Below are 57,671 nucleotides of genomic sequence, written 5' to 3' on the forward strand. Positions count from 1 at the left end.
CGCTGTGGAACCACCCGATCCCATCCCGAACTCGGAAGTGAAACGCAGCTGCGCCGATGGTAGTGTGGCTCAAGCCATGCGAGAGTAGGTCATCGCCAGGGTTTATACCCAAAACCCCGCTGCTGACGCAGCGGGGTTTTTTTTGTGCGCAGGAAACGTGGGTAGTGCCGACCGCTGGCCGGCAACCCGATGGCGTTACATCGCCCGGTAGATCCACGCCATGCGTGGATGCCGTCCACGAGGAAGCATTGCGCCAACCAAGGTTGGCCGCTACCAATCGATTGCCAGCCAGCGGCCGGCACTACCGGTAGATCCACGCCGTGTGTGGATGCGGCGCCAAACAGGGTTGGCTGCTCCTCACGGCAGGTCCGGAAGCGGACTTTTCCTGACCCATCACGCAAAAGCAGGCAAAAAAACGGCGCCCTGCGGGCGCCGTCTTGATCAGGATCGCATTGCAGGCCCGGATCAGGCGGCCCGCGGGACCTCCTGCGGTTCCTGCTGGCGGAACACCGACACTGCCTCGGTAAGCGTCCCCGCCTGCGTCTGCAGCTCGCGTGCGGCTGCGGTGGCTTCTTCCACCAGCGCCGCGTTCTGCTGCGTGGCCTGATCCATCTGCACCACGGTCTGGTTGATCTGCTCGATGCCGATCGACTGCTCCTGCGAGGCCGCCGAGATCTCACGCATCAGATGGCTGACATTCTCCACGCCGCCGACAATGCCCTGCATCCGCTGGCCGGCGTCGGCCACCAGCTGGGCACCTTCGCCCACCTGTCGGCCTGCCTCATCGATCAGCCTTTTGATTTCCTGTGCGGCGGCGGCGGAGCGCTGCGCCAACACGCGCACCTCGCTGGCCACCACGGCGAAGCCACGGCCCTGCTCACCGGCACGTGCGGCTTCCACCGCCGCATTGAGCGCGAGGATATTGGTCTGGAAGGCGATGCCATCGATCACGCCGGTGATGTCGCCAATCCGCTTTGAGGCGCCTTCAATCGCCTGCATGGTGTCGACAACCCGCTGCATCGCGGTGTTGCCATCACTGGCGGCGCTCTGCGTGGACGCAGCCAGCTCACTGGCCTCGCGCGCATGCGCAGCGTTCTGGCGCACGGTGACGGTCAGCTCCTCCATCGAGGCTGCGGTTTCCTGCAGGTGCGCCGCCTGGCGCTCGCTGCGCTCGGACAGCGCACCATTGCCTGCAGCGATCTCGCTGGCGGCGGTACTGATCGAGGCCGCGCACTGCTGGATGCGGCCCACCATGCGCGCCAGCTGGCCGGCGGTGGCGTTGGCATCACGCTGGATCGCGGCGAAGGCACCGTGGTACTCACCGTGCATGCGCCGATCGAGATCGCCGTTGGCCAGCGCCGAAAGCATCTGCCGCACGTCGTTGACGGTGCTGCCCAGCGTATCGAGCAGCTGATTGATGCCACCGGTCAGGCCATCGAGGAAGCTGGCGCCTTCGGTTGCCTGCAGGCGCTGGCCGAGATCGCCGGCAGCGGCAGCAGCGACGATGCCGGCCACGGCGTTCTCCAGCGCCAGCTCCTGGGTACGGTCATGCCATTCCACGGCGAAACCGAGGCGCATGCCCTGTGCATCGAACACCGGGGTGACCACCTGGGCGAAGTGCACCGGGCCGATCTGTACCTTGCCGTTGTGGCTGGCCTGCAGGCCATTGAGGATGGCGCGGATGCGGTCCGGGTTGGCATGGAAGCGATGGATGCTGCTGCCGACCAGGCGTTCGGCATCGAAGTCAGGGAAGGCCTGGCGCAGTGTCGCCTGCTGGTTGCGCAGCAGAGCCACCACCGAGCGGTTCACATAGCGGATCACGTGATCATTGTCGGCGATCATCATCGCGGTGCGCGAGGCGTCCAGCGCCTGACGGATCTGCGCATTCTCGGCATGCGCCTCAGCCTCACGCCCACGTTGGGCCTGGACGTGGCGCGCGGTATCGGCCAGCGCATGGGCCAACGAGCCGGGTGCATAGGATGCGGTGTCGGCATGTGCGCCCAGGTCGGTGCCCGTGGCGATGTCGCGGGCCAGCGCAGCCAGCCGGCGCGGGCCGTGGCCAAGCGCCTCGGTCTGCTGGCGCAGGCGCAGCGCGACCTGGCCGAGGAATGCCGTCAGCCCGGCGAACAGGCCTGCCTGCAGCAACGTAGGTCCCACTGCTGCGCCCTGCAGCAGCGGCGCCAACAGCGCGAGCGTGCCGATGCCGCCGGCCAGCCATACCGGCAGGCGATCACGATGGCTCAACAGCACGCCCAGCAGCAGTGCAATCGGCAACGCCGGCGACAGGCCCGCGATCGCGCACAACCATGCCAACTGCAGCGACAACAACAGCGCCAGGCCATTGCGGGTGGCGCTATGGCCCGCTTTGGGACCGGCCAGCCACATGGCAGGCAGCACAGCGGCCGCGACCAGCGAGGCGGTCAGGACATGAGGCCCGCGCAGGGCCAGCACCAGGCCGGCCACCGCCAGTGCCGCACTGCCGATCAGCAATCGGCGGTCAGCGCGGTGGGCGAGCCGCTGCAGATGCGGCAGGCGGGCGGTATCGGGGGGGCGAGTGGATGCAGCGGACATCGGCGACTCCTGGATCAGCAGACGACAACGGCCACACGGTGACGCACGCACGAGTGCGTGGCCAGGGCATGGACCGGGAATTCGGGGAATGCGACGCAATCAACGTCGCGCAGACGGGGCGCCGTGACCACATCCTGTGGGTGACGGAGCAATGGAGCGGGCATGCGGACTTCCTTGCAGGACCAGACACACGCCGCAGGCCCGACCGGGCCCACGTGCTGCGGACGCAGTGGCCCGCAACTGATGTATCGGCCGGAAGTGCGCAGAATGAAGTGCAGCGGACGCTGCGACTCAGCCGGCGTTGTCGTTGCCGAGGAAGCGCAGGATCACCTCGGCGATGCGTGCCGGGTCTTCCATATGCAGGTGGTGGTTGCCGGGAAACACGGCCAGCCGTCCATCACGCAGGTGCTGCAGGCGATCACTGCGCATCGGCTCGGGATAGTAGGACTGCGCCGGCGTGGCATAGATCACCTGCGTCGGGCAGGCGATGGCCTGCAGCAGGTTGTCGATCTGGCCTTCGCTGAGGCGGATCGCAGTGGGCAGCATCAGGCGCGGGTCGCTGCGCCAGCGGTAGCCACCTTCGACCGGTTCCACACCGCGCTCGACCAGCAGCCGTGCGCAGGGTTCGCTGAGCTGGTTGGTCATCATCCGCGCGCGGATCGGCGCTGCCAGATCGGGGAACACGCGCAGCTGCTTGCGTGCCAACGCGCGCGTGGCGTTCACATGCTCGCGCAGGCGATGCGCCGTTTCTTCCTCGGGACCGCGCAGGCCGCCGAGTGCTTCGATCGCCACCAGCCGTTCGATGCGATCGCTGACCGAGGCGGTGAGGCTGGCAATGCCGGCACCCATCGAATGGCCGAGCAGGCTGAAGCGGTCCCAGCCCAGTGCATCGGCGACGTCGAGTACGTGGCAGATCGCGGCGGCCGTGGTGTAGCTGGCACCGGCCGGCAGATGCGCGCTGTGGCCGTGACCGGGCAGGTCGATGGCCACCAGCTGCAGCGAGGACAGGTGCGGCGCCAGCGGCACGAAGCTGGCGGCGTTGTCGAGCCAGCCATGCAGGGCCAGCACGCGTGGGCCGCCGCCGTGGTTGCGCAGGCCGGCGACGCGTGCGCAACCGACCTGGAGTTCAAACGGTTGCAGGCTCATGCCAGCGAGGACACGGCCAGTCGTGCCAAGGCGCGTGCATGCTCCGGTTCGGCGTTGAGGCAGGGGATGTAGCGCATCGTCGCACCGCGCTCGGCCAGTGTTTCGGTGAAGCCCAGCGCAACCTCTTCCAGCGTCTCCAGACAGTCGGTGGCGAATCCCGGGCAGACCACGTCGATCTGCTTCACGCCGGATTCGGCCAGCGCCCACAGGCTGGGCTCGGCATACGGCTGCAACCAGCGCTCGCGGCCGAAGCGCGACTGGTAACCCATCTGCCAGTCGTCCTTGACCAGGCCCAGTGCATTGGCGATGGCCTGCGCACTGGCCTCGCAGCGCTGCGGATACGGGTCGCCCGCGTCGGCCAGGCGCTGCGGGATACCATGGAAGGAGAACATCAGTTTCTGACCGCGACCGTGCTGTTCCCAGTAGCGGCGGATCGATCCGGCAATGGCCTCGACCCAGCCGGGATCGACCGAGTAATCCCGCACCAGGCTCACGGTCACGCCCGGGTTGCGGCGCTGCCACGCATCGACCCGGTCTTCGACCGAGGCGGTGGTGGTGGTGGAGTACTGCGGGTACAGCGGCAACACCACGATCCGGCGCGCGCCGTCGGCGGCAAGACGGTCGAGCTCGCCGGCCAGCGCCGGTTCGCCGTAACGCATCGCATGGCGTACCGTCAGGGTCGGCAGCAGGGCCTGCATGGCCTGCGCCAGCTGGCGCGTATGTACCATCAGCGGTGAGCCGTCGGGCAGCCAGACCTGGGCGTACTTGGCCGCCGACCGGCCGCTTCGCAGCGGCAGGATCAGCCCGCGCAGCAGCGGCTGCCAGAGCAGTGCCGGAATCGCGACCACGCGCGGGTCGGACAGGAATTCGGCCAGGTAACGGCGTACGGCGGGGGCCGTCGGCGTCTCGGGCGTGCCTAGGTTGACCGCCAGCACGGCGGTATCGGGTGCGTCGAGCATGGGCGGTATTGTCGCCTATCCGGCGCCGCACCGGGATGCAGGGTTCGGATTGCAGGCATAGCGCGCATCAATGCGGGCAGGGAACGCTCATTGGGGATTCATGACAACACCACTAATTTCAGTCACTTGCTATATCTTCCTATGGACTGACTTCTGGAGCCTGCCATGCGTCGCCCGATCCAAGCCCTGCTGATCGCCGCCAGCCTGCTGTCCAGCCAGGCCATGGCCGGACCGCAGGAAGACCAGCGCGCCCGCAACGCCGTGCGCGTGCTGGCCGAAATCCAGGAAATTCCTGAACAGGGCATTCCGGATAAATTGCTCGACGAAGGCCGCGCGGTCATCGTCATTCCCGACACGATCAAGGCCGGTCTTGTCATTGGCGGTCGTCGTGGCCACGGCCTGATGTCGGTGCGCATGCCCAATGGCGCATGGTCCAACCCGGTGTTCGTGAAGCTCACCGGTGGCAGCATCGGCTTCCAGGCCGGCGTGCAATCTTCGGATGTGGTTCTGGTGTTCCGCAACGACCGCAGCCTGGACAATCTGGTCAACGGCAAGTTCACGCTCGGCGCCGATGCTGGCGTTGCCGCCGGTCCGGTCGGCCGCAATGCCGCCGCCGCCACCGACGGCCAGCTGAAGGCCGAGATCTGGTCCTGGTCGCGTGCCCGTGGGCTGTTCGCGGGCGTCGCGCTGGATGGTGCGGTGCTGCAGATCGACGATGCCGCCAACCTTGACGCCTACGGCAGCAACACCACGCCGCGCATGATCTTCGAAGGTCGCGCCGCCGGTTCGCCGTCGATGGACGTGGTCGCCTTCCGTGATCGTCTGGAAGAGGCCACCTACGCCGCCCGCAACAATCGCAACGGCAATGGTGGCAGTGCACCGCGTCCGGCGGCGACCCCGGCGGTTGCGCCGGCGCCTGTTCAGGCAGCGCCGGCGGCCCCCGCCGAAGCCACCACCGCGCCGCTGCAGAACGTGCCGCAGAACCCGCCGCCGCAGCAGCAGGGCTTCCAGCCGGTCAACGACGGCGAAATCCGCACGGAAACGCTGGGCGGGAACTGACTTTCGTCACGCGCGCCGGCTGACAGCCGATGCGCTATGCTCGACAGCCTGATCACTAACGTAACGAGCGTCTTTATGGGCAGTTTCAGCATCTGGCATTGGTTGGTCGTGCTGGCCATCGTCCTGCTGGTGTTCGGCACCAAGCGCCTGACCAGTGGCGCCAAGGACCTCGGCTCGGCGGTCAAGGAATTCAAGAAGGGCATGCGCGACGAGGACAAGCCGAACGCGCAGCTGGGCGACGAGTCGCGCAGCCAGGACGCCTCGCGCTCCGCGCAGGACGAGCACGACCGCACCCCTCGCTGATCCGGAGCGGTTGCGGTGTTTGATATCGGCTTCAGCGAACTGCTGGTGATCGCGGTGGTCGCCCTGGTGGTGCTCGGTCCTGAGCGCCTGCCCAAGGCGGCCCGCTTCGCTGGCCTGTGGGTGCGCCGTGCCCGCAATCAGTGGGATTCGGTGAAACAGGAACTGGAACGCGAACTGCAGGCCGAGGACATCAAGCGGCAGATGCAGGAGGTGCGCCAGGGCATGCAGGACACCGAGAACCAGCTGCGCGCCAGCGGCGAGGCGATCCGTCGCGAAGCGCAGCAGGCGCAGCAGCAGGGCGATGCGCTGGCGCAGGAAGTACGCGCACCGGCGCCTGCGGATCCGCCGCCGCATATGGGCGGCCTGCCGCCTGCCGATGCACCGGTACAGGAGGGCATTGCGCCAGAGCCGATGCCGGCGACACCCCCTGAAGCCGGTGCTCCGACGCCGCAGCGCACGGAGCGCCAGCCATGAGTGAACAGGATTTCGGCGAAAGCTCGCTGGTCGAACATCTGGTGGAACTGCGCGGCCGCCTGGTGCGCGCATTGCTGGGCCTGGGCGTGGTGCTGCTGGCGCTGCTGCCGTTTACCCAGAAGCTGTACAACGCGCTGGCCGAACCGCTGGTCTCGCAGCTGCCCAACGGGCAGACGATGATCGCGACCAATCCGGCCGGCGCCTTCTTCGCGCCATTGAAGCTGACCTTCTTCGTTGCCCTGTTCGTGGCGGTGCCGTGGCTGCTGTACCAGCTGTGGGCCTTCGTCGCCCCGGGGCTTTACGCGCGTGAGAAGCGCCTGGCGGTGCCGCTGCTGGTGTCTTCGGTACTGCTGTTCTACACCGGCTGTGCCTTCGCCTACTTCCTGGTGCTGCCGGCGGTGTTCCATTTCCTGACCACCTTCAGCCCGGACGTGATCGCGATCACCCCGGATGCGAATGCCTACCTGGATTTCGTGCTGGCGATCTTCTTCGCCTTCGGTGGCAGCTTCGAACTGCCGGTGGCGATGGTGATCCTGGTGCTGCTGGGCTGGGTGACGCCGCAGCAGTTCAAGGAAGGCCGTGGCTACGCGATCGTCGGCATCTTCGTGCTGGCGGCGGTGCTGACCCCGCCGGACGTGGTCTCGCAGCTGATGCTGGCGATCCCGATGTGCCTGCTCTACGAGCTCGGCATCCACGCCGCACGCTGGCTGGTGCCGTCGTCGGCCGTGAAGAAACCCGCCGCCTGATGCGGTAGCGCCGGGCCATGCCCGGCGTGCGGGGTGCGATGTGATGCCACCGCCGGGCATGGCCCGGCGCTACCGGTGGGACCGGTCAGGCGTGGAACACGTCGCTCGAGGTCGGGGTGGTCGGGACCGGCGGTGCGGCGCGACTGCCACGGTGCACGAACATCTGCTTCCACGCGGCATAGACCGCGCCGACATACAGCGGCATCAGCACCGTGGTCAGCACCAGCTGCGCGATGAAGGCGGCGGCCAGCGGGCCACCGATCAGCATCGCGATCTGGATCACGATCACGAACAGGATGTAGATGCAGAACGCGGCGATCAGGCCGAGCACGGCGAACACGATCATCGCGCCGATGTTCTCGATGCAGCCCTGCAGGCTCAGGCGCAGCGCGTGCATGCCGCTCTGCTTGTCGAACACCACCAGCGCCGGTTGGGTGAACATTGCCAGCGACAGTGCGACCGCGCTCAGGAACACCAGCAGCATCCACAGCGCGATGCGCTTGGCCGGCAGGTTGGCCACCAGCGCCGCGGCATCGTCCGGCTTGATCTGCTGGCCACTGCGGCTGATCTCTTCCATCTTGGTCATGACCTCGCTGAAGGCGGTGAAGCCTTCGCGGCCGATCATCATGAACAGCAACGCGCCCAGCAGCAGCACCGCCAGCACCTGGATCGCCAGCGGCACCAGCAGGTGGCTGACGCGGTGGTCGCGGATCGGCTGCAGCAGGTGCGAGGACAGGCCCGGGCGGCCTTCGTCGATCTCACCCACGGCGTAGAGCATGCCGCCGAACATGATCGGCGAGATGGCCAGGGTCATCAGCTGCACGGCCATGCCGGCGGCGCCGGGAATCAACGTCGACAACAGGGTGACCACCCAGCTCACCAGCAGCCAGGCCAGGCCGATCCGGGCCAGCTGCAGCGGCGCACGCCGATACAGCGAGAACGTATCCAGCAACCACTGGGCGCCCGCCGAGGCCGGCAGCTTGCGAATCTCTTTCATGGACATCCGGGAAGGACAGGAGGGGACGGGCGGTTGCCCGTGCCGCTGATTATCCCTGTTTTGCCGCCGGCTGGGCTGAAGACAGCCGCGCCTGTCGGACGAAGCGGCGCAGCAGCTGGCGGGCCAGCGGTGCGGCGCTGACTGCGCGCTCGATGCTGCGCGCACAGCCGCCGTGGCGGCCGATGCAGTCGGCGCGGGCGCGCACGTAGCCGCGCATGTGGTGGGTGGCGAATTCGGGGTGGAACTGCACGCCCCAGGCCTGGCGCCCCCAGCGGAACGCGTGGCAGCCATCCAGCGGCGAGCGTGCCAGCACCTCGGCACCGTCGGGTGCGCGCAGCACGGTCTGCAGGTGGGTGGCGTGAGCGGCAAAGTGCTGCGGCAGGCCCTGGAACAGCGGATCCTGTGCCGCCTGTGGCTGCAGCTCCAGTTCGATCGTGCCGGACTCGCGCCCGGCCGGGTTGTAGGCCACCTCACCGCCCAGCGCATGCGCCAGCAGCTGGTGGCCGTAGCAGATGCCGAACACCGGCAGGTCAGCGTGGGCGGTCTGGCGCAGCCACGCCGCGCTGCGCTCGCTCCAGTCGGCGTGGTCAGTAACGAAGGCGGCCGAGCCGGTCACCAGTACCCCGGCAAAACCGTGCGGATCGGGCAGGGCGCCACCGTGTTCGACATCGACCACCACCGTCTCATGTTCCTCCAGCCCGGCGGCGACGCGGATCCAGTGCGGAAAGCGCCCGTAGCGGCGCAGCGACGGTACCGGGCGGCCGGTTTCAAGGATCAGGAAGGGGGCTGGGTTCATCCGGGGGCGGCAGCACTGACAGGACTTCCTCGATTGTAGTCAGCCCCTGCGCCACCTTTTCAAGCCCGGCCTGGCGCAGGGTTCGCAGCCCTTCAGCGCGCGCGGCACGGGTGAAACCGGCCAGATCCATGTCGGCGCGGATCTGCCCGCGCAGCCGCGAGCCCAATGGCAGCAACTCATACAGGCCGATGCGGCCGAGGAATCCGGTGCGCCGGCACTCCAGGCAACCGACCGGACGACAGGGCGTGGCGGCATCTGGATATGCAGCCTGGCTATCAGCCAGCACCGCCCAGTCGGCCGCACCGAGGGTGTGCGGCTGCTTGCAGTGCGGACACAGGGTGCGCACCAGGCGTTGGGCGAGGATGCCGTTGAGGGTGCTGGCCAGCAGGTAGTGCGGCACGCCCAGGTCGAGCAGGCGGGTGACCGCCGACGGCGCGTCGTTGGTATGCAGCGTGGACAGCACCAGATGGCCGGTCAGCGAGGCCTGCACCGCCATCTGCGCGGTTTCCAGATCGCGGATCTCGCCGATCATGATGATGTCCGGGTCCTGCCGCAGCAGGGTGCGCACGCCGCTGGCGAAGTCCAGGTCGATGTTGGCCTGCACCTGCATCTGGTTGAACTCGGGGGCGATCATCTCGATCGGGTCCTCCACCGTGCACACGTTCACGTCCGGCGTGGCCAGCCGCTTCAGCGTGGAATACAGGGTGGTGGTCTTGCCCGAGCCGGTCGGGCCGGTGACCAGCACGATGCCGTGCGGGCGCTCGACCAGTGCATTCCAGCCAGCGGCCTCCTGCGGGCTGAAGCCGAGCTGGTCGATGCTCTTGAAGGCGGCATCGGGGTCGAAGATGCGCATCACGCACTTCTCACCGAAGGCGGTGGGCATGGTAGACAGGCGCATCTCGACCTCGCGGCCACCCGGCGAGCGGGTCTTGATGCGGCCGTCCTGCGGGCGCCTGCGCTCGGCCAGGTCCATGCGGCCGAGTACCTTGATGCGGCTGACCACCGCGGTCATCACTGCCGGCGGCACCTCGAACACCTTGTGCAGCACACCATCGATGCGGAAGCGCATGCGTCCCATCTCGCGGCGCGGTTCCAGGTGGATGTCCGAGGCCCGCTGCTCATAGGCGTACTGCAGCAGCCAGTCGACGATGTGCACGATGTGCTGGTCGTCGGCATTGACGTCGCCGGTGCGGCCCAGCTCGACCAGCTGCTCGAAGCTGGGCAGGGTGGTGTTGGCCTCGCCGCGGACGTCGCCGCGCGCGCCACGCACCGAACGGGTCACCCCGTAGAACTCCATGGTGTAGCGGTGCAGGTCGAGCGGATTGACCACCGCCAGCTCGATGCGGCGGCGGGTCAGGTGCTGCAGGTCGCGGCGCCATTCCTGCACCAGCGGCTCGCTGGTGGCCACCAGTACCCGTTCGGCATCCACTGCCAGCGGCAGGAAGCGGTGGCGACGGGCATAGGCGTGGGAGACCAGCGCGGTGACCGCAGCGACGTCGACCCGGGTCGGATCGATGCGCAGGTAGCGGTTGCCGGTGCGTCGGGCCAGCCATTCGGTCAGGCGTTCCAGGGTCAGTTCGCCGCCGTCGCGGGTGGCCAGCTTGAGGTTGGACAGCAGCACCAGCGGGTGCACTTCACTGGCATTGCGCGCGCCCTGTGCGGAAAACCGCATGCGCTCGCCCTCGTGCTCGGCGACCAGGCCGTCGGCCAGCAGCGCCGCACCCACCTGCTCGAAATGCAGGCGGCCCCACGGCAGCGGGACGCCGCCTGGCTCGCCGGGCGTGCCCACCGGCAGCCGATGTTCCATCTGCCTGCTCCTCCCGGGTACGGAATGCCCCGCAGGTCGGCCGTTATACTAGCGCACCCCCTTGCCGGCCAAGACTCGTACGCATGTCCGCGACCCCGACCGTTCCGATCACCTTCCAGGGCCTGATCCAGACCCTGAACCAGTTCTGGGCCCAGCAGGGCTGCGTGCTCATCCAGCCGCTCGACCTGGAGGTGGGCGCCGGTACCTTCCACCCGGCCACCTTCCTGCGGGCGATCGGGCCGGAAAGCTGGAACGCGGCCTACGTGCAGCCGTCGCGCCGCCCGACCGACGGCCGCTACGGCGAGAACCCGAACCGCCTGCAGCGCTACTACCAGTACCAGGTGGCGATGAAGCCGGCGCCGGACAACATCCAGCAGCTGTACCTGGATTCGCTGAAGGCACTGGGCATCGATCCGCTGGTGCACGACCTGCGCTTCGTCGAGGACAACTGGGAATCGCCGACGCTGGGCGCGTGGGGCCTGGGCTGGGAAGTCTGGCTCAACGGCATGGAAGTGACCCAGTTCACCTACTTCCAGCAGGCCGGTGGCCTGGAGTGCCGACCGGTGCTGGGCGAGATCACCTACGGTCTCGAGCGTCTGTGCATGTACCTGCAGAACTGCGACAACGTCTATGACCTGGTCTGGACCTACGGCCCGGACGGCCAGCCGGTGACCTACGGCGACGTCTACCACCAGAACGAGGTGGAGCAGAGCACCTACAACTTCGAATACGCCGACGTGGACGAAATGTTCCACCGCTTCGATGCCTGCGAGCGTGAAGCGCAGAAGCTGGTGGAAGTGGGCCTGCCGCTGCCGGCCTACGAGCAGGTGATGAAGGCCAGCCACACCTTCAACCTGCTCGATGCGCGCCGCGCGATCAGCGTGACCGAGCGCCAGCGCTACATCCTGCGCGTGCGCGCGCTGGCCCAGGCGGTGGCCAAGGCGTATTACGAGCAGCGCGAGAAGCTGGGCTTCCCGGGTGCGAAGAAGGCCTGACCGCCTTCCTGCACCGTCCCGCTTTTCATCAACTACCCGGGGCGCCGGACGCGTTGCGCGCTGCGCCCCCACCACAGGATCGAACCGATGAGCCAACTGTCCCCCCTGCTGATCGAACTGGGCACCGAGGAGCTGCCGGTCAAGGCGCTGCCGGGCCTGGCCCAGGCGTTCTTCGACGGTGTTGTCGAAGGCCTGCGCAAGCGTGGCGTCGCGCTGGAGCTGGGCGATGCCCGCCCGCTGTCGACCCCGCGCCGGCTGGCCGTGCTGCTGCCGGGCGTCGGCCTGGAACAGCCGGAACAGCACAGCGAAGTGCTGGGCCCGTATCTGAACATCGCGCTGGACGCCGAAGGCCAGCCGACCAAGGCCCTGCAGGGCTTCGCCGCCAAGGCCGGGATCGACTGGACCGCGCTGGAGAAGACCACCGACAACAAGGGCGAGCGCTTCGTGCACCGCGCGGTGACCCCGGGCGCGAGCACCGCCAGCCTGTTGCCGGAAATCCTGCGCGAGGCGATCGCGGCGATGCCGATTCCCAAGCCGATGCGCTGGGGCGATCACGCCTGGGGCTTCGCCCGCCCGGCGCACTGGCTGGTGCTGCTGCACGGCGCCAACGTGGTCAAGGCCGAACTGTTCGGCCTGCAGGCCGGCCGTGCCAGCCGTGGCCATCGCTTCCACCACGACCAGGCCGTGTCGCTGGCGCAGCCGCAGGACTACGTTGAAGCGCTGCGCGCCGCGTTCGTGCTGGTCGACCCGAGCGAGCGACGTGCGCGCATCGTCGCCGAGGTCGAGGCCGCTGCAGCCGGGGCCGGTGGCAGCGCCCGCATCACCGAAGACAACCTGGAGCAGGTGGTGAACCTGGTCGAATGGCCCTCGGCGGTGCTGTGCAGCTTCGAACGCGCCTTCCTGGCAGTGCCGCAGGAAGCACTGATCGAAACGATGGAGATCAACCAGAAGTTCTTCCCGGTGCTGGATGCCGCCGGCACGCTGACCGAGAAGTTCATCGGCATCGCCAACATCGAATCGAAGGACGTGGCCGAAGTGGCCAAGGGCTACGAGCGGGTGATCCGCCCGCGCTTTGCCGACGCCAAGTTCTTCTTCGACGAGGACCTGAAGCAGGGCCTGGTGTCGATGGGCGACGGCCTGAAGACGGTGACCTACCAGGCCAAGCTGGGCAGCGTGGCCGACAAGGTGGCGCGCGTGGCCGCACTGGCCGAAGTGATCGCAGCCCAGGTCGGTGCCGATCCGGCGCAGGCCAAGCGGGCTGCCGAGCTGGCCAAGAACGACCTGCAGTCGCGCATGGTCAACGAATTCCCGGAACTGCAGGGCATCGCCGGCCGCCACTACGCCGTGGCCGGTGGTGAATCGGCCGACGTGGCGCTGGCCATCGACGAGGCCTACCAGCCACGCTTCGGTGGTGACGACATCGCGCTGTCGCCGCTGGGGAAGGTGCTGGCCATCGCCGAACGCGTGGATACGCTGGTCGGTGGTTTCGCTGCAGGCCTGAAGCCGACCGGCAACAAGGACCCGTTCGCGCTGCGCCGCAATGCGCTGGGCCTGGCCCGCACGATCATCGAAAGCGGCTTCGAACTGGACCTGCGCGCGCTGATGGCCAGCGCCAATGCCGGCCTTGCCGCGCGCAACGTGCAGGCCGATGTCGGCGAGCTGTACGACTTCATCCTCGACCGCCTGAAGGGCTACTACGGCGACAAGGGCGTGCCGGCCACGCACTTCAACGCGGTGGCCGAGTTGAAGCCGGCTTCGCTGTACGACTTCGACCGCCGCCTGGATGCGATCGGCACCTTCGCCGCGCTGCCGGAGGCAGAGGCGCTGGCCGCGGCCAACAAGCGCATCCGCAACATCCTGCGCAAGGCCGAGGGCGAGATTCCGGCGCAGATCGACGCGGCACTGCTGCAGGAAGATGCCGAGCGCGCGCTGGCCGAAGCGGTCACCGCCGCTATCGATGACACCGGCGCCAGCCTGCACCAGAAGGACTATGTGGCGGTGCTGGCACGCCTGGCGCGCCTGCGTCCGCAGGTCGACGCGTTCTTCGATGGCGTGATGGTCAACGCGGAAGATCCGGCACTGCGTGGCAACCGCCTGGCGCTGCTGACGATGCTGGGCGAGCGCCTGGGCAAGGTGGCGGCGATCGAGCATCTGTCGAGCTGACGCCCGTATCGGTAGTGCCGGCCGCTGGCCGGCATTGCCCCCGATCTGTGGGGTGCCGGCCAGCGGCCGGCACTACCGGAACATCGCCGGCGTTGTCTATCGGGGTCATTGCCGACATCGTGGACGATGCCGGCATCCTGATTGGTCGGTTGCGACAATCGACACTTTGCGGTGTATTTTGACCGCCACTTAACAACCGATCCGCAATGACGTGATGCATTTCGCATCGTCACCTCCGGTCGGTATGCTGTGCCGCATGCAGCCAAAGAAATACGCCCTGCCGCTGATGGTCCTGTCGCTGGCCGCCACTTCCGTGGTCCATGCGCGCGGCACCATCGACAAGGTGGACATCAAGGGATTGGACAAGGGCGACGACGCCGCAATCATCGAGAACATCCAGGAATCGCTGTCGCTGTACGACACGATCGGCAAGGAGCAGGGCGAATCGCGCCTGGAGTACCTGCTGTCGCAGGCCGAGCGGCAGACCCGCCAGGCGCTGGAGCCGTTCGGCTACTACAACCCGGTGATCAAGGTCGAGGCGCCGCGTGAGGACGAGCACGTGCGCGTGCTGATCCATGTCGACAAGGGCGCCCCGGTGACCGTGCGCCGCGAGCACATCGACATCACCGGCCCGGCGATGTACGACCAGTACCTGCAGGACGACCTGGCCGCCTTCAAGCCCCGCAAGGGCCAGCGCTTCGAGCACACCCAGTACGAAGCCAGCAAGATCACCATCACCCGGCGCCTGGCCGAGCGCGGCTACTTCGATGCCGACTACACCCAGCGCCAGGTGCAGATCACCCGCGCCGACAACGCCGCCGACATCGACCTGACCTGGGACAGCGGCCGCCGCTACAACATGGGCCCGGTGCGCTTCGAGCAGGATTACTTCGTCGACAAGCTGTTCGATCCACTGGTGTACTGGGACCAGGGCAGCTACTACCACGAGGGCAAGCTGGACCGGCTGCGCGAGTCGCTGACCAAGCTGGACTACTTCAGCGTGATCGACATCCAGCCGCGCCCGGACCAGGCCGACGAGAACGGCGAAGTGCCGGTGGACGTGAAGCTGACCCGGGCCAAGCGCACCATCTACACCGCAGGCCTGAGCTACGGCAGCGAGAGCGGCCCGGGTGTGCGCGGTGGCATCGAGCGGCGGTTCCTGAACAACCGCGGCCACAAGATGAACACGCAGCTGGACTATGCGCAGAAGCGCAAGAGCCTGGTCACCAGTTACCGCATTCCGGCCTTCAACTGGCTTGATGGCTGGTACACCTTCGCTGCCAGCGCGTATGACGAGCAGACCGACTACATCGACCTGCGCAACTTCAAGCTGATCGCCAGCCGCAGCGGCGAGATCAACGAACACTGGACCGCGATCGCCTCGATCAACGCGCTGCGCGAGCGCTGGCGCTATGCCTCCGGCACCGAATTCACCGACGCGGTCTACAACACCTCGACGCTGGTGTACCCGCAGATGGTTGCCGACTACGTCAACGTCGACGACGAGATGTTCCCGCGCAAGGGCATCAGCGGCGCTGCAACGGTGCGTGCCGGCGTGGAAGGCGCCGGTTCGGATACCAGCTTCGTGCAGGCCAACGCCGTGTTGCGCTGGTACATCCCGGTGGGTGAAAGCAATCGCCTGATCCTGCGCGGCGAGGGCGGCACCACCTGGACCAGCGATCTGGTGGCGATGCCGCCGAGCCTGCGCTACTTCGCCGGTGGTGACCGCAGCATCCGCGGCTACGCCTACCGTGAGGTCGGCCCGCGTACGCCGAAGCCGGACAAGTACGCGCTGGGTGCCAAGAACCTGGTGATCGGCTCGGCCGAGTACGAGCACTACTTCAACGGTGGCCCCTGGGGTGCGGCAGTGTTCGTCGATACCGGCAGTGCCTTCGACAACACCATCGACCTGCATACCGGCGTCGGCTTCGGCGTACGCTGGAAATCGCCGGTGGGCCCGGTGCGCATCGACGTGGCGCACGGCCTGAACAACCCGGATTCGCAGTTCCAGCTGTACCTGAACATCGGAGCGGACCTGTGAGCGCGTCCGCACCGACCCCGAACACCCCGCCGCCACGCGTGCGCTTCTATCGCCGTCGCCGCTTCTGGGCATGGTCCGGCGCCGGCGTGATCGGCCTGGTGCTGCTGGCCCTGCTGGCGGTGTACTGGCTGCTGCAGACCGTGGCCGGCCGTGACGTACTGCTGGCCCAGGTGGTGGCGCGGCTGCCGATGGGTGCCAGCTTCACCTGGGACAAGGTGGAGGGCCCGGTGGCCGGACCGCTGACCCTGTACAACGTCGACTTCCGCTATGACGACATCCATTTCCACGCCGAGCGTGCCCACCTGGAGCCGGACCTGCGCCCGCTGTTGGGCCGCAAGCTGCTGCTGGACAAGCTGGAGCTGACCAACGCGACGTTGAACCTGGCCAAGAGCGATGAGCCGTTCAAGCTGCCGTCGTGGCCCGATTCGCTACCGCAGATCGAAATGCCGCTGGCGATCCAGGCCGATGCCATCGCCATCGATGGCTTCCGCATCAGCCAGGCCAACGAACCGGTGATCGACATCAGCCGCGTGCGCGGCGGCATCGAGATCGCCAACGGCGAGTTCCAGGCGCACAAGCTGGTGGTGGACAGTGACATGGGCAACTTCACCGCCCAGGGCCGTTACATCCCGGCCAAGGACTACGACACCGACGTGACGGTGACGGCGGTGTTGCCGGCACCGCGTGGGCGCACAGCCGCTACCGTCGGCCTGGTCGCCCGCGGTGACCTGTCGCACATGGAAGTGGCGGTGGCCGGGCGTGCACCGAAGCCGCTGCACGCGATGCTGGTGTTCGATGGCCGCACCGACCCGACGTGGAACGCCAGCGTGCGCAGCGACGAGCTGGATCTGGCGTTGCTGTCGCCGGCCTTGGCGAGCTCGGCGATCACGCCGTTGTCGCTGGATTTCACCGCTGCTGGCAAGGGCGGCAATGCCAACCTGCGTGGCAGGGTGAAGCAGGGCGAGCAGGAACTGGAACTTGCACCGTCCATGGTGTCATTGCAGGACCAGGTACTGAAGGTCTCGCCGCTGCTGCTGAAGGGCCTCGGTGGCGAAGCCCGCCTGGAGGGCACCGCCGATTTCAGCCAGGAAGACCAGCAGAAGCTCAACTTCTCGGTGGTCGCGCGGGACCTGACCTATGTGCCGACGCCCGATCCGAACACCGCCGGCAGCGCACCGGTGCCGGTGACCCTGAAGGAAGCACGCTTTGGCCTGGCTGGCACGTTGAAGGCCTGGGCCGCGATCGGCCGCGCCGAGGTGGAGCGTGATGCACAGAAGGCGCAGTTGCGCTTCGACGTGCGCGGCAACGATCAGGCCGCGTCGATCCACCAGCTGCAGGCGCAGACCCCGGGTGGCCAGCTGCAGGTGGAAGGCCAGGTGGCGTGGGCACCGCAGCTGGACTGGGACGCCAAGGCCACGCTGAAGGACTTCGACCCCGGCTATTTCGTGCCGGGCTGGAACGGCCGCCTGTCCGGCAACCTGGCCTCCAAGGGCCGCCAGGTGCCGCCGCCGGCCAATGCCGCACCGGGCACCTCGGGTACGCTGGAAGCCACGGTGGACCTGCCCTCGCTGAAGGGCATCCTGCGCCAGCGCAATCTCGACGCACAGGGCAAGTTCGCACTGCAGGGCGCGCAGGGCCAGGGTGACCTGAAGCTGTCGCTGGGCAGCAGCCGGGTGACCGCGTCGGGCAAGGTCGGCGACCGCCTCGACATCGATGCGCGTTTCGAGCCGCTGCAGTTGAGCGACCTGCTGCCGGGCGCCGACGGTGGCCTGCGTGGCCAGGTACAGGTGAAGGGCCCGCGCGATGCGCCGGACATCACCGCTGACCTGGTCGGCAACAACCTCAACTGGGATGGCTACGGTGCCGAGAGCGTGAGCATCAAGGGCCGCCTGCCGTGGCGCGGCGACAGCGGCACGCTGGCCGTGCAGGGCCAGCAGGTCAACGCGGGCATGCTGCTGGAGCGGCTGAACATCGACGCACAGGGCAGTGTGTCCAACCTGCGCCTGGCCGCGCAGACCCGCAACGAGATGGGTGCGGTCGAGCTGCAGGGTAGCGTGCGCCAGCAGGGCACGCAGTGGCGTGGCGAACTGGCGTCGCTGCGCATCGCACCGGTGAAGGGCGATGCCTGGGCGCTGCGTGCACCGGCGGCGTTCGCGATCAACGGCAGCACCTACACCCTGTCCGAAGCCTGCCTGGCCGCCGCGAGCAGCGGCGCGCTGTGCGCACAGGCCAACTGGCCGCGCGAAGGCCTGGTGGTGCGCAGCGACGCGCTGCCGCTGGCGCTGGTGCAGCCGTGGTTGCCGCCGCAGTCCGGGCGCCGCATCTACCTTCGCGGCGATGTCAGCCTGGACGCGCACATCCGCCCGCGCGGCAACGCCTGGGAAGGCCATGTGGAGGTGCGCTCGAAGGAAGGCGGCGTCCGCCTGGGCGAGAACCGCAACACCGTGGGCGATACCACCCGCGGCGAGCTGGTGCGCTATGACCAGTTCTCGCTGAAGCTCGACATGACCCCGGCCAGCATCAAGGGCTACCTGGGCATGGGCTTCCAGGGCAATGGCTTCGTCGACGCCAAGATGCAGACCGGCTGGGAAGCCAGTGCGCCGCTTAATGGTGAGCTCTACCTCAACATGTCGCGGCTGTACTGGCTGGAGCTGTTCTCGCCGGACATCGTGCGACCGACCGGCCTGATCGAAGGCCACGTCAGCCTGCGCGGGACGCGAGGCCAGCCGTCGCTGGGCGGTGACGCACAGCTGAGCAACTTCAAGGGTGAATTCCCGGCGCTCGGCCTGACCTTCGACCAGGGCAAGGGCAGCTTCGTGGCCCAGCCCGATGGTTCGGCCAAGATCACCGCGCAGGCCAACTCGGGCCAGGGCACGCTGTACGTGGACGGTGGCCTGTCGTGGTTCGGCGATGCGCAGCCGCTGCAGCTGAAGATCCATGGCGAGAACGTGCTGCTGTCCAACACCAGCGAACTGCGCATCGTCGCCAACCCCAACCTCGACTTCACCCTGGCCAAGGCGGCGATGGAGCTGCGCGGCACCGTGCACGTGCCCGAGGCCGACATCGATCTGGAACGCTTGGACCGCGGCACCTCGGTGTCCGAAGACGTGGTGGTGCTCGACCCGGCCGATCCGGAAGAGTCGCGCACCTCGCCGCTGGACATGGACCTGACGGTCAGCCTGGGCGACAAGGTGAAGATGACCGGGTTCGGCCTGAAGGGCGCGCTGACCGGCAAGATGCAGGTCTGGGCCAAGCCCGGCCGCGAAATGACCGCCAATGGCGGCCTGGAAGTGAGCGGCCGCTACAAGGCGTATGGGCAGGACCTGACCATCACCCGTGGCAACCTCAACTGGAACTACAACGCGGTGTCCGACCCGCGCATCAACATCCGCGCCGAGCGCCGCATCGGTGATGTCACCGCCGGCATCGACGTGACCGGGCGTGCCCAGCAACCCCGTGCCGACGTGTGGTCCGATCCGGCGATGTCGCAGTCCGAGGCACTGGCCTATCTGGTGCTGGGACGCAGCCTGACCGGCGCCAGCAGCGACCAGGCGCAGCAGGTCAACGCGGCCTCGGCGGCGCTCTCGGCTGGCAGTGGCCTGCTCGCCTCGCAGCTGGGTGCCAAGCTGGGCCTGGATGATGCAGGCGTGAGCCAGTCGCGCGCGCTGGGTGGTTCGGTGATCGGCGTCGGCAAGTACATCTCGCCCAAGCTTTACGTGGGTTACGGCGTGTCGCTGGTGGGCGCCGGTTCGGTGATCACGCTGAAGTACCTGCTGCGCCGCGGGTTTGATGTGGAAGTGGAATCGAGCACGGTGGAAAACCGTGGTTCGATCAACTGGCGGCGGGAGAAATGACCGGGTCGGGGGCGGCGCCCTTTCGTTGAAAGGGTCCGACCCCTGGCTTCTTCAGCTGCGGCGCAGCCGCTGGCGGTGCCCGGACAGGTCCATGCTCCACAGCAGCAGCGCACCCAGAAGCGCCGGCAGCACGCTGAGCACGGACAGCATCACCAGGAATGACACTGGCAATTCCATGCGGACGGGCTTGCCCCGGCGCAGCTGGTAGCGGATCCATGCCGTGGCCAGCACGGTCCAGGCCAGCAGCCAGCACAGCGGTGCCAACCACAGCGAAGGCGAGGGCACCCACAGGTAGACGGCGGTACCGACCACTGCGATGGCTGCGCAGGCGACCGGCAGGGCCAGCCAACGCAGCCGGGAAGGCGGCACGGACGGGTCTTCAGGGGCGCTCTGCCAGACGAACAGATGACGCAGGCCAATGGCCAGCAGCGTGCCGAGCAGTGGCGCCAGCGCTGCCGTGCCCAGCACGATCGCCCTGCGCTGCTCTTCCGACTGGTAGGGCAGCAGCGTGTTGGCGATCTGGGTGGTGGCCAACGCGATGAAGGCCATCAACGTCAGCGCCACGCTTGCCAGCAGTGCACGCAGCAATGACAACTGTGCCGCGGTGAGGCGGGTGACATCGCTGGCGCCGGCCCAGAAGCGGGCTTGGCCCGCATCAATGCCGGGCGGCAGAGGGCGGTCCTCCTGGCAGCCCAGTACGTCCATCAACGCTGCGGCCTGGCGCGGCACGCGCAGCGGCAGCGCGGACATCAGGTTGCGCAGGTGCGAACGCGGTTCGCGCAGCTGCTGAAGGCGGCTGGCAGCGTCATCGTGGCTGGTCCAGCGTCCGCCACGCGCCTCCATCTGCTGGGCCAGCAGATCGGTCTGCGCGGGCAGTTGCAGCCAGTCCTGCCAGGCGTGTTCGGCCAGCTCGCGCAGTTCGCCTGGTGCCAGGCCGCAGCCCGCGTCGTCCCAGCCGAAGGCCTGGTAAAGCGCCGCGGCTTCGGACAGGTTCATGGGCGCCTGCCGCGCGCGCAGCGCCTGCAGCACCCTAGCACTGGCTTCAGCGCGCTCGTCCAGGGACCACTGGCTGCGCAGGCCCTGCAGGTACACCGCGAAAGGTTGCGGGTCGGTGGATTTGGCGCGCTCCAGCAGGTCCATCCAGTTGCTCATGGGTTTGCCTCGTGTGGGGGCTGCAGGCTTGAACGATCACTGTCTGCATTGCCGGGGGAGCTGGAAAATGCCCCGCGGAGGATTGCGATGGCGGCCAGCAGGGCGCACGTCAGAAGCAGTGCCAAAGCGACCGTTCGCCGCGTGAAGCGTCTGCGTGACGGCACGGAATGGTGCAGGGCGTCGCATGCGGCCGCCCAGAACATGACCTGCCTGCGCTGCAATGGCGGTGGGAGCGCCACGTGCGCCATCACAGGCACGCCGACAAGGTAATGCAGCGTTTCACGCATTTCGTGCCGCGTGCGCGCGGACAGCGCCTGGATGCGCGCGCGCAGTGGGTGCCAGGGGCCACTGAGCCGGGCGACACGGGTGCGGGCCTGCACCACCGAAACCGGCGCATTCTCAAGATGCATGTAACGGGCGAGCGCGGTCTCGTTGCCTGGCACCAGCAACCAGCACAGGTGCATGCTGTGGCCGAGGGCGGCCATGTCGTAGCACTCGCGGCTACTGTCCCGGTCATACCACTGGAAGCGGTCGGCCAGCTGCTCGAAGTTCGCTTGCGGGAACGGCGTAGTGCCCTTCATCAGCCGTTGCCAGGTTGCCAGGTTCACCGCGCCAGCATCCGCGGGGGGCTGCAGTTCCGGGGACTGCTGCAGCCAGGCTGCGAAGTCTGCCGGATCGCGTTGCTGACCGTTGCGGACGATGCGGTCGGCAAGCGCCTCGGCGGCAGATAGCCCTGTCGAATGCGTGGTGCCCAGATCGATTCCTGCGATCATCGGTCCTTCCCTAGTATCCGTGCCTGATTCTAGCCAGCATCGGTGCCCCCAACCATCGGCCGTTGCCCCATGCGGCCCCAGCGGCTATGGTCCCGGGCTGTTCTGTCGTACCGGATTGCCTCATGTCACCACGCAAAGCCCTTCCCACCGCCCTGGCCCTGGGCCTGACCCTCGCCGCGGGTGCCCATGCCGATGAAGGCATGTGGATGCCGACCCAGCTGCCGGACCTGGCCAAGCCGCTGCAGGCCGCTGGCTTCAAGGGTAATCCGGCCGACCTGGCCAATGTCACCGCGCCGCCGCTGAGCGCGGTGGTGCGCGCTGGCGGCGGCACCGGCTCGTTCGTGTCCAGCGACGGCCTGCTGCTGACCAATCACCACGTGGCGATGGGCGTGATCCAGTACAACAGCTCCCCAGAGCACGACCTGATCAACGGTGGCTTCATCGCCAGGGACCGTGCCGATGAGCGCCCGGCCAACCCGGACTTCCGCGTGCTGGTCACCGTCGGCTTCGACAAGGTGACCGACCAGGTGCTGGCGCAGGCCCGCGGCAAGACCGGCCGTGCCTACTTCGATGCCGTCGATGCCGCCAGCAAGCAGATCGTGGCCGAGTGCGAGAAGGATGGCAGTGTGCGCTGCTCGGTGGCCAACATGTACTACGGCACCGACTTCTACCGCATCGCCCAGCTGGAACTCAGCGACGTGCGCCTGGTGTACGCGCCGCCGCGTGCGATCGGCAACTATGGCGATGAGATCGACAATTTCATGTGGCCGCGCCACACCGGCGACTTCACCCTGCTGCGCGCCTATGTGGGCAAGGACGGCAAGCCGGCCGCCTACAGCAAGGACAACGTGCCCTACCAGCCGCCGGCACATCTGCAGATGTCGGTGGAGGGCCCGAAGGAGGGCGACTACGCGATGCTGGCCGGTTATCCGGGCATCACCTACCGCCACCGTACCGCGGCAGAATTCGCCGGCCAGATCGACACCGTGCTGCCGCGCCGCGTTTCGGTGTTCCAGCAGATGATCGACACCATCGAGGCGGCAACTGCCAAGGACGCGCAGGCACGTACCCGTTACGCTTCGCAGCTGCAGTCGCTGAAGAACAACCGCAAGCGCGCCGCCGGTGAGCTGGAAGGTCTGCTGCGCAGCGACGCCAAGGCCCAGCGTGCCGCCGACGAGACCGCGATGCTGGCCGCCACCGACCGCAGGTACCAGAGCGACATCAAGGCGCTGCTGGCCAACCTGTCACAGGGCGCGGCGGTGGGCGAGCGTGACCTGCTGCTGGACCAGATGGCCGCACAGAGCCAGTTGCTGCGCTCGGCGCTGCTGCTGGAGCGCCTGCGCATCGAATCGGCCAAACCGGACGCGCAGCGCGAGAGCGGTTACCAGCAGCGCGACCAGGCGATGATCGAAGGCGTGCTCAAGCAGGTCCAGCGCCGCTACGCGCCGGAGGTCGAGAAGGCCCTGCTGACCACCCTGCTGACCCGTTACCAGCAGCTGCCGGACGCGCAGCGCGTGGCCGAGTTCGACGCCGCCTTCGGCCGTACCCCGCAGCAGCTGGCCAAGGCACTGGACACCCTGTACGCCGGCACCCAGCTGGGTGACGAGGCGCAGCGCCTGTCGCGCTTCGCGGCTGCGCGCGAAGGCAAGCCCCTGGCCGCCGATCCGCTGATCGCCGTGGCCGGCCCGCTGGTGGCCGCGCAGCTGCGCATCGAGAACGAAAGCAAGACCCGCGAGGGCGAGCAGCTGCGCCTGCGCCCGGCCTACATGCAGGCGCTGTTCGCCTGGCGTGCCAAGCAGGGCCGCGCCGTGTACCCGGATGCCAACCGCACCCTGCGCATCAGCTACGGCAAGGTCGAGGCACTGCACCCGCGCGATGGCGTGACCTACTCGCCGGTGACCACCGTGGCCGGCATCGTCGAGAAGAACACCAATGCCTATCCGTTCGACGCACCCGAGCCGCTGCTGGCAGCGATCGCCAAGGGTGACTTCGGCAGCACCGCCGATCCGGCACTGAAGACCCAGACGGTCAACTTCCTGACCAACCTGGACACCACCGGCGGCAACTCCGGCTCGCCGGTGCTCAATGCCAAGGGCGAACTGATCGGCCTGAACTTTGACAGCAACTGGGAGTCGGTCAGCGCCAGCTGGTGGTTCGACCCGCGCTACAAGCGTGCCGTGCACGTGGACATGCGCTACCTGCGCTGGCTGCTGGCCAAGGTCTACCCGGCGCCGGAACTGCTGAAGGAAATGGGCGTGCCGGCCCAGTAAGAAGCCGGCCACGACCCACGGTCGTGGCCCGCACCGCGTAAGCCCCCACACTGGTGGGGGCGGTTGCCCCCAACGAGCCCGTACACCCGGCCGCGCCTGGCCTACACTGCGGGTTCCTCCGACGGAAACACACGCGTGGTCTCCAGTTGGGTCCTGCTGCTGGTCTCGGTTGCCTATGCCGCGCTGCTGTTCGGCGTGGCGTGGTGGGGCGACCGTCGGCCGATGTACCCCGACCGGCCGTGGCTGCGGCCGGTCGTCTACAGCCTGGCGCTGGCGGTGTACTGCTCGTCGTGGACCTTCTACGGCGCGGTCGGCACTGCCGTGCGCAATGGCGTGGGCTACCTGCCGATCTACATCGGCCCGCTGCTGCTGCTGTTGTTCGGCTGGCGCATCATCGAGCGCCTGGCGCTGATCGCACGCAGCCAGAACGTGGTCTCCATCGCCGATTTCATCTCCTCGCGCTTCGGTCGCTCGCGGCGGCTGGCGGCGCTGGTGGCGATCATCGCGCTGATCGGCATCATTCCGTACCTGGCGTTGCAGTACAAAGCGGTGGCGATGAGCCTGCAGGTGCTGACCGGCAACACCGGCCCGACCGGGTTCTTCACCGACCCGGCGCTGTACGTGGCATTGCTGATGGCGCTGTTCGCCACCCTGTTCGGTACCCGCCAGGTCGATGCCACCGAGCACCACCACGGCATGATGCTGGCGATTGCCTTTGAATCGGTGATCAAGCTGCTGGCGATGCTGGCGGTGGGCGTGTTCGCCTACCTGTGGCTGAGCAACCGCACCGACGCGGTGGTCGAGTCGGTGCATACGCTGTTCACCGGCCTGCCGCCGGTCGGCTTCATCTCGCAGACCCTGCTCAGTTTCCTCGCCATCATCTGCCTGCCGCGCCAGTTCCACGTGGCCGTGGTCGAGTGCGGTGACGTGCGCGACGTGCGCCGCGCGCGCTGGATGTTCGGCGGTTACCTGGTGCTGATCTCGGGCATGGTGCTGCCGATCGCCACCGCCGGCGTGACCCTGTTCGGCACCGGCGGCAGCGTCGCCGACGACTCGATGGTGCTGGCGCTGCCGTTGGCCGAAGGCCGCAATGCGCTGGCGCTGATCGCCTACGTGGGCGGCTTCTCGGCGGCCACCGGCATGGTCATCGTCTCGTCCATCGCGCTGGCGACCATGGTCAGCAATGATCTGGTGATGCCGGTACTGCTGCGTCGGAGCGGTGACCACCAGGAAGCCGCTGACGTCGCCTCGCGCGTGTTGTGGATCCGCCGCCTGGCGATCCTGCTGCTGGCGCTGATGGCCTACAGCTACTACCGCACCAGCAGCAACGACAGCACGCTGGCCTCGTACGGCCTGATGGCGTTCGCAGCGGTGGCGCAATTCGCGCCCGGCCTGATCGGCGGCCTGTACTGGCGCGGTGCCAGCCGGCGCGGCGTCGAAGTGGGCATGCTGCTGGGCTTTGCCACCTGGCTGTACACCCTGCTGCTGCCGGCGATGACCATGGCCGGCTGGGTCGACGCCGCCTGGGTACAGCACGGCCCGTTCGGCATCGAGTGGCTGCGTCCGCAGCAGCTGTTCGGCATGTCCGGCTGGGACCCGCTGACCCACGGCACGTTCTGGTCGCTGCTGGTCAATGCGGCCACGATGATGCTGGTGTCCGCACGCTGGCGGCCCGGCGTCGACGAGCGCCTGCGTGCGGCACCGTTCCTCGACCCGTATGCCGAGCGCCCGTCGGTGGCCGGCGGCTGGCCCGGGCATGTGCATGTGGGCGACCTGCTGGCGCTGGCTTCGCGCGTGGTCGGCGAACGCCATGCACGGCGTTCGTTCTTCGAGCAGGCGCAGTCGCTGGGCCGTGAGCTGCAATCCTCGGCACCGGCTGACCGGCCGTGGGTGCAGTTCACCGAGCGCCTGCTGGCCGCCTCGATCGGTGCGGCATCGGCGCGCCTGCTGCTGACCAGCCTGCTGCGTGGCTCGGGCATGGACCTGGGGGAAGTGGTGGCGGTGCTGGACGAAGCCGGGCAGGAACTGCGCTTCAACCGCGAGATCCTGTCGACCACGCTGGAGAACATCAGCGCCGGGGTCAGCGTGGTCGATCCGGACATGCGCCTGACCGCGTGGAACCGCCGCTACCAGGACATGTTCGGTTACCCTGACGGCATGCTCTACGTGGGCCGCCCGGTGGCCGACCTGATCCGCTACAACGCCGAGCGCGGCGAGCTGGGCGAGGGCGATATCGAAGTGCAGATCAACCGCCGCATCGGTTACATGCGCGCCGGCTCGCCGCACGTGTTCGAGCGCACCCGCAGCGACGGCAAGGTGATCGAGATGCGTGGCCAGGCGCTGCCCGGCGGCGGTTACGTGACCAGCTACAACGACATCACCGACTACAAGCACGCTGAAAGGGCGCTGCTTGAAGCCAACGAGACGCTGGAACAGCGCGTGGCCGAGCGCTCGCATGAGGCCGAGGTTGCGCAGCAGTCGAAGACGCGCTTCCTGGCGGCGATCAGCCACGACGTGCTGCAGCCACTGAACGCCGCGCGCCTGTTCGCTTCGGCACTGCGCGACAGTGATCACGTCAGCGACGAGCAGAAGCATCTGGCCGAGCGCGTGGACGCGTCGCTGCGCGCGGCCGAAGAACTGCTGGATGGCCTGCTGGACGTGTCGCGGCTGGATGCCGGTGGCCTGCACCCGGTGATCGGCGAGTTCGATGTGAGTGCGTTGATGCGCGAACTGGCGGCGCAGTACACGCCGGTCGCCGCCGGTCGTGGCCTGCGCCTGGACCTGTTCGCGCGCCCGGCGTGGGTACGCAGTGATCGCCGCCTGCTGCGCCGCGTACTGCAGAACTTCCTGGCCAATGCGCTGCGCTACACACGCCAGGGGCGCATCGTACTGGCCGTGCGCCAGCGCGGCGACGAGGTGGAACTGCAGGTGTGGGATACCGGCCCTGGCATTCCCGAACACCACATGCGGCAGATCTTCGACGAGTTCCACCGCTACCAGCAGCCGTTCGACTGGGGCGAGCAGGGGTTGGGCCTGGGCCTGTCGATCTGCCAGCGCATCTCGCGCCTGCTCGACCATCGCCTCAATGCACGCAGCCGCGTTGGCAGTGGCTCGATGTTCTCGATCATCCTGCCGCGGGTTGCGCCCTTGCCCGGCTACACCGAGCCTGCCAAGGCGACCCAGGCTGTGGCCACACCGGTGCGCAGCGATTCGCTGGCGGGCCTGCGGGTGCTGTGCGTGGACAACGACGAGGAAATCCTCGACGGCATGCGTGCATTGCTTGGCCGCTGGCAGGTGCAGGTGATCACCGCCGCCACCGTCGACCAGGCGCTGGAGAAGATCGCCGAGCGCCCGCAGGTGATGCTGGTGGACTACCACCTGCACGACCGCATGGATGGCCTGGATGCGCTGGTGGCACTTCGCGAGGCTGCGGGCTACCCGTTGCCCGGTGCGCTGCTGACCGCCGATGGTCGCGACGAGTTGAAGCGGATGGCGCGCGAACGCGGCTACCGCGTGCTGACCAAGCCGATCAAGCCGGCCTCGCTGCGCGCCTTCCTGGGCGCGCTGCGGGATGCGCAATAGATCCACGCCATGCGTGGATGCGATGCCAGGTAGTGCCGGCCGCTGGCCGGCAACCACGCAATCGCTCGCTTCCGATGCGTTACCCCACGCCGTGCAGGTGTTCGTACAGGATGGTCGCGCCGATGATCACCAGGATCACGCCACCGATGATCTCCGCACGCTTGCCGACCATGCTGCCCAGCACGCGGCCGAGCATGATGCCGGCGGTCACCATGGTCAGTGTGCACAGGCCGATGACCGCGGCCATCACGCCGATATGCACGTCCATGAAGGCCAGGCCGATACCCACCGCCATCGCGTCGATGCTGGTGGCGAACCCGGTCAGCGCCAGCTTCCAGAAGCCGTGGTGCTGCGAGGGATCCTCGTCATCCTCGGCGCTGTCCGGGCGCAGGCCGTTGTAGATCATGTGGATGCCCAGCGCACCGAGCAGGCCGAACGCGATCCAGTGGTCGAAGGCTTCGACGTACTGCAGCGCGGCGCGGCCGAGCAGCCAGCCGATGATCGGCGTGATCGCCTCGATGACGCCGAAGATGATGCCGGCACGCAGTGCATCGCGGAACACCGGCTTGCGCATGGCCGCACCCTTGCCGATTGCGGCGGCAAAGGCATCGGTGGACATGGCAAAGCCGATCAGGAGGATCGAAATGGGGGACATGGACAGCGGCTGAGGTCGGGCAAGGGCGGACGCACGGCTCGCGCTCGCGCCCAACCTGACGTTGCGCGCGCGGGCCGCTGGTCTCGCCAACCATCATGGTTGTCCACGCCACGGCGCACTGGCCGAGTATGTTGACGTGGACGATTCCTGCGAAGGAATCCGGCTACTCCCCAAGGGGACGCGAAGCTTAGCATCGCGATTCGCGCGTGGCGCATTTACAGACAAACGCGCAGGCAGGGCTGGTTTGTATAGCGATGGCTATAACACGGGCCAAGCAAAGGCGTGCCAAGCAAGCTTGGCACCTACCAGGGCGGTTTCAGACGTTCCAGGCGAATGCCGGCCAGCGGCCGGCACTACCGTCAGTCTTCTTCGGGCGGCAGCACGATGGCGTCGTCGTCGATGGCCAGCTTGCCGGCCATCAGCACGGCCTGGGTGCGGTTGGTCACGCCGAGCTTGCGCAGGATGGCGGTGACGTGGGCCTTGATCGTCGCTTCGGAGACGTTGAGGTCGTAGGCGATCTGCTTGTTCAAGCGGCCAGCGCCGAGCATCTGCAGGACACGGAACTGCTGCGGGGTCAGCTCGCGCAGGCGCTGGCCGACTTCGCGTTCTTCGCTGCCGGTGGGCGGCACGTTGTGCGCTTCCGGCGGTGCCCAGGTCTCGCCATCGAGGATGGTGCCCAGCGCATGGCCGATGGTGTCCGAATCCGCAGACTTCGGGATGAAGCCCAGCGCACCGTGGTCGAGCGCGCGGCGCATCACCGTGGCTTCTTCGCGCGCGGACACCACCACCACTGGCAGCTGGGGGTGCAGTGAGCGCATGTGCACCAGTGCGTTGAAGCCCTGCGCACCGGGCATGTTGAGATCCATCAGGACCAGGTCGGCGTCGTTGTGCTGGTCGGCCAGCGCGTACAGCGCTTCCACGCTGTCGGCCTCGAACAGCTGCACGCCGGGGATGACCCGCTGCACGGCTCCACGCAGGGCTTCGCGGAACAGCGGGTGGTCATCGGCAATCAGGAGGGTGGTCATGGTCGGGGGGAACCGTGGGGGAAACCAGATGGGGTCAGAGCCGTTTCCTGGTGGAAAGGGATCCGACCCCGGGTTCTGCATCAGCGCACCTTGCGCTCGTCCACCAGCGACGCCACCACCGACGGATCGGCCAGAGTCGAGGTGTCGCCGAGCTGGTCCGGCGCGTTTTCGGCAATCTTGCGCAGGATGCGGCGCATGATCTTGCCCGAGCGGGTCTTCGGCAGGCCCGGTGCCCACTGCAGGTGGTCCGGTGTGGCGATCGGCCCGATCTCCTTGCGCACCCAGGCGATCAGCTCCTTGTGCAGTTCATCGCTCGGGGCCTCTTCGGCCACCAGGGTGACGTAGGCGTAGATGCCCTGGCCCTTGACGTCGTGCGGGAAGCCCACGACTGCCGCTTCGGCCACCTTCGGATGCGAGACCAGCGCGCTTTCCACTTCGGCGGTGCCGATGCGATGGCCGGACACATTGATCACGTCGTCGACGCGGCCGGTGATCCAGTAATAGCCGTCTTCGTCGCGGCGGCAACCGTCACCGGTGAAGTAGCTGCCCGGGTAGGTGCGGAAGTAGGTATCGATGAAGCGCTGGTGGTCGCCGTACACCGTGCGCATCTGGCCCGGCCAGGAGTCACGGATGATCAGGTTGCCCTCGGTCGGGCCGTCCTGGATCTCGCCATCGGCATTGACCAGCGCCGGCTGCACGCCGAAGAAGGGCAGGGTGGCCGACCCCGGCTTGAGGTCCATCGCGCCGGCCAGCGGCGAGATCAGGATGCCGCCGGTTTCGGTCTGCCACCAGGTATCGACGATCGGGCAGCGGCTGTCGCCGACCACTTCGTAGTACCAGCGCCAGGCTTCCGGATTGATCGGCTCGCCGACGCTGCCGAGCAGGCGCAGCGACGCGCGCGAGGTCTTCTTCACCGGCTCCTCGCCTTCGCGCATCAGCGCACGGATGGCGGTCGGGGCGGTGTAGAAGATGCTCACCTTGTGCTTGTCGATGACGTTCCAGAAGCGCGAGGTGTCCGGATAGTTCGGCACGCCTTCGAACATCAGCGAGGTCGCACCGTTGGCCAGTGGCCCGTACACGATGTAGCTGTGGCCGGTGACCCAGCCGACGTCGGCAGTGCACCAGTAGATATCGTCCTCGCGCAGGTCGAACACCGCTTCATGGGTGTAGGCCGCATACAGCAGATAGCCGCCGGTGGTGTGCAGCACGCCCTTCGGCTTGCCGGTGGAGCCGGAGGTGTAGAGGATGAACAGCGGGTCTTCCGCGTTCATGCGTTCCGGCTCGCAGGTGGACGGCTGGCTGTCCACCACATCGTGGAACCAGCGGTCGCGCGGGGCCTGCATGTCCACCGCGCCGCCGGTGTGGCGCACCACCAGCACGGTTTCAACCGTGTTCGTGCCCGGCAGCTTCAGCGCGGCATCGACGTTGGCCTTCAGCGGAATCCTGCGGCCACCGCGCAAGCCTTCGTCGGCGGTGATGATCAGCTTGCTCTGGCAGTCGCTGACGCGGTCGGCGATCGAGTTCGGCGCGAAGCCACCGAACACCACCGAGTGGATCGCACCGATGCGCGCGCAGGCCAGCATGGCTACTGCGGCGTCGACGATCATCGGCAGGTAGATGGTGACGCGGTCGCCTTTCTTGACCCCAAGGTTGCGCAGCGCATTGCCGAGGCGGCAGGTGCGCTCATACAGTTCGCGATAGGTCACGTGCTGGGCCGGTGCATCCGGGCCGTCCGGCTCGAACAGCAGGGCGGTCCTGTCGCCGCGCGTCTCGAGCTGGCGATCCAGGCAGTTCACGCTGGCATTGAGCTCGCCATCCTCGAACCACTTGATGTGGAAGTCGGACAGGTCGTAGCTGACGTTCTTGATCTTCGTCGGCTTGCGCATCCATTGCAGGCGCTCGGCGGCCTTGCCCCAGAATCCATCCGGGTCGGTCACCGACGCCTGGTACTGCTGTTCATAGGTCTTCTTGTCGATGCGTGCCTTGGCGGCGAACTGCGGATCGACGGGGTAGATATCAGCCATGGCACCCTCACTTGCACGTTGACTTTGTATGTGCGGTCGCAGCATCGCAACGACCGATCCCCCTCAGTTTGCCCCATCCACCCCCGGCCGCGTCACCACCCTGGTTAGACCATGGTCGAAAGTGAGCGCTCTGCAGGGCCGGGTTCGACCAATGGCGAATAGCCGCTATACATAATCGCCCCGCAGTCTCGGCTCGACCGTGCCCCACGCGCGGCATCACCTTGCCACTTGGGAGAGAGGGCAACATGAGCCACCGTACGTTGAAAGCCGTGCGCACACCTTTGGCGGCCTGCCTGCTGGTCGCCCTGGTCGCACCGGGCATGGCGTTCGCAGAGACCGCCAAAGAGAAGGCACTGGAAGCACGCGTTGCCGAACTGGAACGCCAGGTCCAGCTGCTGCTGTCTTCGCAGCAACAACAACAGACCCAGATCAGCCAGACCCAGCAGGCGGTAACCGAAGTGCGCACGGTGCAGGCCGAGCAGAAGCCGGTTGCACAGGTGCCGGCCGGCAAGCAGCCGATCCAGGTCACCACCATCACCCCGGGCGCGGCACCGGGCACCACGGTCAAGATCGGCGGCTTCATCAAGGCCGACTTCCTGGCCACCCAGACCAGCGATGGCCAGCTGGCCGACGACGCCACCGGCCGTTCGCTGTACCTCCCGGGCCAGACCCCGGTGGAAGGCGCCGGCGGCAGCGGCAAGCGCTCGGGCACCGATTTCAACGCCCATGCCAAGTTCTCGCGCTTCAACCTGGGCATCGACAACGTCAGCGAATCGGGCAACAAGGCCGGTGCGTTCTTCGAGATGGACTTCTTCGGCAACTCGCTGGGCAACCAGACTGCCACCAATACCTACGGCGTGACCCTGCGCCACGCCTACATGTACTGGAACAACTGGCTGGCCGGCCAGACCTGGTCCAACTTCATGGACGCTGCCGCACTGCCGGAAGCGGTCGACTTCGTCGGCCCCACCGACGGCGTGATCTTCGTGCGCCAGGCCCAGGTGCGCTACACCCAGGGCGGCTTCAGCGTCGCGCTGGAAAACCCGGAAACCACCACCCTCACCGGCACCCGCAACCCGGTCACCGGCGCCTGGACCAACGCCAGCGCCAACTCCGACCGTGGCAGCCTGCCCGACCTGACCCTGCGCTATGGCTGGAAGGGCGACTGGGGCACCTTCGGTGTCGGCGGCATCGTCCGCCAGTTGAAGGTCGACAACCAGGCGACCGGCGCGAAGGCCGACAAGGTGGCCGGCGGCCTGACCCTGGGCGGCAAGTGGGTGATGGGTGACAGCGATTCGCTGCATTACCAGCTGACCGGTGGCGAAGGCATCGCCCGCTACATCGGCCTGGGCATCACTGCCGACAGTGCCTATGACGTGGCCCGCGACGAACTCAACCCGACCGGCGTGCTGGCCGGCTATGTCGGCTGGCGGCATGCGTTCTCGCCGAAGCTGCGCACCAACCTGATCTACGCGCGCAGCGACTACGACAACGACAGCATCCTCGGCCCGCTGGTGACCAAGAGCGTGCAGAGCATCCGCGGCAACATCTTCTATTCGCCGCTGCCCAAGGTCGATATCGGCGCCGAGCTGATGTATGGCCGTCGCGAAGTGGAGAACGGCAACAAGGGTGACATCACCCGGTTGCAGTTCACTACGAAGTACAGCTTCTAAGAGCGTGCCGGCCGGCGGCCGGCACCTACCGAGATTGAATGCCGGCCAAGGTCGGCATCTACCGAATTGAGTGCCGACCAACGGTCGGCACCCACCAACAACGATTGCTTCGGAGGGGAAGCGTCCCATGTCCAGTACACCCAGCACCGCACATAAAGCGGGCACCCTGACCAAGGGCCACAAGAAGGTCATCTTCGCATCGAGCCTCGGCACGGTGTTCGAGTGGTATGACTTCTTCCTGTACGGCTCGCTCGCGGCCATCATCGCCAAGCAGTTCTTCAGTGGCGTCAATGAAACCACGGGCATGATCTTCGCCCTGCTGGCGTTCGCCGCCGGCTTCTTCGTACGCCCGTTCGGCGCGGCCTTCTTCGGCAGCCTCGGCGACCGCATCGGCCGCAAGTACACCTTCCTGGTCACCATCCTGATCATGGGCATCTCGACCTTCCTGGTCGGCGTGCTGCCCAACTACGCTTCGATCGGTTTCGCCGCTCCGGTGATCCTGATCATCCTGCGGCTGGCCCAGGGCCTGGCGATGGGCGGCGAGTACGGCGGTGCCGCCACCTACGTGGCCGAGCACGCGCCGGACGACAAGCGTGGCCTGTACACCAGCTTCATCCAGTGCACCGCCACGCTCGGCCTGTTCCTGTCGCTGCTGATCATCCTGGCCTGCCGCATGACGCTGGGCAACGAGGCCTTCGAAGCCTGGGGCTGGCGCATTCCGTTCCTGGTGTCGATCCTGTTGCTGGGCATTTCGGTATGGATCCGCCTGCAGCTGAGCGAATCGCCGCTGTTCCAGCAGATGAAGGCTGAAGGCAAGGGCTCCAAGACCCCGTTCCGCGACAGCCTGAAGGGCGGCAACCTGAAGCTGATGTTGCTGGTCCTGCTCGGTGCAGCGGCTGGCCAGGCCGTGGTCTGGTACGGCGGACAGTTCTACGCGCTGTTCTTCCTCAGCAGCATGCTGAAGGTCGATGCCACCACCTCCTACCTGCTGATCGCCGCAGCGCTGGCACTGGGCACGCCGTTCTTCATCTTCTTCGGCTGGCTGTCCGACCGCATCGGCCGCAAGAAGATCATCCTGGCCGGCTGCCTGCTGGCGGCCATCACCTACATCCCGATCTTCAAGGGCCTGACCCACTTCGCCAACCCGGCCATCGAAGAAGCCCGCAGCAGCTCGCCGGCCCTGGTCGTCGCCGATCCGGCCACCTGCTCGTTCCAGTTCGATCCGGTGGGCCTGCGCAAGTTCACCAGCTCCTGCGACGTGGCCACCGCCGCGCTGACCAAGGCCGGCGTGCCGTACGACGTGCAGCCCGCCGCCGCCGGCTCGCTGGCGATGGTGAATGTCGGCAGCGCCAGCGTCACCTCGTATGAGGCCGCGGGCCTGACCAAGGAAGAAGGCAAGGCCAAGGCCGATGCGTTCGGAGCAGAGCTGAAGACCGCGCTGACCACCGCCGGCTACCCGGCCAAGGCCGATGGTGCGCGCATCAACATCGCCGGCACCATCTTCATGCTGTGGCTGCTGGTGCTGTACGTGACCATGGTCTACGGCCCGATCGCCGCCTACCTGGTCGAACTGTTCCCGACCCGTATCCGCTACACCTCGATGTCGCTGCCGTACCACATCGGCAACGGCTGGTTCGGTGGCTTCCTGCCGGCCATCTCGTTCGCGCTGGTGGCCGGTACCGGCAACCTGTACTACGGCCTGTGGTACCCGATTGCGATCGCACTGATGTCGGTGGTGATCGGCGGCCTGTTCCTGCGCGAAACCAAGAACGTGGATATCACCAAGTAAGAATGATATTCATCGGATGAAGGAGAGGCCGTGGTGCAGACCACGGCCTTTTCGTTTCCCTGTAGCGCCGAGCCATGCTCGGCGACCGCGCAACGCGCGGCACAAAACTCCGCAGACGCGAAAAGGCAGAACTCAATGCCGCCATCGCGGTTGACAGGCATCCGAAGCCGCAGGCCCTCTCGCGCCCGGGGTCAGATCCCTTTCGCGCGCGAAAGGGATCTGACCCCATTCAAACGCGCAGCACCCCGTATAGTCGGCCCATGACGACCACCGCCCCAGCCGACCTCCCCGCCATCCTGCACACCCTGCGCAGCGCGTGGCAGTCGCAGCGGCCCACGCTCGCCCAGCGCGAGAATGACCTGCATCGCCTTCGCGAGGCGCTGAAGCCACGTCTGGACGAAATGGCCACGGCCATCGCCGAGGACTTCGGCCACCGCGCCCACACCGAATCGAAGCTGGCCGATGGCATGAGCGTGCTGTCGGCCATCGACCACCTGCGCCGCCACCTGCGGCGCTGGTCGAAGCCGCAGCGCGTACGGGCCGGCTGGAAGCTGTGGCCGGCGCGCGCGCAGCTGCGGCCGACGCCGCTGGGTGTGGTCGGGGTGATCTCGCCCTGGAACTACCCGGTCACGCTGGCATTGGTGCCTTTGGCCACCGCCATCGCTGCGGGCAACCACGTACTGCTGAAGCCTTCGGAACACACGCCGCGCACCAGCGCGTTCCTGGCCGATCTGCTGGCCAGCGTGTTCCCGCCCGATCGGGTGGCGGTGGTGCAGGGTGGGGCGGACGTGGCCGCGGCGGTGTCCTCGCTGCCGCTGGACCATCTGCTGTTCACCGGCTCGACGGCCGTGGGCCGCAAGGTGATGGCCGCCGCCGCTGAGCATCTGGTGCCGGTCACGCTGGAGCTGGGCGGCAAGTCGCCGGCCATCGTCTGCCGCGATTTTCCGCTGGACAAAGCCGCCGCGCGGCTCGCCACCGGCAAGTGGTTCAACGCGGGCCAGACCTGCATCGCGCCGGATTATGTGCTGATCGATACGGTCCGCCAGCGCGAGTTCGTACAGGCGCTGCAGCAGCAGGTGCGCGAACGCTATGGCGACTTCAGCAATGCCGACGACTACACGCGCATCATCAACGAGGGCCAGTACCAGCGCCTGCAGGGCTATCTGGTGCAGGCGCGCGAACGTGGCGTGCCGGTAATTCCGTTGGCGCAGGTGGATGAGGCGCGCGCCGACCGCGAGCGTCTGCTGGTGCCGACCGTGGTGCTCGACCCGCCCGACGATCTGGACCTGATGCGCGAGGAGATCTTCGGGCCGATCCTGCCCGTGCGGGCCTACCCGGACCTGGAGGCGGCGCTGGCGGACGTGCTGTCCCGCGACCGGCCGCTGGCGCTGTATCCCTTCAGCCATGACACGGTCACGGTGGAGCGCATCCTCGGCCAGGTGGTGGCCGGCGGGGTGACGGTCAACGACACGCTGCTGCACTTCGCCGCCGATGGCCTGCCGTTTGGCGGGGTAGGGGCCAGCGGCATGGGCGCGTACCACGGCCGGGCCGGGTTCGATGCGATGAGCAAGCGGCTGCCGGTGCTGTGGCAGTCGCGCTGGGCGGCCAGCGACCGGCTGCGGCCGCCGTATTCGAAGATTGCGGGGTTGTTGAAGCTGCTGCTGCGGTGAACCCAGGCAAGGCGTGGCGCTACTTAATCAGGGCCCGATTCTTCTGTAGAGCCGAGCCCATGCTCGGCTGCTCCTGGCTGGGTGCCCGATCAATGCAGCCGAGCGTGGGCTCGGCTCTACGCGGGAATCCGGGCCGAGCCCCATCCCGGCCACCCGGGTAGAATGCCCGCATGAAAATCGCCTCGTGGAACGTCAATTCGCTCAATGTCCGCCTGCCGCACCTGGAACAGTGGCTCAAGGAGTTCGGCCCGGACATCGTCGGTATCCAGGAAACCAAGCTGGAGGACCACAAGTTCCCCGACTCTGCGCTGATCGCTGCCGGCTACCGCAGCGTGTTCGCCGGCCAGAAGACCTACAACGGCGTGGCGCTGCTGTCGCGTGAGCCTGCACAGGACGTGCAGATCGGCATTCCCGGCTTCGAGGACGAGCAGAAGCGCGTCATCGCCGGTACCTTCGGCGACCTGCGGGTAATCAACCTGTACGTGGTCAACGGCCAGGACATCGGTACCGACAAGTACGAGTACAAGTTGCGCTGGCTTGAGGCGGTGCATGCCTGGATCGCCGAAGAACTGCAGCGCCACCCGAAGCTGATCGTGATGGGGGACTTCAACATTGCCCCGGACGCACGCGACGTGCACGACCCGGAGGTGTGGAACGACAACCACATCCTGACCTCCACCGCCGAGCGCGGCGCATTGAACAAGCTGCTGCAGCTGGGCCTGCACGATGGCTTCCGCCTGCACAACGACGAGGCGGGCACCTTCAGCTGGTGGGATTACCGCGCCGCCGGCTTCCGTCGCAACCTGGGCCTGCGCATCGACCTGACCCTCGTCTCCGATGCGCTGAAGAGCGGTGCGGTGGCTTCGGGCATCGACCGCGAGCCGCGCACCTGGGAACGTCCGAGCGACCATGCGCCGGCGTGGGTGCAGTTGGGTTGAGTTGAGGTAGCGCCGGGCCATGCCCGGCGAGCGCAGCGGCGGCAGGGTGACGCCGGGCATGGCCCGGCGCTACCCCTCAGATCACCGTATGCTCTTGCGGGTGAACAGATTGACGATCGCCAGCAGGATCACTGCACCGATCAGCGAGAACAGGAAGGTTCGAATGGTGATCGCTTCGTTGATGCCGCCGCCGAACAGCCAGCCGGAAATCAGCGCGCCGACGATGCCGACCACGATGTTGAGGATGATGCCCTGCTGGGCATCGCGCTTCATGATGATGCTGGCCAGCCAGCCTACGATGCCGCCGACGATCAGCCAGATGATGATGCCCATGATCGAACCTCCGGTGGGGAACGGTGACCAGTTGACGCGCACGGCCGTGAACCCGTCGTGGAATTGCGTGATGGGCGCGTGCGGATGAGCCTGCCAGCCACCCTCGATGGCCCGTGGCGCTTCGGTCCGGTGACGGTCTGGCGGCGCCCGCACGTGCCCGGCCAGCGCGGCGAACCGCAGGCACGGCAGGTGCTGGCGCAGGCCCTCGGGGCCGATCCGGAGACGCTGCCGCTGGTCCGCGATGACAAGGGCCGGCCGGAGCTGAGCGGCGCATTGGCCCACTACGGCACCGGCTGGAGCCACAGCGGCGAGGTGCTGCTGGTGGCGCTGGGCGAAGGCGTGCGGCTGGGCGTGGACCTGGAACTGCTGCGGCCGCGCGCCCGCCTGCTGGAGATCGTGCAGCGCTTCTTCCACCCGGAGGAGGTGGCGTGGCTGGAAAGCCTGGACCAGGCCGACCGCGAACACTGGTTCTTCCGCGTGTGGTGCGCCAAGGAAGCGATGCTGAAGGCGCACGGCCAGGGTATCTCGTTCGGCCTGCACCGCCTGCAGCTGGCGCCGGGGGCCGATGGCGCCCTGCACCTGCGCTGGTGCGACCCGGAACTGGGCGAGGCCGCGCGCTGGCACCTGCACGAATGGCAGGCCACCGGTCAGTTCCGGGCGGCGTTGGCCTGGTATCCGCACTGAGGCGGGGAATCAGCGCGCAAAACCGGCGATAATGCCGGCATGAGCGAACACCCACTTCCCGCCAGCGTGGCTGCCACGCTGGAACAGGGCCTGGCCAGCATGGGCCTGGATGCCGCGCTGGCGCCGCCGCTGCTGCGCTACCTGGCCCTGCTGCACCGCTGGAACGGCACCTACAACCTCACCGCCATCCGCGACCCGCAGGAGATGGTCACCCGCCACCTGCTCGACTCGCTGGCGATGCAGCCGTTCGTGGCCGATGGCAGCCTGGCCGACCTCGGCACCGGCCCCGGGCTGCCGGGCATCCCGCTGGCCATCGCCTGCCCGGGCCTGCAGGTGACCCTGGTCGAGAGCAATGGCAAGAAGGCACGCTTCATGCGCGAGGCCGTGCGCCAACTCGGCCTGGGCAATGCCCGCGTGGCCGAATCGCGCGCCGAGGCGCTGGACGAGGCGGGTCGTTACGACCAGTTGACCGCCCGTGCCATGGATACCCTGGCCGGCATCGTCCGCGTTGGTGGCCACCTGCTGCGGCCGGGGGGCGTGCTGCTGGCCATGAAGGGCGTCTACCCGCATGAGGAGATCGCGGACCTGCCGGCTGGCTGGCAGGTGCGCGAGGTGACCCCGCTGAGCGTGCCCGGCCTGGCCGGCGAACGCCACCTGGTCACTGTTACAGGCCCTTGATTCCCGCCGCCAGCCCCTTGTGCAACAACGGGTTGGCGATCCACGATTTCCGCAAGGGGCCGGTTGTACGCATAATGACCGGTCCCAGCACACGTCGACGAGGCACACCCGCATGGCCCGCATCATCGCCATCGCCAACCAGAAGGGTGGCGTCGGCAAGACCACGACCGCCGTCAACCTGGCCGCTTCCCTGGCCAACGCACCCAAGCGCGTGCTGCTGGTCGACCTCGATTCGCAGGGCAACGCGACCATGGGCAGTGGCGTGGACAAGCGTGAGCTGGCCGCCTCCACCTACGATCTGCTGCTGGGCGAGTCCAGCGCCGCCGATGTACGCGTGCAGACCGCCGAAGGCTACGACCTGCTTCCCGGCAACATCGACCTGACCGCCGCCGAGATCCAGCTGATGGCGCAGAGCGAGCGCGAGCAGCGGCTGAAGCGCGCGCTGGCACCGATCCGCGACGAGTACGACTACATCCTGATCGACTGCCCGCCGGCGCTGTCGCTGCTGACGCTCAATGCGCTGGCCGCTGCCGATTCGGTGATCGTGCCGATGCAGTGCGAGTACTACGCCCTGGAAGGCCTGAGCGCGCTGGTGGAAACCATCGAAGCGCTGCGTGCCAACCTCAATCCGGCGCTGGAGATCGAAGGCGTGCTGCGCACCATGTTCGACGTGCGCAACAACCTGGCCAACGCGGTGTCGGCCGAGCTCACCGAGCACTTCGGCGATCGCGTGTTCCGCACCATCGTGCCGCGCAACGTTCGCCTGGCCGAGGCACCCAGCCATGGCCAGAGCATCGTCGGCTACGACCGCGCCTCGCGCGGTGGCGTGGCCTACCTGGGCCTGGCTGGCGAGATCATCCGCCGCAACAACGAACGCAACAAGGCCACCAAGGCCGTGGAGACCGTCTGATGACCAGCAGCAAGCCGGCAGCCAAGAAGCGAGGCCTCGGCCGTGGCCTGGACGCGCTGCTGGGCCCGAAGGGCGCGGTCAGCCAGGTGCAGGCCACCACGGCGGTGATCGAGCCGCTGCCGGGGGAAGTGCTGCGCAAGTTGCCGGTCGGCCAGCTGCAGCCGGGCAAGTACCAGCCGCGCCGCGAGATGGACGAGGGCAAGCTCTCCGAGCTGGCCGACTCGATCAAGTCGCAGGGCGTGATCCAGCCGATCCTGGTGCGCCAGCTGCCGGCGGGCAACTACGAAATCGTCGCCGGTGAACGCCGCTGGCGCGCATCGCAGCTGGCCGGGCTGGACGAAGTGCCGGTGGTGGTGCGCGAGCTGGAAGACCGCACCGTCATCGCGATGGCGCTGATCGAGAACATCCAGCGTGAAGACCTCAACCCGCTGGAGGAAGCCGAAGCGCTGCAGCGCCTGATCAGCGAGTTCACCCTCACCCATGCCGAGGCCGCCGAGGCCGTCGGCCGCTCGCGCGCGGCGGTGTCCAACCTGCTGCGTCTGCTGGAACTACCAGTGGCGATCCGCCTGCTGCTGGAAACCCGCCGCCTGGAAATGGGGCATGCCCGTGCGCTGCTGACCCTGGCCCCCGAACTGGCCGGCAAGCTGGCCCAGGAAGCGGCCGACGAAGGCTGGTCGGTGCGCGAGGTCGAGCGGCGTGCGCAGGCTTTCGCCGCCGGCAAGGTGCCGAGCAGCCGTCCGGTGGCCACGCCGAAGGTGCAGCAGGCCGACATCGCCTCGCTGGAAACCGAGCTGTCCGAAGCGCTCGGCGCCAAGGTGGCGATCAGCCACGGCCGTGGCGGCAAGGGCAAGCTGATCATCCACTACACCGACCTGGACACCCTGGACGGCGTGCTGGAAAAACTGCGCGCGCGCCAGGGCTGAGCCCGGCGCCGCGTCGGGGAGGCGGCCTGTTCCTGCCGCGCCCGGCGAATGACAGGGAACGCACTGCCACGCGCACCGCGGAATGCACCGTCTTCCGGCCCGTGGCCTCATCCAGGGAGCAGGACATGAGCAACGACTACGAAGACGTCAGCCCGGACGGCACCCAGATACTGGTACATCGCCGTGAGAAGGACTTTGTGCTCGCCATCGGCGAAGAACGGCACATCGAGGCGATCAGTGCCCACATCGAACACCACCTGGGACCGGTGTCCGGTGTCTTCCATGAAATCATCTCCGACCTGGTGCACATCGACGTGCACGTGGTGCCGGCCAATGACCACTGCCCGTACCTGCGCCTGGTCACCTCCGGCATGAGCGACCTGCCGATGACCGTGCCCGCCGAGGTGGATGCGGACGTGCCGCGCTACATGGAACTGATGGTGACCCTGCCGGCCGACTGGCCGGTCACGCAGGACGCCTTCGAGGATGAGCGCAACTACTGGCCAGTACGCCTGCTGAAGGGCATGGCGCGGTTGCCGCACGAGTACGACACGTGGCTGGGCTTCGGCCACACCATTCCCAACGGCCATCCCAGCGAGCCCTATGCGCCGGGCGTGGGTTTCGACGGTGCCATCGTGCTGCCGCCGGTGACCGCCCCGGAGGACTTCGCCACGCTGGAGCTGGAGGATGGCAATACCATCAGCTTCATGAGCCTGGTTCCGCTGTACCCCGAAGAGATGGACCTGAAGCTGAAGAAGGGCGCCGACGCCCTGCTCGACCGCTTCGATGCGAAACAGATCAACGATGTGATCGAGCCCGGCCGCACCAACGTGGCGAAGAAGCGTTTCGGTTTGTTCTGAGACCGGTAACATCAGGGGCCTGAACTTCGTTCCCAGGCCCCTGCCATGACCATCCTGCTCACCGGCGCTGCCGGCTTCATCGGTGCCTACACCGCCCGCGCGCTGCTGGAGGCCGGCCAGGCCGTGGTCGGCCTGGACAACTTCAACGATTACTACGACCCGCAGATCAAGCGTGACCGCGTGGCCGCGCTGTGTCCGGCGCTGGACCTGCGCACCCTGGACCTGACCGACCAGCAGGGCCTGGCCGCACTGTTCGACGAGGTGCGGCCGACCGCGGTGATCCACCTGGCCGCGCAGGCCGGCGTGCGCTATTCGCTGGAAAACCCGCATGCCTACGTCGACAGCAACCTGGTCGGCTTCGTCAACATGCTCGAGTTGTGCCGCCACCGTGGCGTGCAGCACCTGGTGTATGCCTCCAGCAGTTCGGTCTACGGCGATTCGGCCACGCCGCCGTTCTCCGAAGACCAGCGCGTGGACCAGCCACGCTCGCTGTACGCGGCGACCAAGGCGGCCAACGAGCTGATGGCCTACACCTACGCGCAGCTGTACGGCCTGCATGCCACCGGGCTGCGATTCTTCACCGTGTATGGCCCGTGGGGCCGGCCGGACATGGCACCGCTGCTGTTCTCGCGCGCGGTGCTGGCCGGTCGGCCGATCGACGTGTTCAACGAAGGCCGCATGCAGCGCGATTTCACACATGTCTCCGACATCGTATCCGGTATCCTCGGCGCCCTCGCGCATCCGGCCGACGGTCCGGTGCCGCACCGGGTGTTCAACCTCGGCAACCATACACCGGTCGAGCTGGAGCGCTTCATCAGCGTGATCGAGCAGGCCGCCGGCCGCCCTGCGCAGAAGGTCTACAAGCCCATGCAGCCCGGCGACATGGTGCGCACGATGGCCGATACCCGGCGCGCACATGACGCTTTCGGCTTCGATGCGGTGACCCCGATCGAACAAGGCCTGCCGCCTGTGGTGCAGTGGTGCCGCGAGTATTTTGGCGATCGCGCCTGAGGAAGGATCCTCACGCCGCCGGGTTCATCTTCGGATAACCTCGGTTTCGGAGAATGCGCGGTCTTTGTCCCCCTTTGGCCGAGTGCCTTATGAGCCAACCCGAGCTTTCCGTTGTCGTCCCGGTGTTCAACGAGCGCGACAATGTTGCCCCGCTGGTCGCCGAAATCACCGCTGCGCTGCGTGGCCGGCTGCCGTTCGAGATCGTCTACATCGACGACCACTCGCGTGATGACACCCTGGCGGTGCTGCAGGGATTGAAGGCAACCACCCCGGAACTGCGCGTGCTGCACCATGTGAACCAGAGCGGGCAGAGCACGGCGGTGCGCACCGGCGTCAAGCACGCGCGCGCGCCGTGGATCGCCACCCTGGATGGCGATGGCCAGAACGATCCGGCCGATATTCCCAAGCTGCTTGCCGCACGCGACGCCGCCGAGGCGCAGGTGAAGCTGTTCGCCGGCTGGCGCGTCAACCGCCAGGACAGCGGCAGCAAGCGCTGGGCCAGCAAATGGGCCAACGCCATCCGTGCGCGCATGCTGCGCGACGACACGCCCGACACCGGTTGCGGCATCAAGCTGTTCGAACGCAGCGCGTTCCTCGACCTGCCGTACTTCGACCACATGCACCGTTACCTGCCGGCGCTGATGCAGCGTGCCGGCTGGAAGACCACCAGCGTGCCGGTCAATCACCGCCACCGTACCGCCGGCGTGTCCAAGTACAACAACCTCGGCCGCGCGCTGGTCGGCATCCGCGACCTGCGTGGCGTAGCCTGGCTGATCACCCGAAGCAAGCGCACCGCGGTGGAGGAGCGCTGATGGATCTGGAGCTGCACTGGCTGGATCAGCCCCTGACCTGGCTGTACTGGACCGGCCTGCATGTGACCGGCTGGAAGCTGATCGGCTACACCGGCGCACTGATGTTCGGCGGCCGCTGGCTGGTCCAGTTCATCGCCTCCAAGCGCGCCGGCAAACCCGTCATCCCGCGCCTGTTCTGGTACATGAGCGTGCTCGGCAGCCTGATGACCCTGAGCTACTTCCTGTTCTCGGCCAAGCAGGACTCGGTGGGCGTGCTGCAGAACCTGTTCCCGGCGTTCACCGCGCTGTACAGCCTGCACCTGGACATCAAGCACCGCGGCTGGAAGCGGGACAAGGCCAGTCACTGAGGCTGCGGGGTCGGATCCCTTTCCACTGGAAAGGGCTCTGACCCCTGTCAGGATCCCCGGCGCATCCTCGCATGGCGTGGATCTACTGCATGTTCAGCGGCGGTGCCCTGGTAGATGCCGACCTTGGTCGGCGCTGGGTTTCCCCGTGTGCCAACCAAGGTTGGCATCTACCAGAGCGGCCGGTTCCCGCTCCTGCCTGCGCTGCAGGCAGGACCTTCGTCCCATGCCACGGGCCGTGGGCGGTGCCATGATCGGGGTCTGCCTTCCCGGGAACCTGTGCTCGTGAAAACCCGTCTTGCCGTTGCCCTGTTGATCGCCCTGTCCGCCCCCACCGTGGCCCTGGCCGCTGCGCCCGCCGCCGCCGCCGCGCCCGCCAGCGTGGCCACCGAATCGCCCGCGGATGCCGCCTTCCGCGCGCTGTACGAGAAGGAATGGAAGTGGCGCCAGCAGGGAGGTGGTGAAGCCAGCGAGGACGAAGACGCCCCGGCCAACGCCACCCGCATGCCCGACATCGGCCCGGCCGCGCAGCAGGCACGCCTGAAGGTGTGGGACGAGACCCTGGCCGCACTGAAGAAGATCGACCCGAAGACCCTGTCGCCGGACAACCAGGTCAACTACGCGATCTATCGCGACCAGGTGTTCAACCTGGCCGAAGAGACGCGCCTGCGCGGCTACGAAATGCCGTTCAACGCCGATTCCTCGTTCTGGTCCAACCTGTCCTTCATGGCCCGGCGCGAGATGAAGACCGTGCAGGACTACCAGAACTACATCGCACGGCTGAACGATGTGCCGCGTTACTTCGGCCAGCAGACCGAGAACATGCGCGCCGGCCTGAAGCGCGGCTTCAGCGTGCCGCGCGCGGTGCTGGATGGCCGCGAAGTGTCCATCGCCACCGTCGCCGAACTGAAGGACCCGACCGAATCGCCGCTGTACGCGCCGTTCAAGAAGCTGCCCAACAGCATCCCGGCCGCCGAACAGGCCAGGCTGCAGGCGCAGGCGCGTGAAGCGATCAGCGGCAAGGTAGTGCCGGCGTTCCAGCAGCTGCGCACCTTCTTCGTCAACGAGTACGTGCCGCAGGCGCGCACCACCCTGGCCGCCGAAGCGATGCCCGATGGCAAGGCCTACTACAGGCAGCAGATCCACGAGTACACCACGCTGGACCTGTCGCCGGACGAGATCCACCGCATCGGCCTGGAGGAAGTCGCACGCATCCAGGGCGAGATGAACGACATCATCAAGCAGGTGAAGTTCAAGGGCAGCTTCGCCGAGTTCCTGACCTTCCTGCGTACCGATCCGCAGTTCTATGCGAAGACGCCGGAAGAGCTGCTGTCGCGCGCCGCGTGGATTTCCAAGCGGGCGGACGGCCAGCTCGGCAAGTACATGACGTTGCCGCGCGCGCGCTTCACCATCGTGCCGGTGCCACCGGACATTGCACCGTTCTGGACGGCCGGCCGCGGTGGCATGGGTACCTACTGGCTCAACACCTACAACCTGCCGTCGCGCCCGCTGTACAACCTGCCGGCGCTGACCCTGCATGAATCCGATCCGGGCCATTCGCTGCAGGGCGCGATCGCCGCCGAGCAGAAGAACCTGCCGGAGTTCCGCCGCAACGCCTACATCTCCGCCTATGGCGAAGGCTGGGCGCTGTACTGCGAGAAGCTGGGCGTGGAGATGGGCATCTACGAAACCCCGTACGAGGATTTCGGCCGCCTGACCTATGAGATGTGGCGCGCCGCGCGCCTGGTGATCGACACCGGCGTGCACAGCAAGGGCTGGACCCGCGAGCAGGCGCTGGCCTACCTGCGTGACCACACCGCGCTGAGCGAGCATGAAGTGACCACCGAAGTGGACCGCTACATTTCCTGGCCGGGCCAGGCGCTGAGCTACAAGCTGGGCGAGATCGCGATCGTGCGCCTGCGTGCGCAGGCCGAGAAGGAGCTGGGCGACAAGTTCGACATCAAGGGCTTCCACGACACTCTGCTCAAGCAGGGCTCGGTGCCGCTGCCGGTGCTGGAACAGCAGATCCAGGCCTACATCGCCGAGCGCAAGAAGGCCTGACCGTCGTGTGATCGGGTCAGAGCCCCGCCCGAAGGGCGGGGATCCGACCCTGTCACGGGGTCGGATCCCTTTCCCGTGGAAAGGGATCCGACCCCCAACCTCACCCCACCGCCCGCGGCTTGGCCACGCGTGCCGCAAACGTCGGCAGCACCAGCAGGGTCAGCACGGTGGCGGTGATCAGGCCACCGATCACCACCGTCGCCAGCGGTTTCTGCACTTCCGCGCCGGAGCCGCTGGCGATCGCCATCGGAATGAAGCCGACGATCGCCACAAGCGCCGTGGTCAGCACTGCTCGGATGCGGCTGGAGGCACCATTGATCGCCGCCTGCAGCGGCAGGTCGCCGGCATCCAGGCGTTCGCGGATCGCCTGCATCAGCACCAGGCCATTCAAGGTCGCCACGCCGGACACGGCGATGAAGCCGACCGCTGCCGATACCGAGAACGGCATGCCCCGCAGCAGCAGCGCGAGGATGCCGCCGACCAGCGCCAACGGCACGCAGCTGAACACCAGAATGGCTTCCTTGCCGCTGCGCAGGGCCATGAACAGCAGGCTGCCGATCAGCAGGAACACTACCGGTACCACCGTCGCCAGCCGCTTTTCCGCGCGCTGCAGGTTCTCGAACTGGCCACCCCAGGTCAGGTAGGCACCCGGCGGCAGTGCCACGTCGGCTACCGCGGCCTGCGCTTCGCCGACGAAGCCGCCCAGGTCGCGGCCACGCACGTTGGCCTGCACCACCACGCGGCGGCTGCCGTTGTTGCGGCTGATCTGGTTCGGCCCTTCGCTGACCGTGATGCGCGCAACCGACGACAGCGGAATCACCAACCCCGACGGCGTGGCGATCGGCAGCGATGCCAGCTGGTCCGGATCGTTGCGCGCGGCATCGTCCAGGCGCACCACCACGTTGAAGCGGCGGTCGCCTTCGAAGATCTTGCCCGCCGCAGTACCGCCGATGCCGGTGGACAGTGCATCACTCACATCCGCCGCAGTCAGCCCATACTGCGCCGCCGCCACATGATCGATCGCCACGTTCAGCGTGGGCAGGCCGGAGATCTGTTCCACCCGCACGTCGGCGGCACCGTCCACCGCACGCAGCTTCAGCGCCACCTGGTCGGCCACCTTCTGCAGCTGGCTGAAGTCATCGCCGAAGATCATTACGGCCAGGTCGGTACGCACGCCGGAAATCAGCTCGTTGAAGCGCAGCTCGATCGGCTGGCTGAACTCGAAACTGTTGCCCAGCTGCTGCCCGGCCAGCTTTTCGAAACGGGCCACCAGCGCGTCCTTGGCCAACTTCGGATCGGGCCAGTCCTTGCGTGGCTTCAGCACGATCACGCTGTCGGAGATGTTGGTCGGCATCGGATCGATCGCCGCCTCGGCGGTACCGGTACGCGAGAACACGGTCTCCACTTCCGGCTGCTTGGCAATCACCTTTTCCAACGCCAGTTGCATGGCCAGTGACTGCTCCAGCGACGTCGACGGCACGCGCAACGCCTGCATCGCCACGTTGCCTTCGTCCAGCGTCGGCATGAACTCGCGGCCCAGCAGCGAGAACGAGCCGATGCCCACCACCACCATCATCACCGCACTGGCCACTACCGTGCGCGGATGCGCCACGGCCTTGCGGATCACCGGCTCGATGCGCGCACGCAGCACGCGTATCAGCCTGGTCTCGTGCTCGCCGTCGTCCGCATGTGCATCGGCGTCCTTCAGCTTCGGCTCGCGCACCAGCAGCGCCGTCATCGCCGGCACGAAGGTGAAGGAGAACAGGAAGGCACCGACCAGGGCCAGCATGAAGGTCGCCGCCATCGGGTGGAATGTCTTGCCCTCCACACCTTCCAGGGTGAGGATCGGCGCGAACACCAGCAGGATGATCAGCTGGCCGAACGCCGCCGGGCGCGCCATCTTCAGCGCGGAATCGGCGGCCACGCGCAGCCGTTCCATCGCGGTGAGCGCCCGGCCCAGTTCGGCGCGGCGCTGGCCCAGCATCAGCAGCGTCGACTCGACCACGATCACCGCACCGTCCACCAGGATGCCGAAGTCCAGTGCACCCAGGCTCATCAGGTTGCCGCTGATGCCGAAGCGGTTCATGCCGATCACCGCGAACAGGAACGACAGCGGAATCACCAGCGCGGTGATGGTGGCCGCGCGCAGGTTGCCAAGCAGCAGGAACAGCACCACCACCACCAGCAGCGCGCCCTCGGTGAGGTTCCGGGCCACGGTCTTGATGGTGGAATTGACCAGCACACTGCGGTCCAGCACCGGTGCGGCCACGATGTCGGCCGGCAGCGACGTGTTCACCTGTTCCAGACGTGCGGCCGCGGCCTGCGCCACGGTGCGGCTGTTGCCACCGGCAATCATCAGCGCGGTGCCCAGCACGGCCTCGTGGCCATTGCGGCTGGCTGCACCCAGGCGCGGCGCGCGGCTCAGTTCCACGGTGGCTACATCGGCCACGCGCACCACCACGCCATTGCGGGTGGCCACCGGCGCCTGTGCAAGATCCTCGGTGGTCAGCGCCAGGCCATCGGCACGCACCACCAGGCCTTCGCCGGCACGCTGCACGAAGCCGGCGCCGGCCTGCACGTTGGAGCGCTGCAGGGCGGTAACCAGGTCGGCCAGGCCGAGGCCATGCGCGGCCAGTTTGGCGCTGTCCGGATGCACGCCGTATTCCTTGACGTAGCCGCCGACCGTATCCACACCGGCCAGCCCCGGGCTGGAGCGCATCTGCGGCGCGATGATCCAGTCCTGCACGGTGCGCAGGTAGGTCGCGCGCTCTTCCGGCGTGCGCAGCAGGTTGCCTTCCGGCGTGCGGTAGACCTCGCCGGCCTGCCAGCCGGCTTCACCGGGCTTGGCCAGCCTGGTCGGATCGAACGCGGTGAAGTCCACCGTCCACATCAGCACCTCGCCGAGGCCGGTGGTGACCGGCGACAGCATCGGCGACGCACCATCGGGCAGGTCTTCCGATGCCTCGCGCATGCGTTCGGCCACCTGCTGGCGGGCGAAGTAGATGTCGGTGGCATCGGTGAAGATCGCGGTGACCTGCGAGAAGCCATTGCGCGACAGCGAACGCGTGGTGGTCAGGCCGGGAATGCCGGCCAGCGCGGTTTCCAGCGGATAGGTCACCTGCCGTTCGATCTGCTCCGGGGTCAGCGCCGGGGCCACCGTGTTGATCTGCACTTGGCGGTTGGTGATGTCCGGCACGGCGTCGATCGGCAGCTTGCCCAGCTGGAACAGGCCCACGGCGGCGATCAGCGCCGCCATGAACACCACCAGCCAGCGGTGGCGCACCGCTGTTTCAATGATCAGCTTGAACATGATCGCCTCCTCAGTGGCCGTGCTCGGCTTCGCCCTTGGCCAGCTCGGCCTTGAGCAGGAAGGCGTTGGCACCGACGATGCGCTCGTTGCCGCTCAGGCCACCGAGGATCTCGATGCGGTCACCGGCACGGCGCCCGGCCAGCACCGGCTGCGCCTTGAAGCCACCTTCGACGGCGACGAACACCGCGCTGCTTCCATCGACGTTCTGCACCGCATCGGCGGGCACGCTGAGCGAGCCGTCCTGGCCTTCGGTGACCACCACGGCCGATACCGGCGAACCGGCCGGCGGCAGCGATGCATCCACCGGCGTGGCGCGGATCACTGCGACGCCGCCCTGCTGCCGTACATCGGCGGCCGAACCGGTGACGGTAGCGGTGAAGCTGCCACCCGGCACGCTCACTTCCAGCTTCATGCCGGGCATGACCTGTGCAGCCAGCGCTGGCGGTGCGGTGAACACCAGCTCGTTCATCGACGGGTCGGCGACGTCGGCCACCGCACTGCCGGCGGCGACCACACCGCCCGGTGTGACCTGCACGTTGCCGACGATGCCGGCCACCGGGCTGGTGATGCGCACGCGTCCACTGGCATCGGGCGCACCGTTGGCGGCGGCCTGTGCCTGTGCGGCAGCGGCCTGGGCCTGTGCCGCCAGCGAACGCGCACGCGAGGCTTCCAGCTCCTGGCGGGCGACCACGCCCTGGTCGACCAGTGCCTTGTCGCGGCCATAGGCCAGGCGTGCGGCCTCGGCTTCGGCGGATGCGGCCAGCGCATTGGCGCGGAACACCGCTGCCTCGCCACTGACCACGATGGCCAGCGCCTGGTTCTGTTTCACCGCCGTGCCCGGCGCGACCAGTACGCGCTCGACGCGGCCGGTCACGGTCGAGGCCACCGAGGCACGGGCACCGACCGAGGGTTCCACCCGACCGGCGAGGCGGGTGGAACCGCCACCGCCGCGACCGACGGCAACCACTTCGATACCGGACGCCTTGATCTGCTCAGGGGTCAGCGGTACCACGCCTTCATCGGTGTCTGCCGGCGTCTTCGCGGATTCGGCCTTGGCTTCCTTGCTGCCGGGCGCGTGGCCATGGCTGTCGTCGGTGCCGGCCTTGGTCGCAGCGGGGTCTTCATTGGCAGGTGTCTGCGCGTTGCCAGCGCAGCCGGCCAGCAGCACAGTCAGCAGCATGCCGCCGATCAGCGGAAAAGTACGGGAGAGAGTCATGGGGCCTCCACAAAGGGTGCGCGCCCTTCAAGGCGGGCAAGATCGATTTCCGCGCCGACGCGCGACAGGCGCGCATCCACGGCGGCGGCGCGGGCGGCGATAAGAGCGCTGCGCGTGCTGCGCAGTTCCAGCTGCGAGATGCGTCCGGCGTCGAAGCCGATGCGGGCCAGGCGATACGCCTCTTCGGCGGCGACCACGCTTTCATCGGCGGCGCGGGTTCGGCTGCCGGCGGCCTTCAAACCGGCCACGGCGGAGAGGCGTGCCGCCTCGCTGTCGCGGCGCTGCTGGTCCAGGCGCGCTTCGGCCGCGCGCTGATCGGCATTGGCGGCGCGGATGCCACCGCGGTTGCGGTCAAACAGCGGGATGCTGAGGCTGAGCCCGAGGTTGTAGGCACGCTCGCCGCCCTCGCGGAAGCGGGTCTGCGCGGCGGTGACGCTGAGGTCGGGCAGGGCGCGCTTGCGCTCCACCTCGACCAGTTTGCCCGCCGCATCGGCTTCGGCTTCAGCGATGCGCACCGCCAGTGCGGTATCGGTGGCCCCGCGTGGCAGCGGCGGCGCACGGTCGAGCAGGCTGTCGCCGATCGACTGCACCGGCGCATCCAGCAGTGCAGCACCGGCCAGGCGTGCCAGCGCGGCATCGCGGAAGGCTTGCGCTTCATCCAGCGCGGCGTTGGCGTTGGCCACTTCGCTCTGCGCCTGCACCGCGCGCAGTTGCGGTTCGCGGCCCTGCTTGACCATCGCGTTGACGGCGTTGGCGTCATCGCGGGTGAGGCTCAGTGCCTCTTCGGCCAGGGTGTAGCGGCGCAGTGCACTTTCCGCCTGTGCGTAGACCACCGCCAGCTGGCTGGCCACATCGCTGCGGCTCTGCGTGCCACGCAGGTTGGCCGCCTGTGCCTCGGCGCGGGCCGCACGGACGCGCGCGCCGCGCTGGCCCCAGACCTCCAATGGCTGGGACAGGGTAAGCACGCTGTCGGCCTTGCCCATGCCGCCATAGGAGCCGGTGCCCCAGGCGTTCTCGGCCGACCAGGACAGGGAAGGGTTGGGCAGTGCGCGGGCCTGGTCGGCGCGCGCGTCGGCGGCCTCGGCCAGCGCCGCACCGACGCGGGTGCCGGGCAGCTGGTCCAGGCGTTCAAGCAGGGTGTCGTAGGAAGGGGCGGCTTGCGCCATCACCGCTGCCGCCGGGGCCAGGCCCAGCAACACGGCGACGACCCGCCCGGCCGCACGCAGCGACCGAGGTGTCAGGATCGACATAGGGGGATTCCGGTTGTGAGTGAAACGGGAGCCCGCAATCGCGGGACGCGCTCAACTCACGCCCGGGGGGGACGCGTCAATTCATCCTGGGCGACCGCATAGGTCGCCGCGTCGCCGGCATTCATCCAGCGCGCCGGCAGCGGCGCACCGAAGGCGGCGAGGGTGCTGGCCGGCAGGCTCAGGTTGGAGTGGTGGCAGTGGTTGTGGCTGCAGGCACCGGCGTGCTTGCTGTCACTGTCACCCTCGGCATCGTTGGCGTTGCTTTCCACGTGCACCGCAGTGGTGTCGTGCGGTTCGACCGCGCAGGCCAGCACGTCGGCCACCGGCACGACCACGAACGCCGCCATCAGCAGCATCATCAGGTACGTACGCAGTTGGCGGATGATCCGGCGCATGGAAGGGAGGCTAGCAAGCGATTTTCGCCGGATACAATATCAATGGCCGCCTCGGGAATTCGTCGGAATCTCCCGTTCAGGTGGAGGGCCTGGGGGCATCCTGCCCTGGTGGGTGCGGACCTCCTGCCTTGGTGGGTGTCGACCTTGGTCGACACGCCTTTCGACCCCACCGCGTTGCCGGCCAGCGGCCGGCACTACCCGTATCACGGCAGCTTCGCGATCACCTTGATCTCGAACTGGAACCCATACAGCCAGGTCACACCGATACCGGTCAGGGTCGGGTGCGGCGCCTCGCCCCAGTACTCGGGCACGATCGCCCAGGCCTTCTCGAAGTTCTTCTCCGGATCGACCAGGAACACGGTCACGTCGATCACGTCATCGAACGTGCAGCCTGCGGCAGCCAACACCGCATTGAGATTCTCGAAGGCGCGGCGCACCTGGGTTTCGAAGTCCGGTTCGGGCGAGCCGTCCTCGCGGCTGCCGACCTGGCCGGAGACGAACAGGAAGCCGTTGGAACGGATCGCCGGCGAGTAACGGTTGCGCTCGTACAGGGCTTGGCGGCCGGCGGGGAAAACGACATCACGCTGTGTCATGGGGGAAGATCCCGTGGGAGAGAACGTCATCCTCCGTACCAGTGCTGTCTGGATAAACCGCGATGATCGGCCTAGATTGATTGCCAATCCCAAACAATCATGGCTGCCATGGACCGTTTCGAGGCAATGCGGGCCTTTGCCCGGGTAGTGGAAACCGGCAGCTTCACCCGCGCCGCGCAGACCCTGCAGATCAGCCGCACCACGGTCACCCAGCTGGTGCAGCAGCTGGAGGCGCGCCTGCGGTTGCGCCTGCTCAATCGCACCACGCGCCGGGTCAGCGTCACCGCCGACGGTGCGGCCTACTACCCGCGCATCGCCCGCCTGCTGGCCGAGCTGGAAGAGGTGGAGGGCGGGCTGGGCGACGCAGCCACCCAACCGCGCGGACGCCTGCGCGTGGATGTGCCTGGGCCGTACGCACGATTGCGGCTGGTGCCTACGCTGCCGGAGTTCCAGGCGCGCTACCCGGAGATCCAGCTGGACATCGGCGTCAGTGACCGCGAGGTCGATGTCATCGCCGACAACGTCGACTGCGTGATCCGTGGCGGCACCCCGGCCGACCCGGCGCTGGTGGCACGGCCGCTGGCTGCGCTGCCGATCGGTTTCCACGCCAGCCCCGGCTATGTGCAGCGTTTCGGCTTGCCGACCGATCCGCGCGCGCTGGAAGGGCCGGACCACCACATGGTCGGCTTCCTCAGCCCGCGCAGTGGCCGGGCGAGAGTATTCAGCGCACAGCGCGGCGATGAGCGCGTAGAAGTGCAGGGCCGCTACACGGTCGGTTTCGACGACGGCAACGCCTATCTGGCGGCGGCGCTGGCGGGGCTGGGCGTGGTCGCGCTGCCCAGCTACATGGCCGCGCCGCACGTGGCGCGCGGCGAATTGCTGCCGCTGCTGCAGGACTGGCGGCTTCCACCCATGCCGATGCATGTGATGTTCCCGCCGAACCGGCACATGAGCCAGCGGCTGCGGGTGTTCATCGATTGGGTGGTGGAAGCGTTGGGGTGATGCACACGCACCTGTAGAGCCGAGCCCACGCTCGGCTGCTTCTCGCTCCAACGCTCAAGGCCCGCGCTTCGCGCGTGAGCCGAGCACGGGTTCGTCTACAGGGAGGGCTTCCTGCTGCAGGCATGCGAAAATCATCGCGGCACGCAACAGGAACCATCGCCACGCATGAATCGCATCGTCGCACTGGACACCGAAACCACCGGCATCTCCCACCGCCTGGGGCACCGGGTGATCGAAATCGGTGCCGTCGAACTGATCGACGGCCAGCTCAGCGGCCGCCAGTTCCACACCTACCTGCAGCCGCAGCGCAAGGTGGACTGGGGCGCACAGCGCGTGCATGGCATCAGCGATGCGATGCTGGTGGGCAAACCGCTGTTCTCCAGCAAGGCCGCCGAACTGCTGGACTTCCTGCGCGGCAGCGAGATGGTCGCGCACAACGCCACCTTCGACGTGGGTTTCCTGGACAACGAGCTGCGCCTGGCCGGCATTCCCGGCACGCTGGCCCAGCACTGCCGCATCACCTGCAGCCTGAAGCTGGCGCGCGGGCGCTGGCCCGGCCAGGGCAACAAGTTGGACGATGTGCTGCAGCGCCTGCGCATCCCCGGCAACCGGGGCCTGCACGGTGCGCTCAAGGATGCCCATCTGCTGGCCCAGGTGATTCCGCACCTGCGCTGAGGCTTGCCCGCTGTTACATCGGCCGTAACCAGCGCTCGATCATCGCCACGCCACAGGCCACCCCGTCCTCATGGCTCATCGCCACGCCCAGGGCCGCCGCGCGTGCGCGTGTTGCGTCGGCTTCTGCGAAGGTGATGGCTGCTGCCAGCGTTGCTGCATCCAGTCGCTTCGGTGACAACGGTGCCGGTGCCACGCCCAACCGACACAGGCGATCGGCCCAGAAGAACTGATCCGCAGCGAACGGCATCACCAGCGAGGGAATGCCGGCGCGGCAGGCCGAATGCGTGGTGCCGCTGCCACCATGGTGGATGGCGAGTGCGCAATGCGGGAACAGTGCTTCGTGTGGCGTCGGGCCGAGCACGAACACATCTGCTGGCAGCGCACCCGTCGGCAATCCGGCCCACCCTGGAAACAGCAGCACCCGGCGCGGTGCCAGCGCCTGCAGCAGGGCCGGCAGTACGCGCTCGCGATCGAATCCGGTCATGCTGCCAAAGCCCAGATAGACCGGCGGCGGCCCGGCATCGAGGAAGGCCTGCAGATCGGCCGGGGGCGCCCAGGGCGCATCAGGAAGCCGCCATTGGCCACAGGCGATGTGGTCGGCCGGCCAGTCCGCCGGTGGCGGCAGCAGCTGCGGTGAGATGCCATAGAGCATCGGCAGGCCGGACCACAGCGCGCGGCGCGGCGATTGCCCCAACTGCTGGCGTGCCGCGTTGATCGGCCGGCGGAACTGGCGCCAGATCAGGCCGTTGACCCACCCGTAGCTGGCCCGGTTCAACCAGCCCGGCGAGCGTCCGGGCGGCAGGAACGGGGAGCGGAAGGCGCGCGTCGGGGTCAGCGGAATCATGCCGCTGCCGATGACGGGAATCCTGCGGCGTTCGCCCACGCTCATGCCGACGAAGGCCGCCAGGCCACCGGTCAGAATCGCATCGCAGCCTTCGGCGGCGGCATCGGCCTGGCGCATCCAGCCGCTGACATGCTGCAGTGCCATCCGTGCCAGGCCGGTACTGGCGGCGGCAACGCCGTTGCCACGCGAGACCAGTGCGACCACGTCGTCATGGATGTCACCTTCAAGGGCCGCGTGGGGCACATCCAGTGCCTGCGCGCTGCCCAGGGTGCCGCCATCGGCCAGCAGTGTCACCGCGTGGCCTGCGCCGATCAGCCCATGGCAGAGCATGGCCAGGGGACGTGTGTCGCCTTCGGTTCCGTAGGTCAGGGCCAGCAGCCGCATGGCAAGCTCCGCAGTGGTCCGGGCCAGTATGCCGGTTGGCGGAGTGCCCCCGGTCCTGCCGGTTCAGTCCCCGCCTGTGGGTAACTTGCGCAAGTGCTTGAACCGGTGCATAATGCGCGGCTCGCTGTGTCCGGTTTTCTACCGGGCGGCGTCCCCGGGAGCACGTCCCCGGCCGCCCAACGCCAGCGTAACCCTTTGATTCTCTTGACGTGTGGTGGGCAACCATCGAGGCCGCCGTCTCCCGGGCTACGGGCTGACAACTACTACTATCGAGGTGCGCAATGTCCCGCGTATGCCAGGTTTCCGGCAAGCGAGTGCAGACGGGTAACAACGTCTCGCACGCCAACAACAAGACCCGTCGTCGTTTCCTGCCGAATCTGCACGAGCGCCGTTTCTGGGTGGCCAGCGAGAACCGCTGGGTCAAGCTTCGTGTTTCCGCGCATGCACTGCGCACCATCGACAAGAACGGCATTGATTCCGTTCTGGCTGAGCTGCGTGCGCGCGGCGAAAAGGTCTGAGGAGTAAAGCATCATGGCAGGCAAGCGCGATAAGGTCCGTATGATTTCCTCGGCCGGTACCGGCCACTTCTACACCACGGACAAGAACAAGAAGAACACCCCGGGGAAGATGGAATTCCTGAAGTACGATCCGGTCGTGCGCAAGCACGTCCTGTACAAGGAAGGCAAGATCAAGTAATCCGCACGGATTGCTGATCCCCGCGAAGAAACCCGCCCTTGTGGCGGGTTTTTTCTTGCCCGGCATCCAGATGTGGGTGCCGACCGTTCGGGCATTGCCTGCATGGCGCTCAACGGCCGCCGCCATGCCGATTCGGTAGGACAGCTGTGCGAGGTGCCGGTGCGGCACTGAGCCATTCTGTAGAGCCGAGCCCACGCTCGGCTGCTCTGCGGTCGGGCCGAAAGGCAGTCGAGCATGGCTCGACTCTACAAAGGCCGCTGGGCAGAATGGCCCATCACCTCCCGACGGGCGACACGATGCTGTTCGAGTGGTTGCTGGGTTCCTACCTGCTGCTGATCGACTGGCTGATCCGGCTGGTCGCGCTGTGCTGGATTCCCACCCGCACCACGCCGGGGGCGGCGCGCAGCTGGCTGCTGCTGGTCGGCTTCGTGCCGCTGCTGGGCCTGCCGCTGTACCTGCTGTTTGGCCACCCGTGGCTGTCGCGCGAGCGCATCCGCCGCCAGGCCGAGGCCTCGCAGGTCATCCGCGAGGAACAGGCGCTGCAGCATCGCCTGCGCTGGACACCGCAGCCGGACACCGCCAGCGCCGAAATCGTGCCGCTGGTGCAGCGCCAGGGCGATTTCATGCCGGTGCACGGCAACGCCGTCGACCTGCTGACCGACTACGACGAATCGCTGCACACGCTGATTGCCGACATCGACCAGGCCGAAGACCGCGTGCACCTGCTGTACTACCTGATGTTCGATGACGCGGTCGGCGAGGCCATTGTCGAGGCCCTGCAGCGAGCGGCTGCACGCGGCGTGCAGTGCCGCGTGCTGCTCGACGCGGTGGGCGCCAAGCGCGGCCTGCGTGCCTATCGCAAGCGCCTGCAGGCGCGCGACATCGAGGTACGCGCGATGCTGCCCGGCGGCCTGCGCTGGCGCCGCAGCGGGCGCATGGATCTGCGCAACCATCGCAAGATCGCGGTGATCGACAACGAAGTGGCCTATGTCGGTTCGCAGAACCTGGCCGGCCCGCAGTTCGTGCCCGGCCACCCGAACCGCGAGCTGGTGGCGCGCGTGCGTGGCCCGGCAGTGGCGCACCTGGAAGCGGTGTTCGCCAGCGACTGGTACATGGAAACCGGCCAGCGCCTGGACGTGATCGCCGATGTGCCCGAGTGCAGCGACGACATCGCCACCCAGCTGCTGCCAAGCGGCCCGGCCTATCCGTACAGCAATGCGCGCGATGC

46 protein-coding genes, 1 rRNA gene and 1 riboswitch (1 of these 48 running past the window's edge) are annotated in these 57,671 nt (G+C 67.5%); of the genes, 29 read left to right on the forward strand and 18 right to left on the reverse strand.

Annotated features, from left to right (window positions below; translation table 11 throughout):
• Nucleotides 1–101 (forward strand): 5S ribosomal RNA (gene rrf, locus AC5P7X_RS12370); the annotation flags it as partial.
• A 364-nt stretch (nucleotides 102–465) separates the two neighbouring features.
• On the opposite strand, the gene AC5P7X_RS12375 is transcribed toward rrf, so the two are convergent.
• The 3 genes from AC5P7X_RS12375 to hemH all read right to left on the reverse strand — a co-directional run bounded on the left by AC5P7X_RS12375 (nucleotide 466) and on the right by hemH (nucleotide 4,676).
• A complete protein-coding gene (locus AC5P7X_RS12375) occupies nucleotides 466–2,571 on the reverse strand; it encodes a methyl-accepting chemotaxis protein (RefSeq protein ID WP_495214909.1) in 2,106 nt (701 codons plus the stop codon).
• Nucleotides 2,572–2,862: 291 nt separating this feature from the next.
• A complete protein-coding gene (locus tag AC5P7X_RS12380) occupies nucleotides 2,863–3,717 on the reverse strand; it encodes an alpha/beta fold hydrolase (RefSeq protein ID WP_053500652.1) in 855 nt (284 codons plus the stop codon).
• Nucleotides 3,714–4,676: a ferrochelatase gene (hemH, locus tag AC5P7X_RS12385; RefSeq protein ID WP_053500650.1), complete on the reverse strand. Its 963-nt coding sequence runs from the start codon at nucleotides 4,674–4,676 to the stop codon at nucleotides 3,714–3,716. Before hemH ends, AC5P7X_RS12380 begins: the two co-directional genes overlap by 4 nt.
• A gap of 165 nt (nucleotides 4,677–4,841) precedes the next feature.
• Here hemH and AC5P7X_RS12390 point away from each other — a divergent pair, with 165 nt between their 5' ends.
• The 4 genes from AC5P7X_RS12390 (at nucleotide 4,842) to tatC (ending at nucleotide 7,258) form a co-directional block, all read left to right on the forward strand.
• A complete protein-coding gene (locus AC5P7X_RS12390; RefSeq protein WP_049411991.1) occupies nucleotides 4,842–5,735 on the forward strand; it encodes a lipid-binding SYLF domain-containing protein in 894 nt (297 codons plus the stop codon).
• 75 nt (nucleotides 5,736–5,810) lie between these two features.
• A complete protein-coding gene (gene tatA / locus AC5P7X_RS12395; protein WP_053500648.1) occupies nucleotides 5,811–6,038 on the forward strand; it encodes a Sec-independent protein translocase subunit TatA in 228 nt (75 codons plus the stop codon).
• Nucleotides 6,039–6,053: 15 nt separating this feature from the next.
• Nucleotides 6,054–6,512, forward strand: a complete 459-nt coding sequence (gene tatB, locus AC5P7X_RS12400; protein WP_053500646.1) for a Sec-independent protein translocase protein TatB — start codon at nucleotides 6,054–6,056, stop codon at nucleotides 6,510–6,512.
• The gene (tatC, locus tag AC5P7X_RS12405) at nucleotides 6,509–7,258 is read left to right on the forward strand and encodes a twin-arginine translocase subunit TatC (protein ID WP_005420449.1); all 750 of its coding nucleotides are present in this window, start codon (nucleotides 6,509–6,511) and stop codon (nucleotides 7,256–7,258) included. Before tatB ends, tatC begins: the two co-directional genes overlap by 4 nt.
• Before the next feature lie 85 nt (nucleotides 7,259–7,343).
• On the opposite strand, the gene AC5P7X_RS12410 is transcribed toward tatC, so the two are convergent.
• Genes AC5P7X_RS12410 through AC5P7X_RS12420 form a run of 3 tightly spaced genes read right to left on the reverse strand, consistent with a single transcriptional unit; the run spans nucleotide 7,344 to nucleotide 10,858 of the window.
• The gene (locus AC5P7X_RS12410) at nucleotides 7,344–8,255 is read right to left on the reverse strand and encodes a BPSS1780 family membrane protein (protein ID WP_070489359.1); all 912 of its coding nucleotides are present in this window, start codon (nucleotides 8,253–8,255) and stop codon (nucleotides 7,344–7,346) included.
• A gap of 49 nt (nucleotides 8,256–8,304) precedes the next feature.
• Nucleotides 8,305–9,051, reverse strand: coding sequence for a glutamine amidotransferase (locus tag AC5P7X_RS12415; RefSeq protein WP_065177803.1), 747 nt, complete (start codon nucleotides 9,049–9,051; stop codon nucleotides 8,305–8,307).
• Entirely contained in the window at nucleotides 9,023–10,858 is a 1,836-nt protein-coding gene (locus AC5P7X_RS12420; protein WP_070489360.1) for a GspE/PulE family protein, read from the reverse strand. Before AC5P7X_RS12420 ends, AC5P7X_RS12415 begins: the two co-directional genes overlap by 29 nt.
• Before the next feature lie 83 nt (nucleotides 10,859–10,941).
• Between AC5P7X_RS12420 and glyQ the strand changes: the two genes are divergently transcribed.
• The 4 genes from glyQ (at nucleotide 10,942) to AC5P7X_RS12440 (ending at nucleotide 19,911) form a co-directional block, all read left to right on the forward strand.
• Entirely contained in the window at nucleotides 10,942–11,853 is a 912-nt protein-coding gene (gene glyQ / locus AC5P7X_RS12425; protein WP_049412007.1) for a glycine--tRNA ligase subunit alpha, read from the forward strand.
• An 87-nt stretch (nucleotides 11,854–11,940) separates the two neighbouring features.
• Nucleotides 11,941–14,016, forward strand: coding sequence for a glycine--tRNA ligase subunit beta (gene glyS, locus AC5P7X_RS12430; RefSeq protein WP_495214910.1), 2,076 nt, complete (start codon nucleotides 11,941–11,943; stop codon nucleotides 14,014–14,016).
• 244 nt (nucleotides 14,017–14,260) lie between these two features.
• Nucleotides 14,261–16,057 (forward strand): autotransporter assembly complex protein TamA, encoded by a 1,797-nt coding sequence (locus tag AC5P7X_RS12435; protein WP_032954656.1) that lies wholly within the window; start codon nucleotides 14,261–14,263, stop codon nucleotides 16,055–16,057.
• Nucleotides 16,054–19,911 (forward strand): translocation/assembly module TamB domain-containing protein, encoded by a 3,858-nt coding sequence (locus tag AC5P7X_RS12440; RefSeq protein ID WP_495214911.1) that lies wholly within the window; start codon nucleotides 16,054–16,056, stop codon nucleotides 19,909–19,911. The genes AC5P7X_RS12435 and AC5P7X_RS12440 overlap by 4 nt, the downstream gene beginning before the upstream one ends.
• 51 nt (nucleotides 19,912–19,962) lie before the next feature.
• Here AC5P7X_RS12440 and AC5P7X_RS12445 read toward each other — a convergent pair whose 3' ends face one another.
• A complete protein-coding gene (locus tag AC5P7X_RS12445; protein WP_053498777.1) occupies nucleotides 19,963–21,063 on the reverse strand; it encodes a hypothetical protein in 1,101 nt (366 codons plus the stop codon).
• Nucleotides 21,060–21,836, reverse strand: coding sequence for a hypothetical protein (locus AC5P7X_RS12450; protein ID WP_053498780.1), 777 nt, complete (start codon nucleotides 21,834–21,836; stop codon nucleotides 21,060–21,062). Before AC5P7X_RS12450 ends, AC5P7X_RS12445 begins: the two co-directional genes overlap by 4 nt.
• Nucleotides 21,837–21,958: 122 nt before the next feature.
• On the opposite strand from AC5P7X_RS12450, the gene AC5P7X_RS12455 reads away from it, so the two are divergent.
• Both AC5P7X_RS12455 and AC5P7X_RS12460 read left to right on the forward strand, forming a co-directional pair.
• Nucleotides 21,959–24,106 (forward strand): S46 family peptidase, encoded by a 2,148-nt coding sequence (locus AC5P7X_RS12455; protein ID WP_346607692.1) that lies wholly within the window; start codon nucleotides 21,959–21,961, stop codon nucleotides 24,104–24,106.
• 135 nt (nucleotides 24,107–24,241) lie between these two features.
• A complete protein-coding gene (locus AC5P7X_RS12460) occupies nucleotides 24,242–27,688 on the forward strand; it encodes a hybrid sensor histidine kinase/response regulator (protein ID WP_171957740.1) in 3,447 nt (1,148 codons plus the stop codon).
• Nucleotides 27,689–27,767: 79 nt separating this feature from the next.
• Here AC5P7X_RS12460 and AC5P7X_RS12465 read toward each other — a convergent pair whose 3' ends face one another.
• From AC5P7X_RS12465 to acs, 3 genes are all read right to left on the reverse strand, one after another.
• Entirely contained in the window at nucleotides 27,768–28,343 is a 576-nt protein-coding gene (locus AC5P7X_RS12465; protein WP_005420421.1) for a manganese efflux pump MntP, read from the reverse strand.
• 88 nt (nucleotides 28,344–28,431) lie between these two features.
• Nucleotides 28,432–28,521, reverse strand: a riboswitch (yybP-ykoY riboswitch).
• 181 nt (nucleotides 28,522–28,702) lie between these two features.
• The gene (locus AC5P7X_RS12470; RefSeq protein ID WP_005420420.1) at nucleotides 28,703–29,368 is read right to left on the reverse strand and encodes a response regulator transcription factor; all 666 of its coding nucleotides are present in this window, start codon (nucleotides 29,366–29,368) and stop codon (nucleotides 28,703–28,705) included.
• Nucleotides 29,369–29,448: 80 nt separating this feature from the next.
• Nucleotides 29,449–31,392 carry an acetate--CoA ligase gene (gene acs, locus AC5P7X_RS12475; protein ID WP_495214913.1) on the reverse strand — a complete coding sequence of 648 codons (1,944 nt, stop codon included), beginning with the start codon at nucleotides 31,390–31,392 and terminating at the stop codon, nucleotides 29,449–29,451.
• Nucleotides 31,393–31,637: 245 nt separating this feature from the next.
• On the opposite strand from acs, the gene AC5P7X_RS12480 reads away from it, so the two are divergent.
• From AC5P7X_RS12480 to xth, 4 genes are all read left to right on the forward strand, one after another.
• The gene (locus AC5P7X_RS12480; RefSeq protein ID WP_053498792.1) at nucleotides 31,638–33,065 is read left to right on the forward strand and encodes a DcaP family trimeric outer membrane transporter; all 1,428 of its coding nucleotides are present in this window, start codon (nucleotides 31,638–31,640) and stop codon (nucleotides 33,063–33,065) included.
• A 127-nt stretch (nucleotides 33,066–33,192) separates the two neighbouring features.
• Entirely contained in the window at nucleotides 33,193–34,854 is a 1,662-nt protein-coding gene (locus AC5P7X_RS12485; RefSeq protein ID WP_049412037.1) for an MFS transporter, read from the forward strand.
• A gap of 260 nt (nucleotides 34,855–35,114) precedes the next feature.
• Nucleotides 35,115–36,524 carry a coniferyl aldehyde dehydrogenase gene (locus tag AC5P7X_RS12490; protein WP_495214915.1) on the forward strand — a complete coding sequence of 470 codons (1,410 nt, stop codon included), beginning with the start codon at nucleotides 35,115–35,117 and terminating at the stop codon, nucleotides 36,522–36,524.
• Nucleotides 36,525–36,694: 170 nt separating this feature from the next.
• Complete coding sequence (gene xth, locus AC5P7X_RS12495) at nucleotides 36,695–37,462, forward strand: exodeoxyribonuclease III (protein ID WP_053498796.1); 768 nt, start codon at nucleotides 36,695–36,697, stop codon at nucleotides 37,460–37,462.
• 81 nt (nucleotides 37,463–37,543) lie between these two features.
• Here the strand turns inward: xth and AC5P7X_RS12500 are convergent, their stop codons facing one another.
• Nucleotides 37,544–37,795, reverse strand: coding sequence for a GlsB/YeaQ/YmgE family stress response membrane protein (locus AC5P7X_RS12500; RefSeq protein WP_005411656.1), 252 nt, complete (start codon nucleotides 37,793–37,795; stop codon nucleotides 37,544–37,546).
• An 84-nt stretch (nucleotides 37,796–37,879) separates the two neighbouring features.
• Between AC5P7X_RS12500 and AC5P7X_RS12505 the strand changes: the two genes are divergently transcribed.
• The 9 genes from AC5P7X_RS12505 (at nucleotide 37,880) to AC5P7X_RS12545 (ending at nucleotide 46,078) form a co-directional block, all read left to right on the forward strand.
• The gene (locus tag AC5P7X_RS12505) at nucleotides 37,880–38,479 is read left to right on the forward strand and encodes a 4'-phosphopantetheinyl transferase family protein (protein ID WP_005420390.1); all 600 of its coding nucleotides are present in this window, start codon (nucleotides 37,880–37,882) and stop codon (nucleotides 38,477–38,479) included.
• 39 nt (nucleotides 38,480–38,518) lie between these two features.
• A complete protein-coding gene (rsmG, locus tag AC5P7X_RS12510) occupies nucleotides 38,519–39,157 on the forward strand; it encodes a 16S rRNA (guanine(527)-N(7))-methyltransferase RsmG (protein WP_005420388.1) in 639 nt (212 codons plus the stop codon).
• Nucleotides 39,158–39,269: 112 nt separating this feature from the next.
• Nucleotides 39,270–40,067, forward strand: a complete 798-nt coding sequence (locus tag AC5P7X_RS12515; protein ID WP_005420387.1) for a ParA family protein — start codon at nucleotides 39,270–39,272, stop codon at nucleotides 40,065–40,067.
• Nucleotides 40,067–40,990, forward strand: a complete 924-nt coding sequence (locus AC5P7X_RS12520) for a ParB/RepB/Spo0J family partition protein (protein ID WP_005420385.1) — start codon at nucleotides 40,067–40,069, stop codon at nucleotides 40,988–40,990. Before AC5P7X_RS12515 ends, AC5P7X_RS12520 begins: the two co-directional genes overlap by 1 nt.
• A gap of 125 nt (nucleotides 40,991–41,115) precedes the next feature.
• A complete protein-coding gene (locus AC5P7X_RS12525; RefSeq protein ID WP_206620068.1) occupies nucleotides 41,116–41,850 on the forward strand; it encodes a suppressor of fused domain protein in 735 nt (244 codons plus the stop codon).
• A gap of 45 nt (nucleotides 41,851–41,895) precedes the next feature.
• On the forward strand, nucleotides 41,896–42,861 hold the full coding sequence (locus tag AC5P7X_RS12530) for an NAD-dependent epimerase/dehydratase family protein (RefSeq protein ID WP_005420382.1): 966 nt from the start codon (nucleotides 41,896–41,898) through the stop codon (nucleotides 42,859–42,861).
• Between the two features lie 89 nt (nucleotides 42,862–42,950).
• Entirely contained in the window at nucleotides 42,951–43,673 is a 723-nt protein-coding gene (locus tag AC5P7X_RS12535) for a glycosyltransferase family 2 protein (RefSeq protein WP_005420380.1), read from the forward strand.
• Complete coding sequence (locus AC5P7X_RS12540) at nucleotides 43,673–44,020, forward strand: lipid-A-disaccharide synthase N-terminal domain-containing protein (protein WP_019661748.1); 348 nt, start codon at nucleotides 43,673–43,675, stop codon at nucleotides 44,018–44,020. The genes AC5P7X_RS12535 and AC5P7X_RS12540 overlap by 1 nt, the downstream gene beginning before the upstream one ends.
• A 282-nt stretch (nucleotides 44,021–44,302) precedes the next feature.
• Nucleotides 44,303–46,078, forward strand: coding sequence for a DUF885 domain-containing protein (locus AC5P7X_RS12545; protein ID WP_053498812.1), 1,776 nt, complete (start codon nucleotides 44,303–44,305; stop codon nucleotides 46,076–46,078).
• A gap of 100 nt (nucleotides 46,079–46,178) precedes the next feature.
• On the opposite strand, the gene AC5P7X_RS12550 is transcribed toward AC5P7X_RS12545, so the two are convergent.
• The 5 genes from AC5P7X_RS12550 to AC5P7X_RS12570 all read right to left on the reverse strand — a co-directional run bounded on the left by AC5P7X_RS12550 (nucleotide 46,179) and on the right by AC5P7X_RS12570 (nucleotide 52,842).
• The gene (locus AC5P7X_RS12550) at nucleotides 46,179–49,388 is read right to left on the reverse strand and encodes an efflux RND transporter permease subunit (RefSeq protein ID WP_495214918.1); all 3,210 of its coding nucleotides are present in this window, start codon (nucleotides 49,386–49,388) and stop codon (nucleotides 46,179–46,181) included.
• Between the two features lie 10 nt (nucleotides 49,389–49,398).
• Nucleotides 49,399–50,604: an efflux RND transporter periplasmic adaptor subunit gene (locus AC5P7X_RS12555; RefSeq protein WP_111128566.1), complete on the reverse strand. Its 1,206-nt coding sequence runs from the start codon at nucleotides 50,602–50,604 to the stop codon at nucleotides 49,399–49,401.
• Nucleotides 50,601–51,854 (reverse strand): TolC family protein, encoded by a 1,254-nt coding sequence (locus tag AC5P7X_RS12560; protein WP_346607696.1) that lies wholly within the window; start codon nucleotides 51,852–51,854, stop codon nucleotides 50,601–50,603. The genes AC5P7X_RS12555 and AC5P7X_RS12560 overlap by 4 nt, the downstream gene beginning before the upstream one ends.
• 56 nt (nucleotides 51,855–51,910) lie before the next feature.
• Nucleotides 51,911–52,249, reverse strand: coding sequence for a hypothetical protein (locus AC5P7X_RS12565; protein ID WP_206620066.1), 339 nt, complete (start codon nucleotides 52,247–52,249; stop codon nucleotides 51,911–51,913).
• A 203-nt stretch (nucleotides 52,250–52,452) separates the two neighbouring features.
• Entirely contained in the window at nucleotides 52,453–52,842 is a 390-nt protein-coding gene (locus tag AC5P7X_RS12570) for a RidA family protein (protein ID WP_206620065.1), read from the reverse strand.
• A gap of 108 nt (nucleotides 52,843–52,950) precedes the next feature.
• On the opposite strand from AC5P7X_RS12570, the gene AC5P7X_RS12575 reads away from it, so the two are divergent.
• Both AC5P7X_RS12575 and dnaQ read left to right on the forward strand, forming a co-directional pair.
• Nucleotides 52,951–53,844 carry a LysR family transcriptional regulator gene (locus AC5P7X_RS12575; protein ID WP_495214919.1) on the forward strand — a complete coding sequence of 298 codons (894 nt, stop codon included), beginning with the start codon at nucleotides 52,951–52,953 and terminating at the stop codon, nucleotides 53,842–53,844.
• Between the two features lie 165 nt (nucleotides 53,845–54,009).
• Nucleotides 54,010–54,519, forward strand: coding sequence for a DNA polymerase III subunit epsilon (dnaQ, locus tag AC5P7X_RS12580; RefSeq protein WP_005420353.1), 510 nt, complete (start codon nucleotides 54,010–54,012; stop codon nucleotides 54,517–54,519).
• A gap of 13 nt (nucleotides 54,520–54,532) precedes the next feature.
• Here dnaQ and AC5P7X_RS12585 read toward each other — a convergent pair whose 3' ends face one another.
• Complete coding sequence (locus AC5P7X_RS12585; RefSeq protein ID WP_495214920.1) at nucleotides 54,533–55,747, reverse strand: glycosyltransferase; 1,215 nt, start codon at nucleotides 55,745–55,747, stop codon at nucleotides 54,533–54,535.
• A gap of 281 nt (nucleotides 55,748–56,028) precedes the next feature.
• Between AC5P7X_RS12585 and rpmB the strand changes: the two genes are divergently transcribed.
• From rpmB to cls, 3 genes are all read left to right on the forward strand, one after another.
• Nucleotides 56,029–56,265: a 50S ribosomal protein L28 gene (gene rpmB, locus AC5P7X_RS12590; protein WP_005411638.1), complete on the forward strand. Its 237-nt coding sequence runs from the start codon at nucleotides 56,029–56,031 to the stop codon at nucleotides 56,263–56,265.
• A 10-nt stretch (nucleotides 56,266–56,275) separates the two neighbouring features.
• Complete coding sequence (gene rpmG / locus AC5P7X_RS12595; RefSeq protein WP_169411268.1) at nucleotides 56,276–56,443, forward strand: 50S ribosomal protein L33; 168 nt, start codon at nucleotides 56,276–56,278, stop codon at nucleotides 56,441–56,443.
• Nucleotides 56,444–56,739: 296 nt separating this feature from the next.
• Nucleotides 56,740–57,671, forward strand: the 5' portion of a protein-coding gene (gene cls, locus AC5P7X_RS12600) for a cardiolipin synthase (protein ID WP_495215024.1). 487 nt of this gene lie beyond the right edge of the window; the window shows 932 of its 1,419 coding nt (coding positions 1–932); its start codon is at nucleotides 56,740–56,742; the stop codon falls past the right edge of the window.

The sequence above is a fragment of the Stenotrophomonas sp. YJH_SMC_53 genome, from assembly GCF_059369995.1.

Coding starts and splice junctions, on each gene's coding strand:
- AC5P7X_RS12375 (WP_495214909.1), bottom strand. CDS start 2,571: ATGTCCGCTGCATCCACTCGCCCCCCCGATACCGCCCGCCTGCCGCAT.
- AC5P7X_RS12380 (WP_053500652.1), bottom strand. CDS start 3,717: ATGAGCCTGCAACCGTTTGAACTCCAGGTCGGTTGCGCACGCGTCGCC.
- hemH (WP_053500650.1), bottom strand. CDS start 4,676: ATGCTCGACGCACCCGATACCGCCGTGCTGGCGGTCAACCTAGGCACG.
- AC5P7X_RS12390 (WP_049411991.1), top strand. CDS start 4,842: ATGCGTCGCCCGATCCAAGCCCTGCTGATCGCCGCCAGCCTGCTGTCC.
- tatA (WP_053500648.1), top strand. CDS start 5,811: ATGGGCAGTTTCAGCATCTGGCATTGGTTGGTCGTGCTGGCCATCGTC.
- tatC (WP_005420449.1), top strand. CDS start 6,509: ATGAGTGAACAGGATTTCGGCGAAAGCTCGCTGGTCGAACATCTGGTG.
- AC5P7X_RS12410 (WP_070489359.1), bottom strand. CDS start 8,255: ATGAAAGAGATTCGCAAGCTGCCGGCCTCGGCGGGCGCCCAGTGGTTG.
- AC5P7X_RS12415 (WP_065177803.1), bottom strand. CDS start 9,051: ATGAACCCAGCCCCCTTCCTGATCCTTGAAACCGGCCGCCCGGTACCG.
- AC5P7X_RS12420 (WP_070489360.1), bottom strand. CDS start 10,858: ATGGAACATCGGCTGCCGGTGGGCACGCCCGGCGAGCCAGGCGGCGTC.
- glyQ (WP_049412007.1), top strand. CDS start 10,942: ATGTCCGCGACCCCGACCGTTCCGATCACCTTCCAGGGCCTGATCCAG.
- glyS (WP_495214910.1), top strand. CDS start 11,941: ATGAGCCAACTGTCCCCCCTGCTGATCGAACTGGGCACCGAGGAGCTG.
- AC5P7X_RS12435 (WP_032954656.1), top strand. CDS start 14,261: ATGCTGTGCCGCATGCAGCCAAAGAAATACGCCCTGCCGCTGATGGTC.
- AC5P7X_RS12445 (WP_053498777.1), bottom strand. CDS start 21,063: ATGAGCAACTGGATGGACCTGCTGGAGCGCGCCAAATCCACCGACCCG.
- AC5P7X_RS12450 (WP_053498780.1), bottom strand. CDS start 21,836: ATGATCGCAGGAATCGATCTGGGCACCACGCATTCGACAGGGCTATCT.
- AC5P7X_RS12455 (WP_346607692.1), top strand. CDS start 21,959: ATGTCACCACGCAAAGCCCTTCCCACCGCCCTGGCCCTGGGCCTGACC.
- AC5P7X_RS12465 (WP_005420421.1), bottom strand. CDS start 28,343: ATGTCCCCCATTTCGATCCTCCTGATCGGCTTTGCCATGTCCACCGAT.
- AC5P7X_RS12470 (WP_005420420.1), bottom strand. CDS start 29,368: ATGACCACCCTCCTGATTGCCGATGACCACCCGCTGTTCCGCGAAGCC.
- acs (WP_495214913.1), bottom strand. CDS start 31,392: ATGGCTGATATCTACCCCGTCGATCCGCAGTTCGCCGCCAAGGCACGC.
- AC5P7X_RS12480 (WP_053498792.1), top strand. CDS start 31,638: ATGAGCCACCGTACGTTGAAAGCCGTGCGCACACCTTTGGCGGCCTGC.
- AC5P7X_RS12485 (WP_049412037.1), top strand. CDS start 33,193: ATGTCCAGTACACCCAGCACCGCACATAAAGCGGGCACCCTGACCAAG.
- AC5P7X_RS12490 (WP_495214915.1), top strand. CDS start 35,115: ATGACGACCACCGCCCCAGCCGACCTCCCCGCCATCCTGCACACCCTG.
- xth (WP_053498796.1), top strand. CDS start 36,695: ATGAAAATCGCCTCGTGGAACGTCAATTCGCTCAATGTCCGCCTGCCG.
- AC5P7X_RS12500 (WP_005411656.1), bottom strand. CDS start 37,795: ATGGGCATCATCATCTGGCTGATCGTCGGCGGCATCGTAGGCTGGCTG.
- AC5P7X_RS12505 (WP_005420390.1), top strand. CDS start 37,880: ATGAGCCTGCCAGCCACCCTCGATGGCCCGTGGCGCTTCGGTCCGGTG.
- rsmG (WP_005420388.1), top strand. CDS start 38,519: ATGAGCGAACACCCACTTCCCGCCAGCGTGGCTGCCACGCTGGAACAG.
- AC5P7X_RS12515 (WP_005420387.1), top strand. CDS start 39,270: ATGGCCCGCATCATCGCCATCGCCAACCAGAAGGGTGGCGTCGGCAAG.
- AC5P7X_RS12520 (WP_005420385.1), top strand. CDS start 40,067: ATGACCAGCAGCAAGCCGGCAGCCAAGAAGCGAGGCCTCGGCCGTGGC.
- AC5P7X_RS12525 (WP_206620068.1), top strand. CDS start 41,116: ATGAGCAACGACTACGAAGACGTCAGCCCGGACGGCACCCAGATACTG.
- AC5P7X_RS12530 (WP_005420382.1), top strand. CDS start 41,896: ATGACCATCCTGCTCACCGGCGCTGCCGGCTTCATCGGTGCCTACACC.
- AC5P7X_RS12535 (WP_005420380.1), top strand. CDS start 42,951: ATGAGCCAACCCGAGCTTTCCGTTGTCGTCCCGGTGTTCAACGAGCGC.
- AC5P7X_RS12540 (WP_019661748.1), top strand. CDS start 43,673: ATGGATCTGGAGCTGCACTGGCTGGATCAGCCCCTGACCTGGCTGTAC.
- AC5P7X_RS12550 (WP_495214918.1), bottom strand. CDS start 49,388: ATGTTCAAGCTGATCATTGAAACAGCGGTGCGCCACCGCTGGCTGGTG.
- AC5P7X_RS12555 (WP_111128566.1), bottom strand. CDS start 50,604: ATGACTCTCTCCCGTACTTTTCCGCTGATCGGCGGCATGCTGCTGACT.
- AC5P7X_RS12560 (WP_346607696.1), bottom strand. CDS start 51,854: ATGTCGATCCTGACACCTCGGTCGCTGCGTGCGGCCGGGCGGGTCGTC.
- AC5P7X_RS12565 (WP_206620066.1), bottom strand. CDS start 52,249: ATGCGCCGGATCATCCGCCAACTGCGTACGTACCTGATGATGCTGCTG.
- AC5P7X_RS12570 (WP_206620065.1), bottom strand. CDS start 52,842: ATGACACAGCGTGATGTCGTTTTCCCCGCCGGCCGCCAAGCCCTGTAC.
- AC5P7X_RS12575 (WP_495214919.1), top strand. CDS start 52,951: ATGGACCGTTTCGAGGCAATGCGGGCCTTTGCCCGGGTAGTGGAAACC.
- dnaQ (WP_005420353.1), top strand. CDS start 54,010: ATGAATCGCATCGTCGCACTGGACACCGAAACCACCGGCATCTCCCAC.
- AC5P7X_RS12585 (WP_495214920.1), bottom strand. CDS start 55,747: ATGCGGCTGCTGGCCCTGACCTACGGAACCGAAGGCGACACACGTCCC.
- rpmB (WP_005411638.1), top strand. CDS start 56,029: ATGTCCCGCGTATGCCAGGTTTCCGGCAAGCGAGTGCAGACGGGTAAC.